45 protein-coding genes (1 of these 45 running past the window's edge) are annotated in these 57,671 nt (G+C 45.3%); 19 read left to right on the top strand and 26 right to left on the bottom strand.

Annotated features, from left to right (window positions below; all coding sequences use genetic code 11):
* Positions 1–221: 221 nt before the first annotated feature.
* On the bottom strand, positions 222–1,703 hold the full coding sequence (gene amyA, locus IEY13_RS28765; protein WP_188959087.1) for an alpha-amylase: 1,482 nt from the start codon (positions 1,701–1,703) through the stop codon (positions 222–224).
* A 268-nt stretch (positions 1,704–1,971) separates the two neighbouring features.
* Here amyA and rpoB point away from each other — a divergent pair, with 268 nt between their 5' ends.
* The 9 genes from rpoB to IEY13_RS28810 all read left to right on the top strand — a co-directional run bounded on the left by rpoB (position 1,972) and on the right by IEY13_RS28810 (position 16,841).
* Positions 1,972–5,775, top strand: a complete 3,804-nt coding sequence (gene rpoB, locus IEY13_RS28770; RefSeq protein WP_188959089.1) for a DNA-directed RNA polymerase subunit beta — start codon at positions 1,972–1,974, stop codon at positions 5,773–5,775.
* A 141-nt stretch (positions 5,776–5,916) separates the two neighbouring features.
* Positions 5,917–6,765 carry a helix-turn-helix domain-containing protein gene (locus IEY13_RS28775; RefSeq protein WP_188959090.1) on the top strand — a complete coding sequence of 283 codons (849 nt, stop codon included), beginning with the start codon at positions 5,917–5,919 and terminating at the stop codon, positions 6,763–6,765.
* A gap of 86 nt (positions 6,766–6,851) precedes the next feature.
* Positions 6,852–8,297 (top strand): TlpA family protein disulfide reductase, encoded by a 1,446-nt coding sequence (locus tag IEY13_RS28780; RefSeq protein WP_188959091.1) that lies wholly within the window; start codon positions 6,852–6,854, stop codon positions 8,295–8,297.
* Positions 8,298–8,378: 81 nt separating this feature from the next.
* The gene (locus IEY13_RS28785) at positions 8,379–9,500 is read left to right on the top strand and encodes a lactonase family protein (RefSeq protein WP_188959093.1); all 1,122 of its coding nucleotides are present in this window, start codon (positions 8,379–8,381) and stop codon (positions 9,498–9,500) included.
* A 321-nt stretch (positions 9,501–9,821) separates the two neighbouring features.
* Complete coding sequence (locus tag IEY13_RS28790; protein ID WP_188959095.1) at positions 9,822–11,171, top strand: hypothetical protein; 1,350 nt, start codon at positions 9,822–9,824, stop codon at positions 11,169–11,171.
* A gap of 17 nt (positions 11,172–11,188) precedes the next feature.
* Positions 11,189–11,620: a hypothetical protein gene (locus tag IEY13_RS28795; protein WP_188959097.1), complete on the top strand. Its 432-nt coding sequence runs from the start codon at positions 11,189–11,191 to the stop codon at positions 11,618–11,620.
* A gap of 84 nt (positions 11,621–11,704) precedes the next feature.
* Positions 11,705–12,073, top strand: coding sequence for a VOC family protein (locus IEY13_RS28800; RefSeq protein ID WP_188959099.1), 369 nt, complete (start codon positions 11,705–11,707; stop codon positions 12,071–12,073).
* 69 nt (positions 12,074–12,142) lie between these two features.
* Entirely contained in the window at positions 12,143–16,447 is a 4,305-nt protein-coding gene (locus tag IEY13_RS28805; RefSeq protein ID WP_188959101.1) for a DUF6531 domain-containing protein, read from the top strand.
* A gap of 7 nt (positions 16,448–16,454) precedes the next feature.
* Positions 16,455–16,841, top strand: a complete 387-nt coding sequence (locus IEY13_RS28810) for a hypothetical protein (protein ID WP_188959103.1) — start codon at positions 16,455–16,457, stop codon at positions 16,839–16,841.
* Positions 16,842–16,921: 80 nt separating this feature from the next.
* Here IEY13_RS28810 and IEY13_RS28815 read toward each other — a convergent pair whose 3' ends face one another.
* The 15 genes from IEY13_RS28815 to IEY13_RS28885 all read right to left on the bottom strand — a co-directional run bounded on the left by IEY13_RS28815 (position 16,922) and on the right by IEY13_RS28885 (position 38,573).
* Positions 16,922–19,507, bottom strand: a complete 2,586-nt coding sequence (locus tag IEY13_RS28815) for a TonB-dependent receptor (RefSeq protein WP_188959105.1) — start codon at positions 19,505–19,507, stop codon at positions 16,922–16,924.
* Between the two features lie 274 nt (positions 19,508–19,781).
* The gene (thrC, locus tag IEY13_RS28820) at positions 19,782–21,110 is read right to left on the bottom strand and encodes a threonine synthase (RefSeq protein WP_188959107.1); all 1,329 of its coding nucleotides are present in this window, start codon (positions 21,108–21,110) and stop codon (positions 19,782–19,784) included.
* A gap of 194 nt (positions 21,111–21,304) precedes the next feature.
* The gene (locus tag IEY13_RS28825; protein WP_188959109.1) at positions 21,305–22,240 is read right to left on the bottom strand and encodes a homoserine kinase; all 936 of its coding nucleotides are present in this window, start codon (positions 22,238–22,240) and stop codon (positions 21,305–21,307) included.
* A gap of 18 nt (positions 22,241–22,258) precedes the next feature.
* The gene (thrA, locus tag IEY13_RS28830; RefSeq protein ID WP_262892000.1) at positions 22,259–24,721 is read right to left on the bottom strand and encodes a bifunctional aspartate kinase/homoserine dehydrogenase I; all 2,463 of its coding nucleotides are present in this window, start codon (positions 24,719–24,721) and stop codon (positions 22,259–22,261) included.
* 277 nt (positions 24,722–24,998) lie between these two features.
* Entirely contained in the window at positions 24,999–26,255 is a 1,257-nt protein-coding gene (gene ilvA / locus IEY13_RS28835; RefSeq protein WP_188959113.1) for a threonine ammonia-lyase IlvA, read from the bottom strand.
* Positions 26,256–26,327: 72 nt separating this feature from the next.
* Positions 26,328–27,380, bottom strand: a complete 1,053-nt coding sequence (gene ilvC / locus IEY13_RS28840) for a ketol-acid reductoisomerase (RefSeq protein ID WP_188959115.1) — start codon at positions 27,378–27,380, stop codon at positions 26,328–26,330.
* Between the two features lie 89 nt (positions 27,381–27,469).
* On the bottom strand, positions 27,470–28,060 hold the full coding sequence (gene ilvN, locus IEY13_RS28845) for an acetolactate synthase small subunit (protein ID WP_188959117.1): 591 nt from the start codon (positions 28,058–28,060) through the stop codon (positions 27,470–27,472).
* 17 nt (positions 28,061–28,077) lie between these two features.
* Positions 28,078–29,835 carry a biosynthetic-type acetolactate synthase large subunit gene (gene ilvB / locus IEY13_RS28850; RefSeq protein WP_188959119.1) on the bottom strand — a complete coding sequence of 586 codons (1,758 nt, stop codon included), beginning with the start codon at positions 29,833–29,835 and terminating at the stop codon, positions 28,078–28,080.
* A gap of 44 nt (positions 29,836–29,879) precedes the next feature.
* On the bottom strand, positions 29,880–31,583 hold the full coding sequence (ilvD, locus tag IEY13_RS28855) for a dihydroxy-acid dehydratase (RefSeq protein WP_188959121.1): 1,704 nt from the start codon (positions 31,581–31,583) through the stop codon (positions 29,880–29,882).
* Between the two features lie 383 nt (positions 31,584–31,966).
* A complete protein-coding gene (gene leuB, locus IEY13_RS28860; RefSeq protein ID WP_188959123.1) occupies positions 31,967–33,079 on the bottom strand; it encodes a 3-isopropylmalate dehydrogenase in 1,113 nt (370 codons plus the stop codon).
* Between the two features lie 12 nt (positions 33,080–33,091).
* The gene (locus IEY13_RS28865) at positions 33,092–34,582 is read right to left on the bottom strand and encodes an ATP-binding cassette domain-containing protein (RefSeq protein WP_188959124.1); all 1,491 of its coding nucleotides are present in this window, start codon (positions 34,580–34,582) and stop codon (positions 33,092–33,094) included.
* Positions 34,582–35,175 (bottom strand): 3-isopropylmalate dehydratase small subunit, encoded by a 594-nt coding sequence (gene leuD / locus IEY13_RS28870; RefSeq protein ID WP_188959126.1) that lies wholly within the window; start codon positions 35,173–35,175, stop codon positions 34,582–34,584. The genes IEY13_RS28865 and leuD overlap by 1 nt, the downstream gene beginning before the upstream one ends.
* Before the next feature lie 20 nt (positions 35,176–35,195).
* Complete coding sequence (locus IEY13_RS28875; RefSeq protein ID WP_188959128.1) at positions 35,196–35,954, bottom strand: class I SAM-dependent methyltransferase; 759 nt, start codon at positions 35,952–35,954, stop codon at positions 35,196–35,198.
* Positions 35,955–35,967: 13 nt separating this feature from the next.
* Positions 35,968–37,365, bottom strand: coding sequence for a 3-isopropylmalate dehydratase large subunit (gene leuC / locus IEY13_RS28880; RefSeq protein WP_188959130.1), 1,398 nt, complete (start codon positions 37,363–37,365; stop codon positions 35,968–35,970).
* A 38-nt stretch (positions 37,366–37,403) separates the two neighbouring features.
* Positions 37,404–38,573, bottom strand: coding sequence for a 2-isopropylmalate synthase (locus IEY13_RS28885; protein WP_188959132.1), 1,170 nt, complete (start codon positions 38,571–38,573; stop codon positions 37,404–37,406).
* A 199-nt stretch (positions 38,574–38,772) separates the two neighbouring features.
* Between IEY13_RS28885 and IEY13_RS28890 the strand changes: the two genes are divergently transcribed.
* From IEY13_RS28890 to IEY13_RS30255, 3 genes are all read left to right on the top strand, one after another.
* A complete protein-coding gene (locus IEY13_RS28890; protein ID WP_188959134.1) occupies positions 38,773–40,323 on the top strand; it encodes a hypothetical protein in 1,551 nt (516 codons plus the stop codon).
* Between the two features lie 113 nt (positions 40,324–40,436).
* On the top strand, positions 40,437–40,658 hold the full coding sequence (locus IEY13_RS28895; RefSeq protein ID WP_188959136.1) for a hypothetical protein: 222 nt from the start codon (positions 40,437–40,439) through the stop codon (positions 40,656–40,658).
* 75 nt (positions 40,659–40,733) lie between these two features.
* On the top strand, positions 40,734–41,171 hold the full coding sequence (locus IEY13_RS30255; protein WP_229688062.1) for a hypothetical protein: 438 nt from the start codon (positions 40,734–40,736) through the stop codon (positions 41,169–41,171).
* A gap of 507 nt (positions 41,172–41,678) precedes the next feature.
* Here IEY13_RS30255 and IEY13_RS28905 read toward each other — a convergent pair.
* The 4 genes from IEY13_RS28905 to IEY13_RS28920 form a co-directional block, all read right to left on the bottom strand.
* Positions 41,679–42,086, bottom strand: coding sequence for a hypothetical protein (locus IEY13_RS28905; RefSeq protein WP_188959138.1), 408 nt, complete (start codon positions 42,084–42,086; stop codon positions 41,679–41,681).
* 119 nt (positions 42,087–42,205) lie between these two features.
* Positions 42,206–42,457, bottom strand: coding sequence for a nucleotidyl transferase AbiEii/AbiGii toxin family protein (locus tag IEY13_RS28910; protein ID WP_188959141.1), 252 nt, complete (start codon positions 42,455–42,457; stop codon positions 42,206–42,208).
* Positions 42,458–42,470: 13 nt separating this feature from the next.
* Positions 42,471–42,797 (bottom strand): DUF6922 domain-containing protein, encoded by a 327-nt coding sequence (locus IEY13_RS28915; protein WP_188959143.1) that lies wholly within the window; start codon positions 42,795–42,797, stop codon positions 42,471–42,473.
* A gap of 330 nt (positions 42,798–43,127) precedes the next feature.
* Positions 43,128–44,171, bottom strand: coding sequence for an HNH endonuclease (locus IEY13_RS28920; RefSeq protein WP_188959145.1), 1,044 nt, complete (start codon positions 44,169–44,171; stop codon positions 43,128–43,130).
* 702 nt (positions 44,172–44,873) lie between these two features.
* On the opposite strand from IEY13_RS28920, the gene IEY13_RS28925 reads away from it, so the two are divergent.
* Together IEY13_RS28925 and IEY13_RS28930 are read left to right on the top strand one after the other, a co-directional pair.
* Positions 44,874–45,518, top strand: a complete 645-nt coding sequence (locus IEY13_RS28925) for a hypothetical protein (protein WP_188959147.1) — start codon at positions 44,874–44,876, stop codon at positions 45,516–45,518.
* Between the two features lie 252 nt (positions 45,519–45,770).
* Positions 45,771–46,139, top strand: a complete 369-nt coding sequence (locus IEY13_RS28930; RefSeq protein WP_188959149.1) for a hypothetical protein — start codon at positions 45,771–45,773, stop codon at positions 46,137–46,139.
* A 344-nt stretch (positions 46,140–46,483) separates the two neighbouring features.
* Here IEY13_RS28930 and IEY13_RS28935 read toward each other — a convergent pair whose 3' ends face one another.
* From IEY13_RS28935 to IEY13_RS28960, 6 genes are all read right to left on the bottom strand, one after another.
* A complete protein-coding gene (locus IEY13_RS28935; protein ID WP_188959151.1) occupies positions 46,484–47,638 on the bottom strand; it encodes a PepSY-associated TM helix domain-containing protein in 1,155 nt (384 codons plus the stop codon).
* A 56-nt stretch (positions 47,639–47,694) separates the two neighbouring features.
* Positions 47,695–48,897, bottom strand: coding sequence for a DUF4374 domain-containing protein (locus IEY13_RS28940; RefSeq protein ID WP_188959153.1), 1,203 nt, complete (start codon positions 48,895–48,897; stop codon positions 47,695–47,697).
* Between the two features lie 12 nt (positions 48,898–48,909).
* Positions 48,910–51,291, bottom strand: coding sequence for a TonB-dependent receptor (locus tag IEY13_RS28945; protein ID WP_229688063.1), 2,382 nt, complete (start codon positions 51,289–51,291; stop codon positions 48,910–48,912).
* 48 nt (positions 51,292–51,339) lie between these two features.
* Positions 51,340–52,443 carry a DUF4374 domain-containing protein gene (locus IEY13_RS28950; protein ID WP_188959155.1) on the bottom strand — a complete coding sequence of 368 codons (1,104 nt, stop codon included), beginning with the start codon at positions 52,441–52,443 and terminating at the stop codon, positions 51,340–51,342.
* A gap of 125 nt (positions 52,444–52,568) precedes the next feature.
* Positions 52,569–53,171 carry a hypothetical protein gene (locus IEY13_RS28955; protein ID WP_188959157.1) on the bottom strand — a complete coding sequence of 201 codons (603 nt, stop codon included), beginning with the start codon at positions 53,169–53,171 and terminating at the stop codon, positions 52,569–52,571.
* Between the two features lie 10 nt (positions 53,172–53,181).
* On the bottom strand, positions 53,182–53,724 hold the full coding sequence (locus IEY13_RS28960) for an RNA polymerase sigma-70 factor (protein WP_188959158.1): 543 nt from the start codon (positions 53,722–53,724) through the stop codon (positions 53,182–53,184).
* Positions 53,725–53,974: 250 nt separating this feature from the next.
* Here IEY13_RS28960 and IEY13_RS28965 point away from each other — a divergent pair, with 250 nt between their 5' ends.
* From IEY13_RS28965 to rpoC, 5 genes are all read left to right on the top strand, one after another.
* The gene (locus IEY13_RS28965; protein ID WP_188959160.1) at positions 53,975–54,811 is read left to right on the top strand and encodes a polysaccharide deacetylase family protein; all 837 of its coding nucleotides are present in this window, start codon (positions 53,975–53,977) and stop codon (positions 54,809–54,811) included.
* Between the two features lie 8 nt (positions 54,812–54,819).
* Positions 54,820–56,085: a cation:proton antiporter gene (locus tag IEY13_RS28970; protein WP_188959161.1), complete on the top strand. Its 1,266-nt coding sequence runs from the start codon at positions 54,820–54,822 to the stop codon at positions 56,083–56,085.
* 109 nt (positions 56,086–56,194) lie between these two features.
* Entirely contained in the window at positions 56,195–56,365 is a 171-nt protein-coding gene (locus IEY13_RS28975) for a hypothetical protein (protein ID WP_188959163.1), read from the top strand.
* A gap of 3 nt (positions 56,366–56,368) precedes the next feature.
* Positions 56,369–56,752: a hypothetical protein gene (locus IEY13_RS28980; protein WP_188959165.1), complete on the top strand. Its 384-nt coding sequence runs from the start codon at positions 56,369–56,371 to the stop codon at positions 56,750–56,752.
* Between the two features lie 271 nt (positions 56,753–57,023).
* Positions 57,024–57,671, top strand: partial view of a DNA-directed RNA polymerase subunit beta' gene (rpoC, locus tag IEY13_RS28985; RefSeq protein ID WP_188959167.1) — the 5' portion only. The gene runs 3,642 nt beyond the window's last position; only the first 648 of its 4,290 coding nucleotides appear in the window; the start codon lies at positions 57,024–57,026; the stop codon falls past the right edge of the window.

Here is a 57,671-nt window from a genome sequence, read left to right on the forward strand (position 1 = left end):
ATGCGGGAGAGTAGGTAGTTGCCATATTTATTTAAACCGCCTTACTGCAAACAGTGAGGCGGTTTTGTTTTGTATATACCTCAACTCGTATATTGTATCTGATAGGAGTTACTGCTTATTGCCATTGGGATCAAAAACGTGTAAGCTTTCCATAGAAAAGGCCGCAGCTGTTGTTAACTCATTAACAATAGCTGCGGCCTTTATAATTTATCGTGCAATAGTTATACTTTCGGAACCCATACACTTACACTGCCTCCCTTTGTTAAAAACTTGCCATTGCCATGATCATCTAATGTAATCTCTGCTTCATGGTTGCCTAAAAAATCTACATATACCCAACCCTTTTTATCTTCTCCCAGGTTAATGTCTTTATGTCCTTCTTCACTGTTACTCATCAGTACAATGCAGCCAGCATGTTCTTCATCACCATTACGTACCCAGCCGATGCAGTTGGGATGATCCAGAAAGTCCTGCTGATCGCCGTAAGCAAACTGCTGACGGGCTTTCAGCATCTGTTCTATCTTATTCACCACAGGCATGAATATCTCGTAGTCATTGCCATCATTACCTTTATCCCAGTAATGAGCACCAAACGCGTCTGGATAAAATAAGCAGGGATAGCCGTCTTTCCGAAGCAGTATTAACGCGTAGGCAAGTGGCTTAAACCAAGGCTCTACCGGTGCCTCCAGTGATTGCAGAGGCTGGGTATCGTGGTTGGCTACAATGGTTACAGCATTTTCCGGTTTGGTAGCTACCAGTGTGTCATTAAAAATGGTACTCATATCAAACTCTTTTCCGCATTTAGAGGCGATATGGAAGCGGTTCTGCAATATTGCATCAAATAGCTGCATACGGCCACCAGTAGCCTCAATATACCTGTGCAGAATGCCTACATCTGTGGTCTCCCAATACTCACCCACTACAAATAAATCCCGCTGAACATGGGTGCGTACATAATCCAACCATTCATTAAAGAAGTAAACAGGAATATGTTTTACAGCATCCAGGCGCAGACCATTAAAGTGGGCAGTTTTATGGTACCAGCTGATCCAGTGTTTCAGTTCTTCTTTTACGGCTGGATTACGAAACTCAATATCGGCATGCATCAGGTAATCGTAATTGCCAAATTCTTCGGAAACTTCATCTTCCCACGACTGGCCATATTCATTATTAATCTTGAAAATGCCACACTCATCAATATCCGCTGCATAATCTACACCGGTAAAACTGTGGAAGTCCCAGATATACTTTGAATACTTTCCGTCCCGGCCCGGGAAAGTAAACTTAGTGAATGCCTCAATTTCAAATTCGTCTCCCTGTATTTCGTTCCGGTTTTCGGGGTTTACACGCCACACTTTTACGCGTTCTTTCTCGTCCGCGCCGCCTTTATGGTTAACTACTATGTCTACGTACACCATCAGTCCTGCCTTTTGTACCGCTGTAATGGCAGACAGATAATCGCGCCGCGAACCGTATTTGGTATGTACAGATCCCTTCTGGTCAAACTCGCCCAGATCGAACAGATCGTAAGTGTCATAACCGATTGATTGATTGCCATGAATGCCTTTGTAGGCAGGCGGCAGCCACACTGCGGAGATGCCGTTAGACGTAAGCCAGGGAATATCTTTCCTGAGTTTTTTCCAGAGAGATTCGTCAGCAGGGTAATACCAGTGAAAATACTGGAGAAGGGTACCGTTTTTCATAAAATTGTTATATATTGTTGCAAGTGGAACGCATACAATCCGTTAGAAAAACATGCCAAAAAAAATGTTAACTACAGGTGGACAAAACGGTATAAAATTTGATTTTAAAATTTCCCGCATATTCCTTAATTTTGCCATCCTTTATTTTGGGCTTATTGTTAGTTATGGTTACAGGCATGGCCATTTAGCGTGTAACAGGTTAACTCTCAGTTATTAAGAGGTGTTTCCTCCCTGAAATTAATTTTGCAAAAACCGGTTAATTACAGATATGTCATCAACTACAGTTCAAAACAGGGTCAGCTTCGGTAAATCTAAACACCTTGCTGAACAGCCTGACCTGCTCGACATTCAGTTAGAATCTTTCCGTGAATTTTTCCAATTAGAAACCACACCTGACAAACGTAACGTTGAAGGGCTGTTCCGTGTGTTTAAGGAAAACTTTCCTATCACAGACACGCGTAACATTTTCGTATTGGAGTTTCTGGATTATTTCATTGACCCGCCGCGTTATACTATCGAGGAGTGTATGGAGCGTGGTTTGACTTACGCTGTGCCTCTGAAAGCTAAATTACGGTTAAGCTGTAATGATGAGGAGCACGTAGATTTCCAAACCATTGTGCAGGATGTGTTTTTAGGTAATATTCCTTACATGACCCCCCGTGGTACGTTTGTGATCAACGGCGCCGAGCGCGTGGTTGTATCTCAGCTGCACCGTTCACCTGGTGTATTCTTCGGTCAGTCAGTTCACCCCAACGGAACCAAGATTTACTCTGCAAGGGTAATTCCGTTCAAAGGTGCGTGGATGGAATTCGCTACCGACATTAACAATGTAATGTACGCGTACATTGACCGTAAGAAGAAGTTCCCTGTAACTACCCTGTTACGTTCAATCGGTTTTGAAACTGATAAAGACATTCTGGAATTATTCGGAATGGCAACAGAAGTGCCTGCCGACAAAAAATCTTTACAAAAACATCTCGGTAAAAAATTAGCTGCCCGTGTACTGCGTACCTGGGTAGAAGATTTCGTGGATGAGGATACCGGTGAAGTGGTATCTATCGAGCGTAACGAGATTGTTATGGAGCGTGATACCATCCTGGACGAAGAAGCAGCGGATACCATTGCTGATCTGGATGTGAAGAGTGTTTTCATTCAGCGTGAAGATGTTGGTGGCGACTATGCTATCATCTACAACACATTAAACAAAGATACCTCTAACAGTGAACTGGAAGCCGTTCAGCACATTTACCGCCAGCTGCGTGGTGCTGATGCTCCGGATAACGAAACTGCACGTGGTATTATTGATAAATTATTCTTCAGCGATAAGCGTTACGATCTGGGCGAAGTTGGTCGTTATAAAATCAACCGCAAACTGAGCGTAAACCAGAAGCTGGAAAATAAAGTATTAACGAAAGAGGATATTATCGAGATCATCAAATACCTGGTTCGCCTTACCAACGGTAAAGCGGAGATTGATGATATCGATCACCTGAGCAACCGTCGTGTACGTACCGTAGGTGAGCAGTTATATGCTCAGTTTGGTGTTGGTCTGGCCCGTATGGCCCGTACTATCCGCGAGCGTATGAACGTTCGTGACAATGAGGTGTTTACTCCGGTGGATCTGATTAACGCGAGAACTCTTTCTTCCGTAATCAACTCTTTCTTCGGTACTTCCCAGTTATCACAGTTCCTTGACCAGACCAACCCGCTGAGTGAAATCACGCACAAGCGTCGTATTTCCGCGTTAGGCCCCGGGGGCTTAAGCCGTGAAAGGGCAGGTTTCGAGGTGCGTGACGTACACTATAGCCACTACGGCCGTCTGTGTACTATTGAAACTCCGGAAGGACCAAACATCGGTCTGATTTCCACCCTTTGCGTACACGCGAAGATTAACGATATGGGCTTTATCGAAACTCCGTACCACCGCGTGGATAACGGTAACGTAAACCTCAGTAAAGTTAAATTCCTGAGTGCAGAGGAAGAAGATACTGCTAAAATTGCCCAGTCAAGTGCTGAGCTGGATGCCAACGGTGATTTCGTGCAGGACAGAATTCTGTGTCACGAAACCGGTGACTTCCCGCTGTTAACAAAAACAGAAGTGGAATACATGGACGTTGCGCCTAACCAGATTGTTGGTTTGAGTGCCTCTCTGATTCCGTTCCTGGAGCATGATGATGCCAACCGTGCGTTGATGGGATCAAACATGCAACGTCAGGCTGTACCATTAATTCTGCCGCAGTCACCTATCGTAGGTACCGGTCTGGAAGGTAAAGCTGCGCGCGATGCACGTATTCAGATTCACGCGGAAGGTGATGGTGTGGTTGAATTTGTAGATGCGAAAGAAATTCACGTTCGTTATAACAGAAACGATGCTGACCGTCTGGTGAGTTTCGAAGACGATCTGATCGTTTATCGCTTAACCAAGTTTATCAAAACCAACCAATCTACCAACATTAACCTGCGTCCGGCCGTAAGGAAGAACCAGCAGGTGAAAAAGGGCGACTTCTTAACAGAAGGTTACGCTACTAAAGATGGTGAACTGGCGCTGGGTCGTAACCTGCAGGTGGCGTTCATGCCATGGAAAGGTTACAACTTCGAGGATGCGATTGTAATTAACGAGAAAGTAGTTCGTGAAGACCTGTTTACTTCTATACATATTGAAGAGTATGAGCTGGAAGTACGCGATACCAAACTGGGTGAAGAAGAACTGACTCCGGATATTCCAAACGTTTCTGAAGAAGCTACCAAAGATCTGGACGAGAACGGTATTATCCGTATCGGCGCCCATATCCGTGAAGGTGATATCCTGATTGGTAAAATCACTCCTAAAGGTGAAAGCGATCCTACTCCGGAAGAAAAACTGTTACGTGCTATCTTCGGTGATAAAGCCGGTGATGCCAAAGACGCTTCTCTGAAAGCGCCAAACGGTACAGAAGGTGTAGTTATTGATAAGAAGCTGTTCCAGCGTGCGAAGAAAGACAAGAACGCTAAAGTTCGTGAGAAAGCGCAACTGGAGAAAGTAGAGAAGCAGCACGAGCAAAATGCAGAAGCCCTGAAAGAGCTGTTGCTGAGCAAGCTGCAGACTTTACTGAAAGACAAAGCTTCTACCGGTGTTGCCAACAACTTTGGTGAAATGCTGATTGGTAAAGGTGCTAAGTTCAACGTGAAAAACCTGAGCAGCATCGACTATCAGAACGTTAATCCGCTGGGTTGGACCGGTGATGATGTAATTGACAACCAGATTAACATTCTGTTGCACAACTACAACATCAAATACAACGAAGAACTGGGTCGCTATAAGCGCGAGAAATTCAATATCTCTATCGGTGATGAATTGCCGGCTGGTGTATTAAAACTGGCTAAAGTTTACCTGGCTGTTAAGCGTAAGCTGAAAGTAGGTGATAAAATGGCGGGCCGTCACGGTAACAAAGGTATCGTTGCCAAGATTGTGCGTGCAGAAGACATGCCGTTCCTGGAAGATGGTACCCCTGTAGATATCGTTCTGAACCCACTGGGTGTACCTTCAAGGATGAACCTGGGTCAGATTTACGAAACCATCCTGGGATGGTGCGGTAAGCGCTTGGGTGTTAAATTTGCTACTCCGATTTTTGACGGTGCTACACCTGATGAAATTGCAGCACATTGCCAGGAAGCCGGCATACCAATGATGGGTCACACCCACCTGTATGATGGCGAAACCGGTGATCGTTTCCACCAGAAAGCTACCGTTGGTGTAATCTACATGATTAAACTGCACCACATGGTTGATGATAAGATGCACGCCCGTTCTATCGGACCCTACAGTCTTATCACACAACAGCCGCTGGGTGGTAAAGCACAGTTCGGTGGTCAGCGTTTTGGTGAGATGGAGGTGTGGGCACTGGAAGCATACGGTGCAGCCAACATTCTGCAGGAACTGTTAACCATTAAGTCGGATGATATCATTGGCCGTGCGAAGACTTACGAGTCTATCGTTAAAGGTGATAACATTCCAAGAGCTGGTATTCCTGAATCCTTCAACGTGTTAGTACACGAACTGAGAGGTTTAGGTCTGGATCTGAAATTCGAGTAATCATCTCTGCGATCGCTTCTATGATTGCACAGATTACGATACAGGAGGTCATTCCCAAAAGGAATGGCCTCTTTTTTTGAGTATACGCGATCCATGTTTTATAAACAGCAACAGACGGTATAAATAAACCAATAATACCCGATGGAAGGCATAAACGTTATCGATGAAAAGTTGATAAAAGCACCAGGCATACTGCATAACCCCTTCCGCGCTGAAGCAGGTGGCTTTTTTGTGGTGCAGCAGGGCTGGTTTCGCTTTTTGTGCAATCAGGAAACGGTTACCTGCCATGCGGGAAGCCTGTATTTTATTGCCAGAGATAAGGTATATACCATTGAAGAGGTGTCCGACGATTGTATCTATACATGTATCACCATTGATGCTGCTTTTTTGCAGGAAAATGGTATACATATAGCGGGTAGCGATCTGTTTCAGGTTACTATTGCTGCAAACACACGCCAGTATGCAATTAGCGAGGCAGAAACGGCCGCATTTGGCCAATTACTGGCCATGATAGGGCACCGGCTGGAGAAAGGTTATAGTGACGTTTTTCAGCACGAAACGGTGCAGCACCTGGTAATTGCCGCCATTTACGAAGCAGGGGCTTTATTCCGGCTGCACTCTTCCGGTATTCATTCACCTGTCAGCCGCAAAGAGGAACTGACCACCCGCTTTCTGGATTTGCTGCATGAACATTTCCGGCAACAGCGGGGCATTGGTTTTTATGCGGATGCGTTGGCAGTTACACCTGGCTACCTTACCAAAGCACTGAAAGAGGTAACGGGCAAGGCGGCGAGTGCTCTTATAAGTGCAGCGGTTATTGCAGAGGCTAAAATGATGCTGGGCAATCCTGCTATCTCAGTATCTGAGGTTACACAGGTTTTACAGTTTAGCGACCAGTCTTTTTTTGGCAAGTATTTTAGAAAATATACAGGATTTTCTCCCACCGATTACAAACGAAAATCCCGCGGCTTTGCTGCGCGCGCATTTTAACATATATCTTATTGAATAAATACTTAATTTGGAATAACTGTTCAACCAGAACAGTGGCCTGATTTTTCACCCTGAATCTATCAGATATGCAGCTATTTAAATACACCGTTACAATATGCCTGCCAGTTATCTCCTGTATATGTGCGGCTCAACCTGCGCGGAATGCTAAAATAACTGTTACCTGGAAAGGTCTTGCCAAACCCGTTTACCTCTCTTACTCAGATAAATATTCTTTAGGACAGCCTCCCAAAGAACTCGCCGCTAACAGTGCTTTATTTGAATATATAGGAACAGAGCCATTGACGTTAATTTGCCAATATGATACTCTTTTTTTTCCGGTGATAGCCAGGCCGGGAGATGCTATTGTGTTGCAACCGGACAGCAGCGGAGTTATAGACGTATGGAGTGAGCAGAAGGATAGGTTAGATGAATTGCGCTTTTTCCGGATGGCTACGTTGGATATTGGGGCCATAATAGGGGAGGAATCGAAAGACAAAATTCCCCCTCCGCTTCTTCACTTTAAAGAAAAAGATGCGGCTTTTTTTGCAAAATATAAAGGGCATTTAAAACAACCGGCACACTCGTTATCTGAATTGAGAGAAAGATTATTGGATAACTATAAAGCAAGAGTGGCCTATCTGGAGCTGTATAGTAAACAGCATTCATTATCTGATGACTTTGCGCATACGGGAAAAGCTTATTTTCTCTATCTGTTTCTGTATCATCAGTATAATGCGCTTAATCATTGGGGTAGGGATACAAGTGTTATTACGCTGGCTGAACAGGAGTTGTTTAACGGGGAAGGTAAATATTTTAACTGTGATAGCTGTATCTCCGTTAGTTCATACCGTTCTGCCGCACGCAGTTTCATTACTTATCAGGCGGGACTGAGAAACAAAAAGTCGCTCCGCGATCAATATTTATTGGCGACTGATATACTGAAGGGGATAACCAGGGAGTATGTATTATATGCGCTCTTAAAGCAGGGGATAAATGAAGGTAAAGCTGGTTTGGAATCAGCTGCCCTTGCATTTCAGCAGGTATGTAGAGATGATTCCTTGAGGAAAAATATAGCGTTGAATTATGACGCCAGAGGCCGGGATATACCTGATGGTACGTTGTTGCTGGATGATGCAGGAAAAAGGGTATTATGGGATTCTGTTCTAAAGCAACACAAGGGAAAGTTGATATATATTGATTTCTGGGCAAGCTGGTGTATGCCATGTATGAAAGAAATGCCTGCTTCGCAAAGGCTACAGCAAACTGTTACACCGGAAAAGGTTTCCTTTATATACATATCTATGGATAAAGATAAAGCGGCATGGTTGCAGGCTCAGAAGGCACATGCGCAAATGTTCAGGGGTAAGTCTTATTTGCTGCTGAACAATTTTAATGCGCCTATTGTGAAAACATATCACATAAAAACCATTCCCCGTTACATGCTATTTGATAAGCGTGGAAGAATACTGGCCGCGGATGCCTTTAGGCCCGGTGAAACAGCACTGTGGAAAATGCTGGAAGACAACTGGTGATGCCATCCCACATTTTTTAACGTTTCCACTAACCTTTCGCCTTCTTTGTTTGTTAAATTGCAGATACTTAATCTTCTAACTATGCGCAAACTGATTGTTGCAATGGCTGTGTTATGTTCAGGAACGGTTGCTATGGCCCAGAATCCTTTTCAATACCTGCTGATAGGTACCAACGCTGACGGAAAAGACGGCGGCATTCATGTATATCGCTTCAATCCCAATAAAGGGGAAGCCACTTTTGTAAGCAAGGTGGAAACCGGATATCCCACGTATCTGGCTGTTTCTAAAGACCAGAAGTTTGTATACGCCGTAAATGAGTATCCCGGTAAAGACGATGGGGATGCAAGTGCTTTTGCACTGGACAAAACCAAAGGGCAGCTTACTTTTTTAAACAAACAAACCACCGGAGGCACTTCACCCTGTTATATTGCTGTGGATTCAACCGGTAAAAATGTAGCGGTAGCCAATTATGCCGGCGGTAACCTGGCCATATTTAAAACCGGTTCAGATGGTACCTTACAGCCTGCGGCGCAAAATTTGGCGCACGAAGGTTATGGTGTAAACGTAACCCGCCAGGAAATGCCCCACCCGCATTGCGCGGTATTCAGCCCGGATGAAAAATATATGTACTCCTGTGATTTGGGTAACGACCGTGTATACCAGTATAAATTCGATGCCGGCAGCGCTACTCCGGTAACAGACGCTGAGCCTGCCTATATTACGCTGGAAGATGGTTTTGGTCCACGCCATATTACTTTCTCTAACGACGGCAAATTTGCCTATGTAATGACTGAACTGGCAGGCAAGCTGCTGGTGTATGAGGTAAAAGATGGTAACCTTACCGAGATACAATCTTTACCTACAGCAAAAACAGGCGATAAAAGTGATATGGGTGGTGCTGATATTCATATTACGCCTAATGGTAAGTTCCTATATGTATCTACCCGTGGCAAAGCCAACGAAATCACTATTTTCAAGGTGAATACAGATGGAAGATTGCTGGAAGTTGGGCGTCAACCCGTGGGCATGCATCCCCGTAATTTCATGATTGATCCCACAGGTCGTTTTCTGCTGGTAGCCAACCGCGACAGCAATAATATCCAGATATTCGTTATCAATAAAAACTACGGTTTACTGGAGGATACACAAACCACTATTCAGATAAACAAGCCGGTTTGCCTGAAAATGGTACCGGTGCGATAACAAAATATTCCAATTGATTTTTTGCCGGATAGTAGAAAAATCTGGCTTTCAAAGGCTTTCTTCATTGTTGTACAGTTGATGCGCAATGAAGAAAGCCTTTCTTTTTCCGGCAGTTTATGGCCGGATTTTTGCTCTTTAGAGCCTGACCAGATACTGGTTTGTTCTGTTTCCTGCCTGTAATAACTGAACAATTAGATTAGACTACAGCGCCTGTAATATAAACAGGTAGCGCCTATGAATGGACTTAAACGAGAGTTATAGCAAGGGTATATGACTACAAGAAGTTGTTACAGAAATAACTGTAGATAATATTTTGTATTTATGACAGCATCAATAGCGCAGGAGTTTTATAAGCTGCGGGACGAATGGCAGACTATTGACTCCTTACAAACCTGGAAACTCGCCGTTTGGGTAGCAGAGTATCCGGACGTGGATATCATTGACAAATTTCTGGAAATTGAGCGTTCCCCTGTGGGAACGTTTAACGACTTGTTCTTCCGTTTCGACAGCGAGTATAAAGGCAATGCAGCAGACTTTGAAGTATTACTCTGGGAAGAATTTCTATCATGGTTTAACGATTGCCCGCATCCTGAACTGGATATGTATACCGCTCTGGTGAACAGTGGACTACTTACCCAGCCTTTTCAACCAGACAGAACATTGCAGCCGGGGTTGACAAGTCTTTGGCAGGAGCTGCTGCGTTTCAGAGCCTGTATCAAAGATATTGACAAGCACACACATTTTTGTTTATACTTTCCCGTGGTATTATATCATACGCACAATATAGCCGTTTGGCTGAAGAAAGTATTGAACGGGGTTCCGAAGGAGATAAGACTGGTTACTATAGACTTTGCACAGGATAGACGCGTAAAGCTGAAGCCATCTGCCCCCTGTGTGTACCTGTATCCTAAGCTGAACATGCTGGATGCCGTAAAGAATGAAATGAAGAAGGACTGCGGCAACTATAACACCGTAGATGCAGAAGCCCGCTTTACCCGGCAGATAATAGAAGTGATGGAGTCTACCACTAAAGACAAAGGAAAAACCACTCCTAAAGAAATTCATAAACTATTTTCTATTGTACGGGAGATGCATTCACCTGCCGCACAAACAGGCAGCTGGATGGTGGCAGCGCAGGCATATTATGCTATCCGCGATGTTGCCAACAGCCATGTATACACCGATAAAGCCATAGCTGCTTCGGCAGAAGCCATGCAACAGCAGGATACGGCTGGCTATCCGGTTTGGAAATCGTGTATGATGCTAAAGGCAGCGCTGCTATATGGAGAAAAGAAACGAAAAGCAGCATTGGAAGTGTATGAACAACTGGCAGATACTGCGGCTGCATATGGTGATGCTTATACGGTAATGGAAGGCCGGAGGCTGGCCGGGCATTTACACTATGAACTGAAAGAAGCTAATACTGCTTTTGAATACATGCTGCTGGCTTTAAGTGCAGGTGCTTATCTGGAGCCGCCAGTAAGGCGGCAGTCTACCTTTTTACATGCAGCCTATATGGCTGTGTTTCTGGCAAAACGGGTACGTAATGCAGAACAGGAAGAGGAGCTACAGGCACAGTTGGCTGAATGGCTGGGCGAAGACTGGGAAGCATTGCTGCAACAGGAAGGCGTAGGGCATGCGAAGATTAAACGGAAAACCAGTATTATTTAATTGAAGCAGAAAATAATATGTATTTAGGCACATTGCAATTAGTGGATAATGATTTAGAAGGATACACAACCCTGGCCTTTTTACAACAGCAGGCAGAGGTAATATTGTCACTTGAAAAAGAGATAGAGACGGTAGATGAATATGCAGGGCTTATTGAAGATGCCAATGCATTTCTGGAACGGTTGGGTAATGGCGCGTATGAAACTATCCGCCATGAGATGGCTGTTGAATTAACAGAAAGTGCCTATGGTCAGGGAGATTATACTCCTTCAGAAGCAGATGTGTCTGATCTGGAAAAAGAGTTAATACTTGATGCTGTTCATTTTTATCAGGGTAGTACGGTACTGATCTTTCATGCTCCGGAAAACTATCCTGATATGCAGATATGTTGTCAGGTTGATGATGAAGGGAATATAGAGGATGTAAGTGTTTACCAGCATAATAGCTAAAGAGGAAAAGTAGCGTTATAGTACTATAGCAGCTGCTGACTTACAGAAGTGTTGCTTGATTTAAAAGCGAAACTGCCGAGTGATATGAAAAATGTAATGATTGTTTTAAAGGTTAACTCTATGAGTAAAGCCACCACGTTTTATTGTGATGAATTAGGATTGTTTGAATTGGGACAGGATTTTGGAATGGGACAGATTTCTCTGGAAGGTAAGGAGAATAAAAACATCAGGCTTTTACTTCAGGAGGGGATGCCACAGGCAATGGGTCTTTTGTTTAATTTAGCAGTAAATGACTGCGATGCGGTTTTTGAACGTTTGAAAAGTGTGCCTTTTAAAACAGGAGCGCTGTTACTGAATGAGGAAATATTTGAATACCCTTTGGGAAAGAATGTAACGCTGAAAGATCCTGCAGGCAATATGTTCCTTTTATATGAAGATTATAGTCAGCGTTAGAGATATCACCTGAATAGAGTATGAGTTTAATGGGTAATAATTTATAGCAGAAATTATAAACATACACCTATGTCGATAGCCGCACAAGCATTGGGAAATGCTGTTACAACGCCTGCTCCCCGTAAAGGTTTTGGGGAGCTGTTTGCGGAGAAGAAAGACAAGCTGGATCGCTTTCAGAAGCAGATGGCAGGTGTGTTACCTGCTATGCCGGGGCAGTCGGTAGCTAAATTTTATGACCTTGCCATGGGCATAGACTTTCACTCCAGTGTATTCCCACCGTCTCCGTTATTACCTGTACCTCATATAGGGATGATATTTGATATTATGGGGGCGGTAATGAGTGCTATTGCATCCGTACTTCCGGAGCCCCCACCACCTCCGCCCGTAAAAGAAGGGGAGGAGCCGCCGGAACAACCGGTAACACTGGCCAGCGTTTGTACAGCTATTGTGAATGCCATGAAGCCATCTGTGCAGGTACATGGCCGTTGGGTTGCCAATGCGGGTACCGGCATTCAGCACCTGCCGGGTATTGTTGCGCATATCCCTTTTCCTGTTATCACGCCCATGGCCAGTTCTGAAATGTTTATGGGCAGTAGTACCGTGCTGGCAGATGGCGGGCCTTGCAGCACTCGTTTTCATCCGGCACTTTCCTGTAATCTGGTGGGTTTTCCTGCAATGCCACGGATGAACAAGCCAAAGACGCGTATGGCTTTAATGGCACCTACCTCCATGCTGCTGATTGAAACGTCAGGCGGTAAACCCGTGCTGGTGGGTGGACCTCCTACGATAGATCTGTTTCAGCTGGGCTTTCAACTGGCTTTGAAAGGTATGGGTAAACTATGGAAGAGAACGGGTAAGGGCCTGCAGAAAGTAGCTGACCGTGTGAAGCCTAAGAACCCTCGTTTGGGTAATGTTCTACAGTTTATCAAATGCCGGCTTTTTGGTGAGCCGGTAGATGCTGCTACAGGACGGGTATATGCCAATCATACCGATTTTTCCTTACCAGGGCCTATTCCTTTTATCTGGAAGCGTACTTATTACAGTGATGCGGAAGTAAATGGCCCGCTGGGGTATAACTGGCATCATAGTTATAATATGGGAATTTACAACATGGGCAATGGGGGTGTTACCCTTCGCCTGCAGGATGGGCGTGAAATAGCAATGCCTGCTGTTGCTTATGGAGAAGTTGGCTACGACCGCAGTGAGCAGCTATTTTTAACTTGTGATGCGATGGGGTGGCTGGTAACAGATGCAGATAAACTACAGTATCGTTTTCAGGCACCAACTAATCAGGAAGGTTTTCATATGCTTTCTTCTATCGCTACCACTGATGGTGTTGCTATTCATTTTGACTATGATGCACGGGGCTGTTTACGTGAAATAACCGACAGCCGCGGACAGGTAATAGCAGTAGACACAGATACGGAAGGTCGTATACTGCGTTTGTATACGTTTGCCAATGGAACAACGGTTGTTTTTATTGAATACCGCTATGATGAACAGGGTAACATGATGTATACCGGTGATGCCTCAGGTGGCCATAGATATTTCACTTACAACGGTCATTTGCTTGTGGAATACAGGAATGCTATGGAGCAGCGTTTTTACTGGGAGTATGAAGGTAACGGAGAGAGTGCACGGTGTATACATACCTGGGGAGACGGAGGCATATTAGAATACTGGGCTTCTTATACAGAGGGGCTTACTGTTGTACGAAACAGCCTGGGATTTACCACGCATTATTACTATGATGAAAGGAAGCTTATTTATAAAATAGAAGATGGTGCCGGCGGCATTACAAGACAGGTTTATAATGAACATGGAGAGCCTGAGGTACTTATTAATCCCGGAGGGCTCAGTCAGCGCTTTGAGTACAATGTTTACGGTAGATTAATAAAAGCTGTAAATGAAAATGAGCTGGCAACTTCTTTCTCGTACGATGAGCGGCTGAATCTGATTTCTATACAACAACCGTCGGGAGCTACCATCAGTTGGGAATATGATAATTTAGACAGGATAAGAACTAAGCAGTTTCCTGATGGGCGCAGATTGCAGTTTACTTACGAAGGTGTATATATGAATGCTATTACCGATGGATCAGGCAGAAGTGTTCATTTTTATTTTAATAACCGGCATGATCTGGTAAAGCAGACGTATCCTAACGGAAGTTTTCAACAGTGGAAGTATGATGATCTTGGAAATACCGTCCAGATAACAGATGCAGGAGGAAATATTACCACCTGCAGTTATGACAATGCCGGCAATATTGTTGCTATGGAAGAGCCGGATGGTAACAGACAATTTTTTACCTATGATGCAAACGCTAATCTTATTCATGCCAGAGATGATTTGAGAGAGGTGCGGTTTAGTTACGGTAGCCTGGGCGTTTTACTAAGCAGAACGCAAAACGGTCGAAAAATAAAGTATGTATATGATACGGAACTTCAACTAAAAAGTATCGCTAATGAAAGCGGGGAGGTATATCGGTTTTCGCTGGATGGAATTGGGAACGTAGTAAGCGAATGGGGATTTGATGGACTCAATCGCAGGTACGAAAGAGATGCTGCCGGAAGGGTTAAACGAATTTTACGCCCCAATAACCAGTGGGTTGCTTATGAATATGATGGTACCGGAAATGTGGTGAGTGAGCAGTATGATGATGACAGTGGTACTGCTTTTAAATACAATAAAGATGGATTGCTGATTGCTGCGCAAAACGCTGATACAGGAATAAGGTTGATAAGAAATAAGGCAGGAAAAGTAATACAGGAAATACAAGGCGGGTATACAGTAGAACGTACTTATGATAGTGAGGGTAATGCTGTGCTATTAAAGAGTAATCTGGGGGCGTCTGTATTGTTTGAACATGACCGGATGGGGAGTGTTACCCGCATGCAAAGTGGCGACTGGCAGGCGGAATGGTTGTATGATATGCAGGGATTAGAGCTGCAACGAAAAATGAGCGGAGGGGTAAGTGTGGTTACTGAGCGCGATAAGCTTGGCAGAGTAATAGGGCGTACCATAGAAACTGCTTATCCTGAAATTAACAGAACCCGGTATAAATGGGGAAGAGGAAATCGCTTACTTCAGATTTCCAGTGGCATAGGAAAGTCTGTAACGGATTTTGACTATGATGAGTGGGATAATTTAACCTGTGCTACTTATTCCGTAGCACAGGATGTTGAAAAAGTATACCGCCTTCCTGACAAAATTGGCAATCTCTTTCACAGTACTGATCAAAAAGAAAGTGCATACGGAAAAGGTGGGCAATTAGTACAAAACGAAAAATACAATTACTATTATGACAGGGAAGGTAACCGGATATTTAAGGAGTTTAGAAAAAACAATGGGATAGTTGTAAAGGACAAACAGCTGCTGGAAAAAGAACTGGGAATTGTATTTACAGGAAGTGCATCTGGCTGGAGGTATCATTGGCATAGCAACGGGTTGTTACATAAAGTAATACTGCCACATGGTGGTGAGGTGGTGTATTATTATGATGCCCTGGCGCGGCGCATAGCCAGAGAATACAAGGGAAGCGTTACCCGATGGGTATGGGATGGAAATGTTGTATTGCATGAATGGAGCTACGAAGGCAGCTTTCCGCCAGGCAGATTGATTGAAGAAAGCGGTGCTTTAACGGAAGTGAAGGAGCCTGTTACGAATGTGACTACCTGGTTATATGAGGATGGCAGTCTGGTACCTTGTGCAAGGCAGGAGGGGGCGGAGCACTACAGTGTTGTAGCCGATTATATGGGAACGCCTACCCATGCCTTTGATAAAGCAGGTAATAAAGTATGGGAGCGCGATCTGGATTGCTATGGTAAAGTAAGAAATGAAACAGGGCGCACCGGCATGGTGCTACACACCTGGCAGGGGCAATGGCTGGATGCTGAAACAGGATTGAGTTATAACAGGTTCAGGTATTATGACCCTGAAACCGGCCATTATCTTTCTCAGGACCCAATCAGACTTGAAGGGGGATACCATCTTTATGCTTATGTTCATGATCCCAATACCTGGTTAGATCCCTTTGGATTAAATCTGGTAAATGGTGTTCCGCAAAATCCGGGAGTAGTAAGAAGGTTTATGTCCAAAGCGGAGTTCAAAGAATTTAAAAAGAACGGATTTAAGTTTGATCCTAATGATTCCCGTGGGGGAATCAGCGTTACGTCTGTAAAGGTAGACCCTAAAAACCCCGATGCTATTAAGAGAAGTACAGGGGCCTTAGGTGCAGACTATTATGCAGATATTAACACGGTAGGAAAGAACGTAGAGTTGAAAGGCAAAACGAAAGGCGGGGTAATGGACTGGAAGATAAAGGATAACGTTTCGCCTGATGATATTATAAATACTGGAAAAGTTTGTAAATAACAACAGCATGAATACAGCAGAAAGAATAAAAAAATACCTGAATCTCCGGGAATCTCTCAGGCATGAACTTTCGTTGATTGACATTAACAAACCTGACGATGGACTTGAAGGTGCGTTACGTGAATTGTTGAAAGATGTAGCTTTTGAAGGTAAGGTGTTTGAACTGATGCTGCAGCTAAACCCTGAGGTGGCAGCAGATCATTTGAGAATGTATTATTTAGACGACGACCCCTATACTAAGGCCCGGTTTAAAGGAAATCTGGATATAATGCTGGATGATTATAAAGTGATTTTAGGAGAAGATGCATTTGCGAAGTTGGTTAGTAGTCTGCCGGAGGAAACAGTAAATCATCCTGTGGTTAAAGAGGCTATAGAATTTGCCAATGATGATTAAATTACTGACTATTCAATTGTGAGTGCTTCTGTATTTGAAGCATTCACAATTGAATAGTCAGTATAAAGTATGCTGCTGGTTTAAAACTTAAACGCCACACTCGCCACAAACTGCCTCAGCATTTGCGGGTCCATAGTAGAGTAACCAATCCAGTATTGTTTGTTGCCAATGTTGTTGAGTTTGGCTGATAACCGGAAACGTGGCTGATCGTAAAACGCAGTTCCGTTGAACACTGTGTAAGCCGGTAAAATAAATTCTCCGTTGGCGCGGGAGTTTACCGCATAACAATCACCTACATAGTTACCGCCAAAACCAAAGCCCAGACCCTGTGCCTTGCCGGTGGTAAATTGATACCCTGCCCAGAAGTTTACAGCGTTTCTGGCGCCTGAAGTAATGGGGCGCAGGCCATCCAGATCAGCAGAGGTGTTGATGTATTTGCTGTCGTTATAAGCATAGCCGGCAGTGATGTTTAAGCCTGCTACGGGTAACAGGGTAATATCTGCTTCAAAGCCCTTGCTTTTCTGGCTTCCATCCTGTATGCTAAAGCCTATGTGGTCTGGGTTGGGGTCAACACGTACCATGTCTTTTACTTTGATATCGTAATAGCTTATGGTTCCGGATACTTTGCCATCCCACATATTTAATTTCACACCACCTTCCCACTGGTTGGCCTGCTCGGGGCGGAAGGGCTTTCGGTTAAAGTCCTGACCGTTCACATTGGTAAAACCGTTCTGATAGTTACCGAAAACGGATACCTGATTTTTAATTACCTGATAAACGATGCCGAATTTGGGAGATAGTGCGGTTTGCTTATAACCGTTGTAATATTTACCATTATCGGGGTTCAGGGAGCCTTTGTTATTGAAGTGATCTATACGTAATCCCACATTCACCAGCAGGTTTTCGGTAATATTCAGTACATCGTTAAAGTAGGCGCTGTAGGTAGAAGAAACGAGGTTGTTGGTATAATGATAAGGTCTGCCTGCGGCAAAGGCAGAATCTACCTTGGCTTTATTGAAATCGGTATAGCGTGGAAAACTGTCGTTAACAGGAGCCACATCAAATGCATACTGATAGGGCAATCCATACAAAGAGCCTACAAAGCCGTTGTAGGTGATGTTGTAGTTGTAATTGTAATAATTCAACCCACCGGTAAAGCGGTTGCGCATATTGCCCACAGAAAAATCGCCCAGAAAGTTTTGCTGCATTTCTATTGCATTCTGATTACCTACGGGTTTCCATACCATACGGGCCAGATTGTCTGCACCGGGCGTACCGAATGTTACAGCGCCTGTAGATATACCTCTTACAAAAGCCGGTACAAAGTTGGGCATCAGGTAAAAGAAGGGCATATAGCCTTCTGAACTGTTGTTATTGCGGGAGATATTGGTTTGGCTGCTCCACTGACCGGACAGCTTATAGTTCATCTGCCCGTATATGTTCGCCACTCTGGTTTCATTCACAAGATCGTTGCTGTAAAAAGAGCGTTGGTAGTTCAGCTTCAGCTGATCGGCGCGGTTAACGCCGTAGGCTTCCTGTACGGTTTTAGGATAGGCCTGCATGGCTACTGCAATTTGTGCTGGTGTTAAAACGCGCGACAGTAAACCTACTACTGTGTTCTGGTACTGGCTGGGTGGAACAAAGTAAATAACCTGCGCACCACCTGCTGCCTGGCCTGATTGAAACTCTGCATCCAGGTTAAAAGATAATTTATCGTTTACCTGATAAGAGAGGCTGGGAGATACGTTGAATATTTTTCTGAAACCATAGTCCTGAAAGGTATTCTGGGTAACAAAGGCGGTGTTGAGGCGGAAGAGCAGTTTGCCCTCTGCATCTACCGGAGTATTAATATCTGCCGACAGTCTGTGTAAACCATAACCGCCACCGGAATATTGAATTTCACCACCCAGGTGATTGTAAGGGCTTTTGGTTACCATATTAATAAGGCCGCCGTAAGAGGTGATGTTGTTTCCGAAAAGGGTGCCCGATGGGCCTTTAATCACTTCTACTCTTTCAATGTTTGCCACATCCACATCGGTAATGGTATTGCCCGCAAGGCCGTTTCTGGCTTTGGGCTGTGTGGCAAAGCCTCTTTGCGCATAGTAGGCGCCACCGGTTCCGGCGCGGCCTACCGATTCCCACAGCGGCATTACACCGGGAACGTTCTTCACGGCATCTGATACACTAAATACCGACTGCTGATTCATCAGTTCTTTAGATACCGTTGAGTAAGACTGGGCATTCTCCAGGTTCTTCAGGTTCATTTTGCCTACATAATCGCTGGCGGCAGTGTTGTATTTGTTGCGGGCTGTTTTTACGATAATTTCCTGTAACTGCAGATCGGACAAGGCCAGCTGAATAGCCACCTCGCTGGTTTGGCCAGATTGTACGGTTACCTTTTGTGTAATATCTGCATAGCCTAACAGGGAGGCTGCCAGATCATACGTACCGGGTTTTACATTTTTGATGGTAAAATGTCCGGTGGCATCTGTTACAGCGGCCCTTCCGGTTTTTTGCAGCAGCAGAGAAACGGCGTAGGCTCCTTTGCCATCGCTGGTGGTAACGGCCCCTTTGATAGTGCCGTTTTGCTGTGCGGTAAGCAGCATTGGGAATAGGGCAATAAAAAATAATCCCAACAGTTGTGGGATGCAAGTAGTCTTTGTCATGAATAAAAGCTTAGTCAGTAATCAGTTTTGTAATCGGGGCTGCAAGCTAGAGGGTTTTAGCGGGAAAAAGTCAAAAGGTAAAAGGGAAAAGTAAAAAAGGTCTGCGTCGGGAAGGAAGGTGATGAAGAAATGGGAAATATAGAACAAAGGAAGGGTAAAGAAAAGGCCCACATCTTAACGATGCAGGCCTATGGCAAAAAAACGAAGCACTTTTATGACTTAATTTGCCAGCCGCTTTATCAGGCCATCTGGCTTGTGATAACCCGGCATGGAACTAGTGCGATAACAACCAGTTCTTCAGTTCGTTGAAGCTGGCTTTTATAACCGTACTTTCCTTTTGTTTACCCAATAAATGTTGCACACTTTCGGGCATGGATATTTTCTGGCCGGTTACTTTTTCTATCGCTTCCGGAAATTTAACCGGGTGGGCGGTTTCCAGGAAAAAGCCTTTCTGAGCGGGGGCTTTCTTACCAGCGCCCGGCGTTTCATTTCTTTTCTCCAGAAAATCGTTCAGCGCATAATAGCCTACGGCACCATGTGGGTCCAGCAGGTATTTGTGTTTGCTGAATACTTCTTTTACAGTTTCTACGGTAGTATCGTCGTTAATGCTGTAGCTGCTGATGGCATCTTTTACTTTCGGAAACTCGTTGCCAAACAGCTCCAGTATACGTACAAAGTTGCTGGGGTTACCAACGTCCATGGCATTGCTAAGGGTGGCTACGGCTGGTTTTGGCTCGTAGCTGCCACCGCTGGCAAAGTATACAGGTACTACATCGTTATCGTTACAGGCGGCTACAAAATGCTGTACAGGCAGGCCGGAAATATGGGCCAGTATACCGGCACAGATATTACCAAAGTTGCCGCTGGGTACCGATATAACAGGGGCCTTTGCCTCTTTCCATTGCTGGTAAGCAAAGAAATAATACAGCTGCTGCGGCAGCCAGCGTGCTACGTTAATAGAATTGGCGGAGGTAAGGCTGATGATTTTGTTCAGCTCTGCATCGGCAAAAGCCTGCTTTACCATGGCCTGGCAATCGTCAAAACTGCCTTGTACTTCCAGTGCGGTAATGTTCTGGCCGCAGGTGGTTAACTGTAGTTCCTGTACGGGGCTTACTTTGCCGGAAGGGTACAGGATAACCACCTTTACACCTTCCACACCCAGGAAGCCGTTGGCAACAGCGCCACCGGTATCACCGGAAGTGGCTACCAGTACGGTAACTTCTCTTTTGTTATTGCGGTTAAAGTAACCCAGGCAGCGGCTCATAAAGCGCGCGCCTACATCTTTAAACGCCAGCGTAGGGCCGTGGAATAACTCCAGCGAAAAAATGTTATCGGTTACCTGCACCAGCGGAAAAGGAAAGTCTACCGTTTCCTTTACAATCTGCTGCAGCACGGCATCGGGCATACTGCCTGCTACATAAGGCTGCATTACGGTAAAGCCCAGTTCTTCTTTGCTGTAGCTATGAATGTTTTTGATAAAATCGGCAGGCAATGAAGGAACATGCTCCGGAAAATACAAGCCCTTGTCGGGCGCCTGTCCCTGTACAGTCGCTTCTGCAAAGCTTACTTTGGGCGACCGGCGGTTAAGACTATAGTATTGCATGTGAATGATTAATTATGTTGAATGTTTGGCTTTGAATCAGCTGAAATATCCTGGCGCCATTTGACACTGAATATTTTTTTTGCTTTTTGGGGCTTTTATCGTTTGATATAACCCGCGTGTTTTTAGCTTCCGCTCTCCATCAGACTTCTTGCGTTTGATTTTGACTTCTAACTTTTGACTTTTTCCTTTTGACTTTACCCTTCCAGTATCTTAACCCCTTCTGTATTAATGGTAGTTACATAAGTATGAAAGTCCACACCCAGTTGAGTATAACAGTCTTTCATCACTTGTTCCACTTCCAGCGCTGTCTGCTGTTCTTTACTCAGCATAAAAATAGAAGGGCCGGAGCCGGATATACCGCCACCCAGCGCACCCGCAGCTTTACAGGCTTTCTTTAAATCATCAAAGCCGGGTATGAGAATACTGCGCACGGGCTCTACCAGATAATCTTCCAGCGAACGGCCGATAAGGTCGTAATCGTTTTTCAGAAAACCGGCTACCAGGCCTGCGATATTGCCCCATTGCTTAATAGCATCTTTCAGCAATACCTGTTGTTTTAAAATAGCTCTGGCATCGGCGGTGCGTACTTCAATCTGCGGATGTACTACGGTTACATATAACGGCGGAGATGACAACGGTACAATATCCAGCGGAAAGATAGACCGGATAAGGGTTACGCCGCCGAAGATACAGGGAGTAACGTTATCGGCGTGTTTAACACCGCTGGCTACTTTTTCGCCAAACATGGCAAACTGTACCAGTTGGTGTTTGGTAAAGCGGTTGCCCAGCAGGTGGTTGGCAGCTACTACCGCGCCTGCGGCGCTGGCAGCACTGGAGCCTACGCCACTACCGGGTTTAATGCGTTTATGAATTAATACAGAAAAACCGATGTTGTCTTCTACTTCTTTCAGCATCTCCAGCAGCGGAGCGCCTGCGGTATTCAGTGCAGGATCTTCGGGCAGGGGATATCCATCCGCGCTTTTAACAATCACCTTTTTCTCGTTCAGCAACTCCACTTCCATGATATCGTAGGGATCGTGCAAACACAAGCCCAGTATATCAAAGCCACATACCAGGTTGGCAACGGTGGCAGGAGCGGCTACTTTTACTTTCTTATTATCAGAAGACATTTTGTTCGGTTTTGAAAATTACACTCTCGCGGTTCTTATAATATCGGCAAATACACCTGATGCAGTTACATCTGCACCGGCACCAGCACCTTTTACCACCAATGGTTGCTCAGGGTAACGCTGGGTATAAAATAACACGATATTGTCTTTACCATACAGGTGATAGAAGTCTGAAGCAGGTGGTATATGCTGCAGGCCAACAGAAGCCTTACCGTTTTCGAAAGTGGCTACGAATTTCAGCTTACAGCCTTTGTCAGCGGCTTCTTTATACAGCTTTTGAAAGTGTGCTTCCTGCTTACCCATTTCCTGATAAAAGTCTTCTACAGAGCCATCAAAGCAGGAGGCGGGCAGGAATTGGGTGTTGGATATATCATCCATTTCCAGCTGCTCACCGGCTTCCCGCGCCAGTATCATAATCTTACGCATAACATCAGTACCACCCAGGTCTAAACGTGGATCGGGTTCTGTATACCCTTCTGCCTGTGCCTGACGTACCACTTCTGCAAACGGGCGGGTACCATCGTAATTGTTGAAAACGAAGTTGAGGGTGCCAGACAGTACTGCCTGCATTCTGTTAATGCGGTCACCGCTGCGTAACAGGTCGTTTAAGGTGCCTATTACCGGCAGGCCTGCACCTACATTGGTTTCGAACAGGAACAGGGCGTTATAAGCCGCTGCAAGCGATTTTAACTGCTGGTAGTAGTTGTAGGGCGATGAACAGGCTATTTTGTTACAGGCTACTACAGAAATGCTCTTCGATAACAGCTTGCCGTATATCTGTGCTACGTCTGCATTGGCAGTAACATCTACAAATACGGTGTTGGGCAGGTTTCTGGCTACTACGCCGGCAACAAACTCATCCAGCTGCATATCGGCGCTGTTGTCCAGTTCCTGCTTCCAGTTGTCCAGTGCTATGCCTTCTTCCTTCAGCAGCATTTTGCGGCTGTTGGCAAGGGCTACTACTTTTACTTTCAGTTTCAGGTGCTGTTGCAGGTAGGCTTGCTGTTGCGCCAGCTGGTCTAACAGTTTACCACCTACATTACCTACGCCGGTAATGGCTACGTTCAGGTTTTTGTATTCAAATTCAAAAAAGGCTTCGTGTAATACCGTGACTGCCTTTTTAGCATCGTTGAAAGAGATAACGGCACTGATGTTTCTTTCAGAAGAACCCTGTGCAATGGCGCGTACGTTAATACCGTTGCGGCCCAGTACACCAAACATTTTACCGCTGATGCCGGGGTGGCTCTTCATCTGATCGCCCACCAGTGCTATAATGCTCAGGTTGCGCTCTACTTTCAGGGCGTCTACCTTACCGGCTTTTATTTCGGGCTCAAACGCCAGGTCTACTGCTTTTACTGCCTTTTCTACATCGGCAAGGTTAATGGCCACGCAAATGGCATGTTCAGAAGAACTCTGGGTAATGAGGATAACATTGATTTCTTCTTTGGCCAATGCCTCAAACAGGCGCTTGGAAAAACCGGGTATGCCTATCATGCCACTGCCTTCCAGGCTCAGCAGGGCAATGTTGTTCATGCTGCTGATACCACGTATAAACTCTCCCTCTACACTGGGGGTATTGCGTATTAAAGTTCCATATTCCTGCGGGGCAAATGTGTTTTTAACCCATACCGGTATCTGCCGGGCCATTACCGGCTGAATGGTAGGAGGGTAGATGACCTTGGCGCCAAAATGCGAAAGCTCCATGGCTTCCTGGTAAGATATTTCGGCAATGTTTTTTGCGTTGGGTACCCAGCGCGGATCAGCCGTCATCATACCATTTACATCCGTCCATATTTCCAGCGCTTCTGCCTGTAAGGCGCCGGCGAAAATAGCAGCGGTATAATCAGAACCACCACGGCCCAGGGTAGTGGTATGCCCATCTGCATTGGCGGCTACAAAGCCGGGCGCTGCAAACAGTTTGGTGGTGGAGGCATTTACCTTATCGGCAATCAGCTGATTGGTTACGTCAAAGTCTACTGCTGCAAAGCCGAAATTGTTATTGGTGCGTATCAGTTTACGCACATCCAGCCATTCGCAGGGCTGGTTGGTGGCTGCATAGTAATCTGCTACTATCTGCGAACTCAGTAACTCCCCAAAGCTGATGATGCGGTCTCTGGTACGGGGCGATAATTCGTTGAGGCGGTATACGCCTTCGCAAATTTCATCCAGCTCGTTAAACTGCTGTTTTACTTTGCTGAGGCAGCTGCTTTGCTGTGTAACGGGTAATAAAGCTTTCACCGTATCCAGATGTCTTTTTTCCAGTTCAGATAAAACCTCTTTATAGGCTTCATCTTTGTTGGCTGCCAGGGTACCTGTTTTAATTAAAAGATCGGTAACACCGCCCAGCGCGGAAATAACTACTACTGTTTTATCCTGGCTATACTGCTCCAGTATGTTTATTACTTTTTTTATGTTATCAGCATTGGCAACCGAAGTTCCACCGAATTTGAGGACTCGCATATTGTTTTGAGTTGTGGTAATGGCTTTAGATTAGGTCATGTATAAAAACGTTCCCTTTTTTAAGAGAAGCAGCGCCTGAGCGCCCCGGAGGTGATATGGAAATGTACAACCCTTAACGGGTTGTAATAATAATAGTAATGATGGTGGAAATAATGATAGCAGCAGCTGTTATAGTGTTAGCTATAACAGTGGTAGAAGAGGTAATATTTGAATTATTTGCTATCATTCAGATAAGTAGCAGCAATTTAAGCAGGTAGTTTCATATAACAATCGTTAGTCTTATAAATTAATGGAGTATTTACACCAGGTAACCAAACAGGTTGTCGTTCTTGTTCAGCTCGGTATAATCAATACGGTACTCCTGCATTTTCAGTAACAGGCGCTGGTAATCATTTCTTTGCTGCAATTCCACACCTACCAGTGCAGGCCCTGTTTCTTTATTGGTTTTTTGCATGTATTCAAAGCGGGTAATATCATCATTAGGCCCTAATACATTGTTTACAAACTCTTTTAAAGCGCCGGGGCGTTGTGCAAAGCGTACCAGAAAATAATGCTTTAAGCCTTCGTATTGCAGTGATCGTTCTTTAATCTCCGGCATACGGTCAATATCGTTGTTGCTTCCGCTAACAACACATACTACAGTTTTGCCTTTTATGTTATCTGCATACTGGTCCAGTACGGCTATAGATAAAGCGCCGGCCGGTTCTACTACTATCGCGTTTTCGTTGTACAGTTTTAATATGGTTGAACATACTTTGCCTTCGGCTACCGTTTGCATATCGGCCAGTACTTCTTTGCAGATGGCAAAAGTGGTATCGCCAATACGTTTAACAGCAGCGCCATCTACAAAACGGTCAATGCTACCAAGCGTAATGGGACTACCTTCTTTCAGCGCTGCTGTCATAGACGGAGCACCTTCGGGTTCCACACCAACGGTTTTAGTAGCGGGAGAAAATTCTTTAAAATAACTGCCTACGCCGGAAGCCAGTCCACCACCACCAATAGGAACAAATATGTAATCAACAGGAGTAGTTAGTTCTTCCAGTATTTCTACTGCCACCGTAGCCTGCCCTTCAATAATACGGATATCATCAAACGGAGGTATAAACGTCATGTTGTTCTGCTCGGTGTATTGCTTGGCAGCAATAGCACAGTCATCAAACGTGTCACCTACCAGTTTTATCTCAATCATATCCTCACCAAACATGCGGGTTTGATTCACCTTTTGTTTGGGGGTGATGATGGGCATAAACACCACGCCTTTTACATTCAGTTGTTTGCAGGAATAAGCAAAGCCCTGCGCATGGTTACCCGCGCTGGCGCATACTACACCATGCTGTAATTTTTCAGCGGGCAGTGTACTCATCATATTATACGCGCCACGCAGTTTGTACGAGCGTACCACCTGCAGGTCTTCCCTTTTCAGGTATACATGACACTGGTATTGCCGTGAAAGAGAATGGCTGTACGTAAGCGGCGTTCTTATCACCACTTTTTTCAGCCGTTCGGCTGCTGCCTTATAGTTCAATGTGTCTTGTGTTGTGCTGGTACTCATATAAACGGGTCTGTTCGTCTTAAAAAAAGAAACGTGAGGCAACCGATAGCCTCACGTTTGCTTTATACTGTATTATCCTTTTTGATTCTCTGGTCTCAGGCTTCTTACAGTTTTACCAGCCTGCCACATTTCGCTGTCGCGCAGTTCAGCCAGTTCTGCTTCCAGCTTCACGCGGTAGTCAGCTTTACTGTTAGAGTCGATAGAACGCTGAGATTCTTTACCGGTAGCAACGCTATCGTACAGCTCTGCAAATACAGGCTGTGTAGCATCTTTAAACTTCTTCCACCAATCCAGCGCACCACGCTGAGCGGTAGTTGAACAGTTGGCGTACATCCAATCCATACCGTTTTCAGCCACCAGTGGCATTAACGATTGGGTCAGTTCTTCTACTGTTTCGTTGAAAGCTTCAGAAGGTGAGTGGCCTTTGCTGCGCAGTACTTCGTACTGAGCGGCGAAGATGCCCTGGATAGCACCCATCAGGGTACCTCTTTCACCAGTTAAGTCGCTGAATACTTCTTTTTTGAAGTCAGTTTCAAACAGGTAACCGCTACCTACCGCAATACCTAATGCAACTACTCTTTCTTTTGCTTTACCGGTAGCATCCTGGAATATAGCGTAGCTTGAGTTTAAGCCACGGCCCTGCAGGAACATTCTTCTTAAAGAAGTACCGGAACCTTTAGGCGCTACCAGGAACACGTCCACATCTTTAGGAGGAACGATGCCTGTTTGCTCGTTAAAGGTGATACCAAAGCCATGAGAGAAATACAGGGCTTTACCAGGAGTCAGATGTTTCTGAACGGTAGGCCATAATTCTATTTGTGCAGCATCGCTCAGCAGGTAGCAAATGATGGTACCGCGCTGTAATGCCTCTTCAATTTCAAATAAGGTTTCACCAGGTACAAAACCATCTGCAACGGCTTTATCCCAGGTTTTGGAATTCTTTCTCTGGCCAACAATCACTTTAATACCATTGTCGCGCTGGTTTAAAGCCTGGCCGGGGCCTTGTACTCCGTAACCGATCACGGCTACGGTTTCGTTCTTCAGTACTTCCTGCGCCTTGGAAAGTGGGAACTCTTCACGAGTCACAACATTTTCTTCCACTCCCCCAAAGTTTAATTTTGCCATGGTTTTGTTTGTTTATTTTGAATTGTGAATTTCGACTTACCAGTCTATTCTTTTTTTTGAATTTCTACTTTTGCCTTTTGACTTAAAATCTACATCGTAAACACTTTCTCCTGCTGACCCAGATACTCGTTCTCAGCAACCTCTTCACTGCGTTCTCTTTGTTCAAACTCTTTCAGTTTGTCGTGGAAACCGGTGCTGGCTTTAATAATCGCTACACGGCCACTTCTTACAAACTCCATCAGGCCGTATGGTTCCAACGCTGCCAGCAGTTTATTGATCTCTTCGCGGTGGCCGGAGGTTTCAAATACGGTATAGTCCATACGTATTACTACCGCACGCGCACCGTATTCTCTCAGCAGCCTTTCTACCTTGGCTTTTTCAGCAATTACCGGGGTGGGCACTTTGTACAGCGCCAGCTCCTGATAAATCACTTCTTCGTTGGTAGAAAACTCTGCTTTTAAAATGTCCACCTGCTTTTCAATCTGGCGAACCAGTTTACGCAGCACGTCTTCTGTTTCGTTTACCACAATGGTAAAACGGTGAATGCCGTCTATTTCAGAGGGAGAGGTGTTTAAGCTCTCGATGTTGATTTTACGGCGGGAAAACATGATGGCGATGCGGTTAAGCAAACCCACCTGGTTTTCGGTATAAACGGTAATGGTATATTCTTGTTTCTGCATGACGATGTTGTTGTTGGTTATTTAAGCCTGATTTCACTTACACCACAACCCTGTGGTACCATGGGGAATACGTTGTTTTCTTTGCCTACCATAATTTCCAGTACATACGCACCATCATGGTCCAGCATTGTTTTCAGGGCAGTGCGCAGGTTTTCTCTGGCATCAACACGCTGTCCTTCTATATGGTAACCTTTGGCCACTGCAATAAAATCGGGGCTGGTAATATCTACAAAAGAATAACGTTTGTCGTTGAACAGCTGCTGCCACTGGCGTACCATGCCCAGGAACTGGTTGTTGAGTATAATCAGTTTAACACCTACATTAAACTGCATGATGGTTCCTAATTCCTGTATAGTCATTTGTATACCACCATCGCCGGCAATAGCTACTACTGTTCTTTCCGGGGCGCCGAATTTAGCACCTACGGCTGCCGGTAAGGCAAAGCCCATAGTACCTAAGCCGCCGGAAGTAACATTGCTTTTGCTCTGGTTAAATTTGGCATAACGGCAGGCTATCATCTGGTGCTGGCCTACGTCTGTTACAATTACTGCATCGCCGCCGGTAAGTTCGTTTAACACTTTCAATACCTCACCCATGGTCAGTACTTCCGAAGTAGGGTTTAACTCGTCGTGTATAACGGCTTCCACTTCCTGCTGTTGCATATCGCGGAAACGCTGTAACCACTCTTTGTGGTTGCCTTTGTTTACCAGCTGGGTTAACAGGGGCAGGGTTTCTTTACAGTCGCCCCACACCGGTACATCGGCTTTAATGTTTTTGTCTATCTCAGCCGGGTCTATGTCCAGGTGAATAATTTTACACTGCTTGGCATATTTATCTAAACGGCCGGTTACGCGGTCATCAAAACGCATACCTATGGCAATTAACACATCACACTCGTTGGTGAGTACGTTAGGGCCATAGTTGCCGTGCATACCCAGCATACCTACGTTCAGCGGATGGTCGGTAGGCAGTGCGCTCAGGCCCATGATAGTCCAGGCAGAAGGAATACCTGCTTTTTCTATAAAGGCTTTAAATTCTGCTTCGGCCTTACCCAATATAACACCCTGACCAAACAGTACAAACGGGCGTTTGGCTTCGTTGATTAAAGCCGCTGCCTGCTCTACATACTCCTTACGAACTTTGGGGTAAGGGCGATAGCTGCGGATATGGTTGCAAGGGGTATACCCTTCGTAATCGAATTTCTGTATCTGTGCGTTTTTGGTAATATCAATCAGTACAGGACCAGGGCGGCCGGTACGGGCAATATAGAATGCTTTGGCCAGTACTGCCGGTATTTCTGTAGCGTCTGTTACCTGGTAGTTCCATTTGGTAACAGGCGTGGTAATGTTAATTACATCTGTTTCCTGGAAGGCATCGGTGCCTAACAGGTGAGCAAACACCTGACCGGTTATACATACGAGCGGATTACTGTCTATCATAGCATCGGCCAGGCCGGTAACCAGGTTGGTAGCACCCGGGCCGCTGGTAGCGAATACCACACCCACCTCACCGGAAGTACGGGCAAAGCCCTGTGCGGCGTGAATGCCACCCTGTTCGTGACGAACCAGGATGTGATTGAGTTTATCGCGGTAATCGTACAGCGCATCATAAATAGGCATGATAGCGCCACCGGGATAACCGAAGAAAGTGTGTACGCCTTCTGCAATAAAGGCTTCCAGTACCGCCTCAGAACCACTGAGTACCGTGTTGTTGGTGGTAGCTGGTATGGCGGCGGCCACGGCTTCTTTGGGGTTTACTATATCAAGAGTGCTCATAACTCGGAATTTGTGGTTTTATCAGGTATATGTGTAGGTTATGGTTATTGTTCGTCGGTAACGCAACCTTCGTTGGCGGGGCGTACACTTTTAATGTATTTGTACAACACGCCTTTGGTGGCTTTTAACGCAGGCTGCTGCCATGCGGCTTTACGTTGTGCCAGCACTTCGTCACTTACCTGTACGTTAATGGTATTGTTTACAGCATCTATCACTATTACATCATCATCATGTACCAGTGCTATGTTACCGCCATCATGCGCTTCAGGGGTAATGTGGCCTACCACAAAACCGTGGGTACCACCGCTGAAACGTCCGTCGGTAATCAGCGCTACTGATTTGCCTAAGCCTGCACCAATAATAGCAGAAGTAGGTTTCAGCATTTCCGGCATACCGGGGCCACCTTTAGGGCCTACGTAACGGATAACCACTACGTCACCAGCTTTTACGCGGCCGCTGGAAATACCGGCAATCAGTTCTTTTTCGCCATCAAACACCCGTGCAGGGCCTTCAAAGCGTTCGCCTTCTTTACCGCTAATTTTTGCTACGCTGCCATCCAGGGCCAGGTTGCCGTACAGTATCTGCAGGTGACCGCTGGCTTTTAATGGCTGCTCTAACGGCGCTATAATTTTTTGTTCTTCTATAATCAGGTCTGGTACTGCCGCCAGGTTTTCTGCCAGTGTTTTACCGGTAACGGTTAAACAATCGCCATGTAACAGGCCTTTGCTTAACAGGTACTTCATAACAGGCGGTAGGCCACCCTGGTTGTGCAGGTCTTCCATCAGGTATTTACCGCTGGGTTTAAAGTCTGCCAGTACAGGTATTCTATCGCTGATGGTTTGAATATCGTCTTGCGTAAACTCCACGTCTACTGCTCTTGCCATAGCAATCATGTGCAGTACGGCGTTGGTGCTGCCACCCAGTACTATAATGGTTACTACTGCATTTTCAAATGCCTTGCGTGTCATGATATCTTTGGGTTTGATATCTTTTTCCAGCAGTAAGCGAATGGCTTTACCGGCAGAAAGACACTCCTGTTTTTTCTCTTCGCTCAGTGCGGGGTTGCTGGAGCTGTAAGGCAGGCTCATGCCCAGTGCTTCAATAGCTACGGACATGGTGTTGGCTGTATACATACCGCCACAGGCACCGGCGCCAGGGCAGCTATGTTTAATAATACCTTTAAAGTCGGCTTCATCTAACTGGCCAGCCAGTTTTTTACCCAGTGCTTCAAAGGCCGATACAATGTTCAGGTCTTCTCCTTTGTAATGGCCGGGGGCAATGCTACCACCGTATACCATTAACGCCGGGCGGTTTAAACGGCCCATGGCAATCAGGCTGCCGGGCATGTTTTTATCACAACCGGGTACGGCAATCAGGCCATCATAATATTGTCCGCCACAAACGGCTTCAATAGAGTCTGCAATAATATCGCGGCTAACGAGGCTGTAACGCATACCATCGGTACCGTTGCTCATACCGTCACTCACACCAATGGTGTTAAATACCAAACCTACCAGGTCATCTGTAGCGTTCACGCCTTTTTTTACCAGCGCAGCCAGATCGTTCAGGTGCATGTTACAACCGTTGCCATCGTAGCCCATGCTGGCAATGCCCACCTGCGCTTTATTAAAATCCTCATCTTTAAAACCAATGCCATAATACATGGCCTGTGCAGCAGGCTGTGTAGGGTCCTGCGTAAGCGTACGTGAGTATTTGTTAAGTGCCTGGTCGTTTGTTTGAGTGCTCATTGTATACTATAATCTATCGTTAGTGGAAATAAAAAAAGCCCGCCTCTTTTGGAGGCGGGCTTCGTATTTTCAGTTTCTTTTTTATACGTGAATTCCACCTCCATGCAGCGCAGGAATAATAATAATGACTACCACCACAATAATGATTGCGACGCTGGTAATGACATTATGAATTTTTCCTGAGAACATTAAGGCGTTTGTAATTTGAATCAAATGTACAAACTGCCTTTTTAAAAACAAAGAACTTTTTTCGATAATCGGCAATCATGTGCCGTTAATAAAAGAGCGGGAGAGGAATGCCGACAATCGAAGTGAAATATGAACTACTGTTAGTGTTGGTTGCAATGGTTGGCTGCGGTTAGCAGCCAACCATTAATAATTATTTATATAATTGTAGACTTGCTTAATGCAATGTTGCTGTTGATATCTGGTGGCAGTTTGTTTTCAACAAAATCCCTGATCAGATCACCAATTACAGAAGTGGAATAACAATTAATAGCATCAATGTCTTTAGATACAAAGCCATGTTGTAAAGTCCACTCCACACCACTGCGTACCAGGTCGGCTTCTACTTTCATTCCAAAATGATCCAGCAGCATAGCGGCAGACAGGATAGAGCCAATAGGGTTGGCAATATCTTTACCGGCAGCCTGCGGGTAAGAACCGTGAATAGGCTCAAACAACGCCACATCGCTACCCACAGAAGCAGAAGGCAGTAAACCTAAGGAACCGCTGATTACGCTGGCCTCATCGCTGATGATATCGCCAAACATATTTTCAGTAAGTACTACATCAAACTGTTTAGGGTTTACAATAATCTGCATAGCAGCATTGTCCACAAACATATAATCTACGGTTACATCCGCATAGTCACCTGCAATGCTCTGTACCACTTTGCGCCACAGGCGTGAGGTTTCCAGTACGTTGGCTTTATCAACCAGCGTTAATTTTTTACGACGCTTTTGTGCGTGCTGAAAAGCCAGGTGGGCAATACGCTCAATTTCAAACGTGCTGTAGGTACAGTCGTCTGTAGCAGAACGGCCGTCGGGGCTGGTTTCTTTTTTACCAAAGTAGATACCACCGGTTAATTCGCGGTAGATGATAAAGTCTACACCTTCCAGGTTTTTAGCCTTCAGGGGCGATAAGTGTTGTAAAGAAGAATAGGTATTAACAGGTCTGATATTAGCAAACAGCTGTAACGATTTGCGCAGCTTCAGCAAACCCTGCTCAGGGCGTACTTTGGCGGTAGGGTCGTTATCGTATTTGGGGTGGCCTATGGCGCCGAATAAAATAGCATCGCTGGTAAGGCAGGTGTTTAAGGTTTCATCGGGCAGCGGGTTGCCGGTTTTGTCAATAGCATCCGCACCCATAAGGCCGTAAACGTAAGTGAACTCATGGTTATATTGTTTGGCTACCGCATCTAATACTTTAATAGATTGCTGGGTTACTTCGGGGCCAATTCCATCGCCTAAAATGACTGCGATTTGTTTTTTCATATCTGCTGCTATTTATGCTGTTGTTTTGTGTAAATGTGTTACGGGCAATACCTGGTGTTTGCCCTGTTCCAGTTTAAATACGTGCTCAATACATGCCGGCATCTGATCGTTACGGTGGGTAACATATACCAGTGTTCTTTCCGGGTGCTGCATCCATTTATCAATGAGTGCAATAAAGGCCTGTGCGTGCTGCTCGTCCACACCCTGAAAGGGCTCGTCCAGTACCAGCAGCGGCGGGTTTTTAATAAATGCTCTTGCCAGTAACAGCAGGCGTTGCTGGCCTACGGATACATGGCTGAGTAGTTTGCCGGCTATCGGCTGCAGCTGCAGGTATTGCAGCCAGGCATTGGCCTGTTGCTTCTGCTCCTCAGTAGCGGCGCGGTATAAGCCGGTGGTATCGTAAAAGCCGGAGAGCAATACATCCATACAGGAGGTAGTGGCATCAAAGTACCAATGCAACTCGGGCGATACAAAGCCTATTTTCTTTTTAATATCCCAGATGCTTTCGCCGGTACCTCTGCGCTTATCAAACAGCGAAAGGGGATTGGCGTAAGCCTGTGGATGATCGCCGGTAACCAGACTTAACAACGTGGTTTTACCGGCGCCGTTATGGCCCTGTAATAACCAGCGTTCCCCTTTACGGATGGTCCAGTTAACCTGATCTAATATTTTTTTATCGCCATAGCTGATGTTGATGTTTTCCATGTGTACCGCCTGGCTGAAGTGGGTATTGGCAGGGGCGGCATACAGGGCATCACCCAACAGGGCTTCGTCAAAAACAAAAGTGTTTTTGCTAAAGCTTACGGGCGTAAACTGTGCTTTGGGCGTAACGGTAAGTTGCTGTTGGGCCAGTACGGCTACATGCGTAACACAGGAAGGTATTTCTACCGCATCGCTGATAATAACCAGCTGCGTACCTTTTTCCTGCGCCAGTGTAGCCAGTATATCATTCAGCCTGCGGCGCGAAGCCACATCCAGGCCTATATAAGGATTATCCAGAATCAACAGCTGCGGAGCGGTTAATATAGCTTTTGCCAGCTGTAATTTCTTTTGCTCACCACTGCTTAATAGCAGCAATACGCTGTGTATGCGGTGGCCAATGCCAAACTGCTCCAGCAGTATGTGAATAGCTGCTTCGCTGGCGGTGGGGAAGCTCTTTTGAATATCTTCCAGCACGGTGTAAGCATCTTCTGCATCACAGCTGTTGTAGCGCTGCTGGTAGTAGAAATCTTTAATACCTGCGTGGTTGGTAAAATGGTGCCATTGCGGCACATACAGGGCGTGGGTGCTGCCGGTAGTGTTATCAAAAGCAATGGTAAGCGCGCCGGTATAAAAACATTGCCCGGCAAATACTTTTGCCAGGGTGGTTTTGCCGCTGCCAGCTTCGCCGGTTAACAGCCAATGCTCACCCCGGTGCATGGTAAAACCAAGCGCGTTAAGCACCAGCTGTTGCTGGTGCTTAACGCTAACCTGTTTTGCTATTATAAAAGCTTCCTGCATCATTAACGGGCTGCCTCGTACGCTTCAATTTCTGCTTTCATATTGATTAAGTAATCAATATCATCAAAGCCATTGATTAAGCATGTTTTTTTATAACTGTTAATATCAAAGCTTTCCTGCTCACCGGTGGTGCTGATTTTTACAAACTGCTCCGGAAGGTTTACTTCCAAAGTGGTTTTGGCATCGGCCTCAATGGCTTTGAATATCTGGGCCAGAAACGCATCACTTACCGTTACGGGTAAAATGAAGTTGTTAAGGGCATTGTTTTTAAAAATGTCGGCAAAAAAGCTGCTGATCACCACATCAAAACCCGCGTCTTTAATTGACCAGGCAGCATGCTCGCGGCTGCTACCGCAACCGAAGTTTTTAGCGGCTACCAGTATCTGACCGGAGTAGGTGGGATTATTTAAAACGAAATCTGCTTTTGGTTGTGCTTCATCGTCATTCTCATAGCGCCAGTCGCGGAACAGGTTTTTACCAAAACCATCTCTGCTGGTAGCTTTTAAAAAGCGGGCAGGTATAATCTGGTCGGTATCTATATTTTCAATGTTCAGCGGTACTGCTGTAGAAGTTACTATGTTTATGCTTTTGCTCATAATTCCTTGTTCTTTCAATGTTATTTAACGGCTTTAATGCGAAGGCGTACATAGTCGGCCTCCCAGTTGCCGTTGCGGTAGTAATTGCTGCGTAACAGTTCCACTGCTTTAGCGGTAACGGTGGCTGCCTGCTCAGCAGTAATATGGGTAAAGAAAAAGCTGCCAAACATATTAATCCAGTTAAGCATGCCGTCTTCCCCCGCCAGTTCCGTAGGCCGGTCAAAATGAATAGCGGCCGTTACACGAAAGCCTTGCTTTTCCAGCAGGGTAGTGTACTCGCTCAGCGAAGGAAAGTACCAGAAGGCAGCGGCTTTTTTATCGCCCAAACCTTCCGCATCCATGGCGGCGCTAACCGCGTTGGCTATGCTTTGCACATTGCCTTTACCACCCATTTCCAGTACCAGCCTGCCACCGGTTGCGAGGTTGTTGTACATACAGGCAACGGCTTTTTCTTTTTCGTTTACCCAATGCAGGGTAGCGTTAGAGAAAATAGCATCAAAAGGCTGGTTAAACTGAAAGTGTGCCGCGTCTTTTACAGCAAACTCCAGTTCGGGGTAAGCGGCCTGTGCTTTGGCGATCATATCGGGCGATTTATCAATGCCCACTACCTCAGCGCCGTTTAATGAAATAGTGTGCGCCAGCTGGCCCGTACCGCATCCCAGGTCTAATATTCTTTCGCCCTGTTTGGGTTGCAGCCAGCCCACCACATCTTCTCCGTAAGCACTTACAAAGCTGTGGCTGTTATCGTACAATTCGCTATTCCATTTAATATCCGGCATATTGCTGTTGCTTTTAAATCAGTTCTCTAACGTCGGTTACTACTCCGGTTACTGCTGCGGCTGCGGCGGTTAACGGGCTGGCCAGTAAGGTTCTGGCACCTGCACCCTGGCGGCCTTCGAAGTTTCTGTTACTGGTAGAGATACAATATTTACCTGCCGGTATTTTGTCTTCGTTCATACCCAAACAGGCACTGCAACCGGGCTGTCTTAACTGAAAGCCGGCTTCTTCAAATATTTTATCAATACCTTCTTCAATAGCCTGCTTTTCTACCTGCTTGCTGCCGGGTACAATCCATACCTCCACATCATCGGCTTTCTTCTTGCCTTTAACAAAAGAGGCTACCATACGTAAATCTTCAATACGGCTGTTGGTACAGCTGCCAATGAATACGTAGTCTACCTTTTTGCCTTTAATTTCCGCACCTGGTTCAAAGCCCATGTAGTGCAGCGATTTTTCGAAAGAAGGTTTTTCCTGCTCGTCAATCTCATTCAGCGCCGGTACATGCCCTGTAACACCAATGCCCATACCCGGGTTAGTGCCATAGGTAATCATCGGCTCAATATCTTCCGCTTTAATATCAATTTCTTTATCAAAGCTGGCACCTGCATCGGTAGGCAGTGTACGCCAGTAGGCTACTGCTTTTTCCCACTCTTCGCCTTTAGGGGCAAACAGGCGGCCTTTCATATATTCAAACGTTACTTCGTCGGGAGCAATCATACCACCACGCGCACCCATTTCAATGCTCATGTTACAAATGGTCATACGTGCCTCCATGCTCAGGCTGCGTATAGCAGACCCGGCAAACTCTACAAAGTAACCGGTAGCACCACTGGCCGATATCAGCGCAATAATGTACAGGATAATATCTTTCGATACCACGCCCGCGTTCAGCGTACCTTCTACGTTAATACGCATCAGCTTAGGCTTGCTTTGCATCAGGCACTGGGTAGCCATTACCATTTCCACCTCGCTGGTACCAATACCAAAGGCAATGGAACCGAAAGCGCCGTGGGTAGAGGTGTGGCTATCGCCACATACCATGGTCATACCCGGCTGGGTAACGCCCAGTTCGGGCCCTATTACGTGTACAATGCCCTGGAAAGGATGGCCCAGCCCATACATTTCAATACCAAACTTTTCGCAGTTTTCTTTCAGGGTTTGTACCTGAATACGGCTCAGTTCTTCTTTAATAGGCAGGTGCTGGTTCAATGTAGGCACGTTATGGTCGGGCGTAGCAACAATCTGCTTAGGCCTGAACACCTGCATGCCTCTTTTCTCCAGTCCTTTAAAAGCCTGCGGACTGGTTACTTCGTGAATAAAATGTTTATCTATATAAAACACAGAAGGGCCACCTTCTATGTTTTTAACTACGTGCTTTTCCCAAATCTTATCAAATAATGTCTTAGCCATAACTATCTTAAAAAAGTAATATTTATCATCAATACCGCTTACGCGTTTACTTCTGCAGGGGTATAGGCATTTGCCAGTTGCTGCAGATCGGCGTCTTCCACTTCTTTTTTGGTATCCGCTACCTGTAAAAACTGCTGATACAGTACATCAATATCATTGCGGTTGAAGTCGAAGCCAATCTTCTGAAAGCGGTGTGCCAGTGCGCTACGGCCGCTGCGGGCAGTGAGTACAATTTTAGAACCGCTGGCGCCTACTTCTTCCGGCGTGATAATCTCGTAAGTTAACGACTCTTTCAGAAAACCATCCTGGTGAATACCGGAGGAGTGTGCAAACGCGTTGCTGCCCACAATGGCTTTGTTAGGCTGCACAGGCACGCGCATGGTATCGGATACCAGCTGGCTGATGGGGTTCAGCAACTCAGTACGGATATCGGTATGTAAACCCAGAGAGGCGTGTTGTTTGATAATCATTACCACTTCTTCCAACGAGGTGTTACCCGCTCTTTCGCCAATACCGTTAATGGTACACTCAATCTGGCGGGCGCCTGCAATAGCACCGGCGATGGAGTTGGCGGTAGCCAGGCCTAAATCGTTATGACAATGGCAGGAAATGATAGCCTTGTCAATATTGGGAACATTATTATATAAGAACGCAATTTTTTCGCCGTACTGATGTGGCAGGCAGTAACCGGTGGTATCAGGAATGTTTACTACTGTAGCACCCGCTGCAATAACGGTTTCTACCAGGCGGGCCAGAAACTCAATATCGGCACGGCCGGCGTCTTCTGCAAAAAACTCTACGTCATCTACAAAGTTCTTAGCCAGTTTGGTGGCTTTGGCCGCACGCTCCAGAATGTCTTCGCGGGTAGTATTGAACTTATGTTGAATATGTATATCGGAAGCGCCAATGCCGGTATGTATACGTGGACGAACGGCAGGCTTCAACGCCTCCGCTGCTACTTCAATATCTTTCTGCACCGCGCGGGTTAAACCACAAACGGTTGCGTTTTTCACTATTTTGGCAATCTCCTGTACAGAAGCAAAATCGCCGGGGCTGGAAATGGGGAAGCCCGCTTCTATAACGTCAACGCCCAGCAGCTCCAGTTGTAAGGCCAGTTCTATCTTCTCTTTGGTGTTCAGTTTACAACCCGGAACCTGTTCGCCGTCGCGCAACGTAGTGTCGAAAATGTGAATTTTGTTATTTGTCATAGCAAATTGTTATAAAAAGAATACAGACTGCTTACTTTTAGGCTGCCTGCCGAATTTTGCTGCAAACAGTCTGTTCTGTGAAAGTAGAATGGGAAATTTGCCCTTTTTAGTCAAAATAGTACCGTTTCTACGAAGGATAAGCGGGGCATAAACCGCTGAAACGCAAGCTGGCAAAGGATTTTTAAAAATAGTTATTACGATGTCTAACCGGTCAACCGACGAGTTATTTCAACTGATAAAATCGCTGGAAAAGGCTGAAAAGAGGAATTTTAAGGTATTTGTGAAGCGAAATGCGGGAAGTGACGACCTGAAAATGGTGACTTTGTTTGATGCGCTGGACGGTATGCAAACCTACGATGAGCCGCTTTTGCTACAGAAATACCCGGATATTAAAAAACAACAGCTGAGTAACCTGAAGGCTCATTTATACAAACAAATACTAACAAGCCTTCGCTTTACCAAAGATGATAATATAGAAATGCAGCTGAACGAGCAGATCAGCTATGCACGTATACTCTATAATAAAGGACTGTACCACCAGAGCCTGAAACTGCTGGACCGTATTAAACTGCTGGCCAAGCAACACAACCAGGTTACGTTTCTGATGCAGGTGCTGATTTTTGAAAAGAAAATTGAAAGTCTGCATATTACCCGCAGTATTGAAAACCGGGCAGAGCAGCTATCGCACGAGGTGGCGGAGGTAAACGCCCGCCTGAGCCTGCAGAACAAACTCTCTAACCTGAGCCTGCAGTTATACAGCTGGTATATTAAAATGGGCCATGCGCGTGATGAAAAAGACGTGAGCATGGTACACCTGTTTTTTGAAGCCAACCTGCCCGTACACCAACTGGGCGATCTGCGTTTTTACAGCAAAATGTACCTGTACCAGAGCTACTGCTGGTATGGCTTTATATTGCAGGATTTGCTGATGTATTACCGCTACACCCAAAAATGGGTAAACCTGTTTGATACCGAGCCGGAAATGAAGGCCATTGAAACGGTACAATATATTAAAGGTATGCACAACCTGTTGAGCGCCCATTTTTCGCTGGAGAACTATGAGGGCTTTAACAAGGCGCTGAAAGATTTTGAAGCATTTGGCAACAGCGAAATAGCGGATATTAATACCAACGTACGCATTCAAACCTTTGTATACCTGAACCTGGCGCGTATTAACAAACACTTTCTGGAAGGCACTTTTAGCGAGGGGCTGGAGCTGGTGGAAGGGCTGGTTGATATGCTGGAGGAATACCGCATACAGCTGGACAGGCACCGTATTCTGGTATTTTATTATAAAATAGCCTGTTTGTACTTCGGCAGTGGCGATAACGAAAAAGCCATCGACTTCCTCAACCGTATTATAAATTTAAAGGTAGACCTGCGAACCGATCTGCAGTGTTACGCCCGCCTGTTACACCTGATTGCCCATTACGAACTGGGTAACTGGGATTTGCTGGAGTACCTGATTAAATCGGTATACCGCTTTATGGCCCAGATGAAAAACCTGAGCGTGGTGGAAGAGGAAATTTTCCGCTTCCTGCGCAAATCGTTCTCCCTGGCGCCCGATAAGGTAATCCCCGCCTTTAAAGTATTGAAAGAGAAGCTGGAAAAACGCAAAGGCAGCCCGCTGGAAGCGCGTTCATATATGTACCTCGATATTATCTCCTGGCTGGAAAGCAAGATTCAGAAGGTGCCCGTACAGCAGGTACGCCGCAATCTGTTTCTCCAGGGCCGCAAAGGAAAAGGGTAGTACCCCTTACCGTACATATTCTTCCCCAATTACCTGTTTGTGTATGCCACCCTCCGCGGTGGCATAATACTTTTATCCCATTAGGTATTAGCGAACCTGAAAAACTTACAACTATGCCTAACACTAAGACCGATAACAACGGATTTGCTACAGAGAATGCAGATCAGCTAAGAGATGACGCCGCTAAAGGCGGACCTATGACCGGCGGTGGCAACCCCACCAGCAAACATGGTATTGTATCGCCTTATAACGCCGATACCCAAACACAGTTAGCTGCCAAAGCAGCCCAGAAAAAGAAAGAAAAAGACGATAATAAAGATTGTGATTGTGAGTAGTAGTTGTTGGTCCCTTCCCGCCCAGTAGTGTGGGAGGGGACATTTTTTTACCTTATCACCAAAAACAGTAACACTATGGCAAGGCAGGATTTGACAGATTCCCCACGCGATCAGAAAGCAATGGAACAGGAAGAGACCACTATTGAATTACCAGACGTGGAAGATATACCCGGTCAGGAGCATGTACGCCCCGCGCCACTAAATGGCCTGGGCGATGTTACCGCTGCCTCCGGCGACGAGGAGGGCAGAAGAATACTGGACGCGGACGAAGAGCCCAACGATGCGGACGTAACACCCATTGAGCGGGAATTATTGCAGCAGACCTCCGAAAGCACCGGCAGCGATGATGACCAGGACGTGCGCAATGCCAAAGTAGACGCCGTTGATGATGACGGCGACCCTCTAAATGAGGACGAACTGGACGTACCCGGCGCCGAAGACGACGACGATAACGAAGAAATAGGCGAGGAGGACGAGGAAAATAATGAATACAGCCTGGGAGATAATCAATAGCTGAGCGGAAATGCCAACGTGCTTGTGGAATTGGAGCGATGGCTCCTTTATATAATGGAAAGCCCTTCGGGGCTTTTTTTGTGTGCTTATGGATTCTTCGTAGTACTTCCTGACTGAGCTGCGAAACTTCCTGATTGCGTCAGGAACCTTCCTGACTGAGCCGCGAAGCTTCCTGATTGAGTCAGGAACCTTCCTGACTGAGCCGCGAAACTTCCTGATTGAGCCGCGAAACTTCCTGATTGGGTCGGGAAGCTTCCTGATTGAACCGCGAAGGTTCCTGATCGAGTCAGGAAGCTTCCTGAATGAGCCGCGAAACTTCGTGATTGAGTCGGGAAGTTTCCTGATTGCGTCGGGAAGTTTCCTGATTGGGTCAGGAAGGCTGGCGGATTTTCCGGAAGTGCGGGTGAAAGGCTGCTAAGGGATAGCGGAGAAACGGCTATAGCTTAGCAGGTTATTGGAAATGAACGGCTTGTAACAGGACAGCAGGTTTACTTTTCCCTAGAGTTCTTAATTAACCGGAGTTAAAGATGGCGGTTCAATGCCATTGTCCCTCATCAGTTTAAATACTTTACGCCTCCAGCTACGACGGGCGGCACCGAGACTTTTATATGGCTCCATGATAAGCAGCAGATCGTCTGAGCGATTTAACCTCCCATGAGCGGGTTCATAGTTGATAGGTTCCGCGGCAAGTAGCAAATGAAAATCTTCGGAAGGGCTCTGTGGCGCATCCAAATCAAAGAGCCACCAAGCCTCATCACTATCAAATCGCTTCTCCCTTTCAGATAGGAAAGTCATCAACGTTCCCAAATCATGAAAATTGTCTGTAATAATATCCAGGTCGTATAAATCTTTTTTTGCTTTCCGGGCACAAATGCTCATTAGCTTGAGATGTCCTATATCTTTTACCGTTATCAACCTGAGATTATTTATCATCTCAAATTATCCAGTAATGGAACATTTTGAATAATATCAACTTTGATAGTTTTTTCCCGGACTGCTACGAGTACTTTTAAGAAGCAAAACTGCCCACCATTTTATAAATTCTCAATCCTCGCTAGCCTTATATGATCTCCGAATGCACTTGCGATTTCTGTCTTTATAGCTTCCATTCCTTCTAAGCCTACTGTCGCTCCTGAGAAAAGATCCAGATCAACAGATTCGCGATGATTGCAACGCAAGGCAAGATTGGTTCCACCAGCTAAAGCAAAGGTTGATAGAGATGGCAACGCCTGTAAAATTTCCAAAGTGTCCAGAAGTTCTTTTGAGACAGCTTGTATATTAGACATAATAGTTGACTAGCTACTTTTTAAGACGGGCAGCAAGCTTTCGTTCCCTATTGTCGTGAGAAAAACGTTGAAAAAGTTCAATGTGGTAGCGTTCTGCAACTAATCTGCATACTTCATTGCTGATTAATTCTGTGGTATTTTTTAGCGCATCAGTAATCTCGCTGTGTGTATAAATGTTCTCTAGTTTCTGAATATCAACTTTAAAAGTTAAACTATCAGAAGCATACAAAGCCCTTGGTATAATAAAGTTCTTATCCCTCTGTGCATCCAATTTATCCATTCTCACATCCCAAAAAAGGTGCGCTGGAAAAATGGATGATATATTTAGGCTCTGCTTCACTATACGAATTTAATTAAACTCTGTATAAGATGTTGTAAGCATCCAAAATAGAGGTAAATGTGCTGGTTTTGGCTGCAAATAAAAGCAATGATTTGAACTAGGGAAATTTCTTAACAAAAGACTGATAGCAACGTCTACTTTATAGTGAGACTGAGTTTGTATTGCGTTGATACTGATTAAGTATCTATCGAAAGATCTCCCCATCTGACAGTGCGGGCAGCGTTGAGTCACGGGTTGAGTACCGAGGGCAGAACAGGAGAAGAGGGAGTTCTGACTTGGGCTGACGGGTGGGATTCTCGTATGGGCGAGATGCAAGGATACCAGGTGCCATCAGGACGGATCCGGAGTTTCCCCGTCACCATAAAACCGGATATCGTCGTATCTGAGCGTAATCATTTCGTTTTCCCCCGATATCTTCTGGTGGACGGACTGATCCCATCTTCTTCGTCTCGGTACGCCATATAAATCAGATTTTCCCTTACTCAGAAAAGGAGGGCAAAAACTCAGATGTACGTTCCCAACGCTGGAGAAAGTAGCATGGTCTGCTAGGTGGAAAGGCATATAAAACTGGAAGACTTTACTGCCACTGTATATCACAAAGGAGTACTTCGGACAATGCGCTATGGCTGCGTCTAACTTCCTTTTGAAACGTAATACAAGGCAGTGGGAGAGCTTGCCCGGTAATGTGTGCGTATACAGGTTGAATAAAGGATTTCCCACCAGCTGCGCATCCTTACTGTTATCTCTGAGAAACCCGAAAATGTTCCCTAATTCAGCCAGAGCACCCGCATCCATATAACATAACCCCATTTTCAGGAATATCCGGAAGACGTTGATAGGAACGTACGGGCGTTTTACCGTATGTACCGTGAGCGTCTTTTGCTGCTCATCAATCTGGTAGTGTTCATTATCCAACCCATCGAATATAATGTTGATTTTATGAACCTCTTTATCGTAGGCTACCTGGAGCTTATCTTCCTTTTTTCCGTAACCGGGGACGCCCCGCTTGCCTTTTGTAAGCGAAAGCGTTCTCGATAGTCCCATAAAGGCAGTCAGGTCACCCTCATATCTGTTGAATAACTCATTGCAGGCATCGCACTCAAAATCGGATATCAAAAACTGGTTGCCCATCAGCTGGGGTATGGTATGCGCCACCTTTCTGAAAGTTACTTCCGGTTTCTTCTTGCCACAAAAACGGCAGGTGCGCAAAGCCTGGATCTTTAAACCGGGTTTTCCATCTGGTTCCGTCACCAGGGAATCTAGGTCGTAGTTTTGGAGAAATTCGTCCAGCTCTTCCTCCATGCTATCGGCCATATCCGGCACTTGTATGATCTGGTTGTCATCGGGGGTATTGGCTATAGATAGGATTTTCATGAGCGCAAATTTACTCCTTTGTTACCATCGTCTGATATTCGTCCCGCGCTTCGATTCACCATCTGCAAGGGAGTACAGGCAACATGTAAGCATTAAAGTAAGAAAATAACTATTAAGGTATTTGATGTGAAGGAGGAAAAATTGAAAGCTGGATTATTTGACGAGACCAGTGAGAGTATTAATCTGAAAGGTATCAATCCAAAATAATAATTTCAAATGAACTGACTGAATTTTAAGTGATCGGATTAAAAATATCAATAATTGGGCGATCAATGAAAAGCGGATGATGATAGACTGGATGAGCAATTGCACTTAAGTACAATTGCTCTCCATTTTTATGCAGCCGCCGTTCGATAAACTCTTGTTTTATAAGAGGCGATGATTTACTCATTAACGAGGGCTCTTTGCTTTCCGTCAGACACCGCTTTTCCTTCGGAGTGTATGCTTTCTTACTGAAAATATCCTTTTCGCATAAGGAATGCTTTTTCACATCTATATGTCACTTTATTGCCACCTGCTAATGCAGGATAGATTATACATCATTTACTAATCGTTAAGCACCCATTTATTTACGCTTTGCTTCACTATACGAATCTAACCAAACTCTTGCATGATTTCCTTACTTTTATCTGCATCGGAACTGGCAAAGCTGAACAAATAATTACGACAGAATACCAGTGCTTTAACCCTAAACACAATAACATGGAGACAATAGAAATATTCAAAGGAATTACAGTTATAGACAAAATATTAGAATTTGTGGCTTTGACACCAGATGAAAAGCACTGGAATTATAAAGCGCTTGGCGACAATATGCCCAGACTCATCAGACTAAAGCAAATAAATTCTTTATTGCATGCATTCTCATTAACCGCGAATAGAAATATTTTGGGGAAAGCCACTAACTATCTCAATCCTGACTTGCGGGCAGACATAAATCCTATTCTTGGTGGTGACTTCATTACTAACAGAAGCCTGGATACATATCATGAACTGGCTGATTTTGTAAAATGCTTTCTTCAGGAAAGGAATAGTGGAATGGACAGGGATATCAGAGTTATGGAGTTGAGGTTTATTTATCCCAAAATGATTAATTATAAAATCAAATTGCGTGAAATTATAGGATTCAACTCTGGCTGGATGGAGGCAAGTATGCCATTCGCCTTGTTTCACATACTCCTTACAGATTCGATTAGTGCTAATTTAAAGGATAAGTATGGCGACTTAGACCATGTATTGGAATTGATTATTAATCCGGCAGGGTTGGCTTTTACGGAAAAGGAGTTGATTGAGAAGTTTAACTATCCGAAAGATGATTTGCATCAGTTAGATTTGGAGAATTATTAAAAAATATCGCATTGGCAGTGAGATTTGGAAACTAAGATTTTTTATTGTTTGCTCGGCAAGCGACTACATTTATACAATAATGAAAGGGATAATGCAAAAACTTCAGGAAAGCTGATTTATTTATAGAGCTATATCCACATTGCATTTCAAATAATAGATACCTCGTAAGCTATCTTCGCTAATTAAGCGTTTCTGCCTATTGCACAACAATAAAACATGCGCTAGCAATCAATCTTTTCATAAAAAAATAGAATGTCATACAAAGAACAACTCGAAGCCACAAAAGATTACTACCCATTCGAAAACTGGAAGGAAAGCTACGAAAATGGGATGGAGCAGTATACTACAGAAAACTGCGATAAGACGAAGGCTGTGTTTGATTCATTAATTGAGCACTTAATAGCTTTGGGAGAAAAGGGCCAGGAAAAAGAAAAAATTGCCTTGTTTAAACAAGCGGTTTTATCCTTGAACGATTTAAATGAAGAAATAAGCGGCTTAATTGAAACCGGAGAACGTGAAAGTTTATGCGAACTAATAGACCAGATAACTGTAGCTGCTGGCTTAAATCCGGAAGATTATGCTGATGGAGGTGGTATTGCTGACGAGTGGCGGGAATGGTAAAAGATGTATAGCTTTTCCTTTAGTACTGTGAAAAATAAAAAACGCGCTGAAAAATCAGCGCGCTATTCATTTAAACACAATCAAAATATCCTCTTTTCATATGGCGTGGTACGAGACCGGCAATCGTTATTGGCAAGTAATCTTAGCAAGAATCTGTTAGAGAGCTCATGCGTTATTTGCATTTGCTGAATCAAAGTAACGCCATCATTTTCGTACTAACAAATATTAGTGAAACTTTTTTTAGAAATTTTTGAAAGTTCAGTAATTACGGCGGCGGGGAAAAGTAGAGGTGTATTTACTACACTTTTTATCACCGCCGTAACGGATTTTCAACCCAATTGTAATCAGTTAGTTACGGCAGCCAAAGGCACCTTTTTCTTCTTCTTTTTCTTTTTACCCCACCATATGTAAAAACCGGTAATGGGCAGGCTGGTGCAAATAATACAGGCTATAAAGTACAGTATTTTGGTGGTGCTGCCACCTATAGCGCCTATATGCAGGGCGTAGTTACTACGTCTTATCCAGCTGCTGGCCGGCGCTTCGTCAATATCAGGTTCTGAGCTGGATAATATGCTCAGCGTTTGCTGGTCAAAATACGCCACGCGCCATCTGCCGTGGTGCATATCGGTACAGGTGTATATGGGGGCGTCTGGCTTTTCGGGTATGTTTATTATTACCGAGCTGGTGTTGTGCCGGGCATACTGCGTTCTTACTTTTTCCCATACCAGGTCTACCTTTTTGTGTACCGCGTTGGTATCGGCAGGCAGCTTATCCAGCGGGTAGGGTTTTGCTTTCTTTTCTGTTTTTACGCCGCCTGCCAGGTATAATACGCCATCTCTTATCCAGGGAAAGGACATGATTAAGCCGGTAAACGCTATCAGCACGGCCAGCAGCAGGCTGTAAAAGCCCAGTACATTATGCAGGTCGTAATTAATGCGTTTGCGTTTGGCGCTCCACATTATAGTAAAGCTGTCTTTAATGGTTTTCCGGTTCCATTTTTTAGGTATCCATAATACCAGGCCGGTAATAAGTAAAAAGAAAAACACGGCCGTACTCCAGCGCACTACCTGTATACCTGCTTTACGGCCCAGCCATAATTCAGTATGCCCATCCTGTATAAAATGAAAAATATCCTCATGGTCTACCTCGGCCAGTACCTTGCCGGTATAGGGGTGTACGTAAATGAGGGAGTCTGAATTGCTGGGTGTTATTTTAACCGGTGCATCATCACCATAATACCAGAACCGGTGAAACTTATAGGTAGGCACCTGTGCTTTTACCCTTGTATAAATTTCAGAAGGGGGCAGCGGGGCGGTATGGGCAGGTGGGGTAATATGCCACCATTTGCCGTATATAATGTTCTGTTTAATCTCCTGCTCAAACACCAGCAGGCAACCGGTAAGGCTTATGATGATAACGGGTATGCCAGAGGCAATACCTATCCACAAATGAAACCAGTCGTTAATTTTTCTAAACGTACTCTTTTTATTTCCTGCCATGGTATTAAAATAAGAAGGGGCCCGGAAGCCCCTTTACTTACTGCTTTGAAAAACGATTAATTCATTTTGTCCAGTCGTGAGAAGGAGTTGTAGCCCCCTTGTATCTGCGTACCGCGGGTTACCTTATCGGTAGCGGCATCGTAAACCCATATGTAATCTTTAGCAGTGCCGGAAAGTACGGCAATGTATGCCTTGCCATCTTCTACCAGTACGTTTCTTTCGCCTGAGCCACCAAACGGCACCTCAGTAAGTTTTCTTACCTGCGTACCATTGGCCAGGTTAATAATGGCGTAGCCGTAAGTGCTTTCGTTGTTTACAGTGGTTTCAATGTATTTAAGAATAGCGTTGCCATTACCCAAATCCATAAACAAACCAGAAGCTGCTTCGCGGCTAAGTATGTCAGTTACCTTAACGTGGTAAGCATCATCAGGCTTTGTTTGGCCGTTCTTTATTCTGTATATATAAATAGGCGCGTTGGCGGTACCATCTGCCCATTTGCTAACCCAGCTGGTTAAGTAATACATATCCTTGTTTTTATCAACAAACGAAGTGGCAAAGTAGCCGGAGGTGTTGCCTAAGCCAGAGGTGCGGCTTTCGGCAGTAGTGGTGCCAACAGTAAAGCCGGGGTAGCTGGCCTGTACCATTACGTGGCCGGGGTAGGCTACAAAGCTGCCGTTAATATAGGTAATACCAAAAAACAGGTTACCGTTTACATACTGTATATCGCCACCTACGCGGTACGTAGTATAGCCGGTGGGTATAGCAGGTAAGCCGGTAAAGGTACCGTTGGTAATAGTCATGCTGTTTACATTAACGGTACTGTAGTTAACGTTTTTGCCACCGTTAAAAGCGCCTACCATTACCAGGGTGCTATCGTTTATCCAGGTATGGCCTGCCAGGCTGGTAAGGTTGGTAAAGGGTACCTGCTTAACGCTGCTTACAGCGCCGTTTACCAGCTGGTATTTACCAAAGCGGCCTTCGGTGGTGTTGTAATAGTAGTAGTAACCGCCACGGCTTATAACGCTGTTGTTAAGTATAGAAGTAACATCTACTCCATTGCCGGAGAGGGTTACGGTATCGGTAGTAAGATTGTTTAAACCCAGTACGTAGTAGTTGGCATTGGGCCAGCTGCCTACCTGCACCCACAGGTTAAAAGAACCTTTGTTGGTGGTGGGGGTAGTGCCTCCATCATTTTTGCTACACGCGTTTAGTAACAGCAGACATGCTAACCCACTGATGGTTTTGAAAAGCCTTTTCATGGAAATATGTGTTTATTTTAAGAAGTAACGGAATTTGATATACAAAGCCCTGCCGGGTTTTTGCAAACGAAAGTTGTCGAATGCCAGCACGTTGGTAATGTTTTTACACTCGGCAGATATGTTGTACCGGCTCTGGTGCAGCGACCATGTTACCATGGCGTTGTGTACAAACTGGGTGGGTATAACTACCAGACTGTTCTGGGTAGCAAACCCTTCCCAGGAGCGGTAGTACCAATGGGTGTATTGCGAGCTCCAGTTAAACTGCAAACGGGAATCTTTACCCAGCAGGTTGTTTTTGCCAATACCTACTTCTGCATTACCATACATCCACGGCTGGTTGGGTATTTTGTTTTTGTAGGTGGCAGATATAGTGCCGCTGCTGCCGCCGTTGGCAAATTTGGTATTGTCGGTAGCGTTTTGATAGGTAAAGTTTACAGAGGCGTTGATAAGCCTGTTCCAGGTATATCTTATTTCTGCTTCCAGCCCTTTAATAAGTACATCGGACAGGTTTTTATATTGCAGCTGATTGTTGTCTGATTGAGAGGCGTATATAAAACCTTTGGCGCTGCGGTAAAAGCCTGCTGCTTCTGCATACAACTCGTGCGCAGCTATTTTTTTGCTGTAGAAGCCACCGGCGTTAAAGTTATCGCTCTGTTCGGGCTTAAGGCTCAGGTTATTGGTTACCTGGTAACTGTCGCCAAAAACTTCGCTTATCATTTGCAGGCGGTAAGTATGTTCAAAAGAAGCTTTAATGCCGGCATTATCAGTAAGCTTAAATACAGAAGCCACGCCATACCCGTAATAGCTTTGATAGGTGCTTTGCAGTATATTTTTTAACAGCGTATAATCGTATTGCAGGCGGCTTAGCTGCAGGCCGTAGTACTTACCTATAAAAGTGTTAGTCCACCGTTTGTTCAGCAGTTCCATCTGGTAAGAGAGGCCGCCCAGGTGTTTGCCTATTTTGCCCGGCGAATCGTCATGATCGGTATCCAGCGAGTTATAGGTTTCGTTTTTGGTTTGGTCGAAGTTGTAGTTGAGGTTAACCGTATGGTTTTCTGCAATTTTATAGTTGGCATTAAACCGGCCAAAAACGCGGGGGCGTATTACATACGTTACCCGGTACGATCCTGTTTCGGGGTTACCCGTAATGTACGATCCATCCCAGTAATACTTACGGCGGGTGGTATCGGTAAGTATATATTCATCCCGGGCTGTGGCAGCATATACATTCAGGCCCAGGCGGCCATGCAGCAGCCCGTCTTTTTTATAACGCACATTAAAGTTGGTGCCGTGGCCGTTTTTGGTAACCGCGCCGTATACTACTGTTTGTACTATGCCGGTTTGTACATCTTTATTAAAGTGGGTGTAAGAGCCGCCTACAAACAACAGATCGGCCCATTTTTTATTTACAATACCAATTTCGGCCTGGCCCATTACAGAGCGGTACTGATCGTGAAAGCGGCGGAAATCTTTTTCTACATACTCGTTGGCATTGGCATCCCACACCTCTACGCCGCGCATAAGGTAGTTGTTGTCGGAATAGTTGTAAAAGCCGCTAAGCTTGGCCACAATGCCGGTGGGCTTGTGTATATACTGGCCGGTAAGGGCCGATTGGTGGGTGTTGAATGATCCGTAGCTGTAACTGGCATCCAGATAATTGTACAGGTGCTGGTTGGTAACAATGTTTACAGAGCCACCCAGCGCATCGGAACCCAGCGATACGGGCGATACGCCTTTATATACTTCTACCCGGTCTGCTATGTTTACGGGAATGTTATTCAGCTTCATGGTGCTGCCCATCATATCCAGCGGTACGCCATCTATAAAAAACTTTACGGCATTGCCGGAGAGGCCGTTTATGGAGAAGTTAAAGTCAGACCCTACGCCGCCCTGCTCGCGCATTTTAATACCGGTGGTGCGGTTAAGTACCTGCCCCAGATCGGCCGTGGCGTTGGCAAACTGTTTGGCATCTATAGCGTTTACGGCAAAACCCGTTTCTTTCAGCTTACGGGTTTCTGATTTGCCGTTTACCTGCACCCCGTCTATCTGGTGGGCATCGGCCTGTAAAACAATGGTAATGGCTTTGCCGCTGCGGGTATCTACCTCTTTAGTGTAGGGTAAAAAGCCAACGGAGGTAACGGTAATCTGCACTTTACCGGCATTGGGTACCTTAATGGTAAAGCGGCCATTGGTATCGGAAATGCTTCCGGTGCTGGTATTAGCTACCTGTATAGCAGCGCCTGGTATAGGTTGCGATTGCTCATTTTTAATGGTACCCGTAATGGTTTGAGCGGTAGAAAACAATGTAAATAGTAGTAAGGGAAGCAGCTGTAAAACCCTGAAATAGTACATATGTGCTTTAATGATTGATGAACATTCAATCAGTAGTAGCACAACCACGCATTTTCCCCGAAAAAAAAGAAAGTTTTTTTTCGGGTAGGGTTAGTTCAGCTTTTCCAGCCGCACAATATAATCTACCGGGCCGGCCAGGTGCAGGCCTTTGGTAACCGCTTTGGTATGCGTGTTATATATCCATATATCGTTGCCGCCTTTGCCGTCGTTAACGGATATGTACACCTTTTCGCCTTCTGCCAGTACACAGGTGCGGGAGCTGCCTCTGTCTAAAGGCAGATTTAGCTTTTGTACCGCCTGTGTTTGCAGGTTAATTACATAATACTCTATATGGGGCACTTTGTAATGCTCTTCAAACGTGGCAAACAAATCTTTACGCTCGCTGCGCAAAATGGCTTCGTTGTTACCAATATACCAGAGCCCGTAGGCGTGGTTATGAACAGCGGAGGCGGATATGTTAAAGAAGTAACTGCTGTCTGGTGTTTGTTCGCCAGCCTTTATGCGGTATATGGCGGTAGGCTGGGTGGGGTTGGCGCCGCGTACTATGCCGGGGCAACTGAGGAAGTAAAAATTGCCCTTTTCATCGTCAAACGTATTCTGCTGGGCAGTGTTTACGTTACCGGGGTAGGTGGAGCGTGCGTCTTTGGTAATCTGCTGCAGCTGCATACCGGGATAGCTGGTTTGCGCCAGATACACCGTATCGCTGGAGCCGTAGCCGTTTACCTCGTTCTGGTAATGGTACGTGTAACCAAACCAGCAATAAGGCGGGCGTATTTTTACAAGACCTACCGACAGGTAGTTGAACGGTGGCTGAGGGCCGGGTATGGGCACATCATCTACCACCGCCTTCATGGTATGTACATTAATGCGGGCGTACTTTTTAATACCCGGCGGAATATTGCTGTTTACAATAAGTATAGAATCGGGGGTATAAAACACGCAGTTATCGGGGTATTTAAAGCCGGGCAGCAGCACAGAATCTACCGCTGTAAACTGGTTGTTGATAATAGTGTTTTTTACAAAGTAGTGGCTGAGGCTGTTTACAAAATAGTAATAACCTTCTTTTACGGTAAGATAGTACCAGATACGTGGGGGAGAAACCACAGGTACGCCATCCTGCACGGGGTAGGCTGTGCCGCCGTCTAAACTATCGGTTTGAATAATGTATTGTTTGTTGTCGTTACACATAACCATGATGCTGTATTTTTTAGCAGATGGCCGGGCAGGGCGGGTGCAGCTACTGATGCTGACAACAAATGCGGGATAGAATACTAACAGGAATAGAAATCGGCTAAAGGCTCCCATTCAATAAAAGTAGGCTAAATTTTGAACTGCTCGCTCAGTTGGTTTTTGATAACGGGAGGCAATTCAAATAACATGTTTTCATTAATCACCAGCATTTCAGAAGACTCTTTGTCTTTATAATGCAGCGCTATGTACGATTCGCCTTCGCTGATATGAATGGCTTTGGTGCGGGTGGTACCATCTTTACAGGTGGTATGAAATAACAGATCCTGATTTTTGGTGGAAACAATTTTAATGGTGCCGTGGAAGTTAAGCGTATCCTGCTGAAAGCTGGCTTTGCTTTCTTTACCCAGCTGAATAGTAAAGCCCGGATTACTGCTGTTGCTAGCAGTGGTAGCTGGTGTATCAGAAGCAGCTACCAGAAAACGGAATACTACAAACAGCAGTACGGCGGCAGCGGCGGCAATATGCGGCAGGTATCTTTTATAAAAAGGAGCCACGGGGCGTACCTGTTGCCATATCTGTTGTTTCATGGCATCTCTGGCGGTGGCATTGGTAAAAGCACCTGCGGGCGCATCGGCTATATCGTTATCCAGCCAGCTTTCTACAGCGGCTGCTTCTTCCGGTGTGCAATGCCCATCGTGATACTTTTCTATCAGTGCTTTAGTTACCTGCATAAACGCTTTCTCAGTGCACCAAATATAATAAAAACGGGCAGATGGAGTAAAGGGCATACTCCTGCAGATTAGATTTTAAAAAGCTGAGGGCTTTGGTAAGCTGGTATTCTACCTTGCGTTCAGATACGCTGAGGCTGGCGGCTATTTCTTTATTGCTAAGGCCCATTTCGCGGCTCATGGCAAAAATTCTGCGCCCTTCGGTAGGCAGGGTATCTACCAGTACATTCAGTTTTTGAGAGAGGCAGCTGTGTAACACATCGTTTTCGGTAGTGTTGCTTTGCGCATGCTGGCGGTTGGCAATGGTGGCCATATGAGCAGAACGAATGCGGGTGTTGCGGATGTATTCAAATACTTTTAGTTTGGCTGCGCGAAGCAGATACCGCTCGGCCGACTGGGTAATTTCCAGGCTGCTGCGGCGCTCCCATAACGATTTAAAAATATCCTGCACCATCTCCCGGGCCAGTTCACTATCCTCCAGATTTGAATAACATACTGTATATACTTTTTCCCAGTATAGTTCATATATGTGGGTGAATGTAGCTTCGTTCATCATCGGGCGTAAAATTCCGTAAAAAAAATGGCCGGTTTTTGAGCGGAACAAAGGATTTCCCGATTTCGGAAACAGAATTTCCGGTTGTAATAAGGAGTAGCCTGGCGGTGCAGAGGCGCTATTGGGTTGTTATCCTGTACTTTCTGTTGTATCTGCCATTGTTTTAGTGGTAACGGTGGGCGTTTGCTCCGTGCAGTCGGCACGGTTTTCGGGTAAATAGCTTAAATTCATTAGATTAAACTGTAATCCTTGTATGAAGACACGATCATCTGCTATGCCCGTATTGCTATCTGCTGCCGTTATGGGAATGTTTGCTGCCTGTGGGGGCAAAGACAACAAAGACAATAAAGCCGACACCACAAAAGTGGTGGTAGCGCCGCCCTCAGGCCCCGGAACGCCCATTAAAATTGACAGTTCCAAACGATACATATATCTTACCTGGGACGATGCGCCGCAGCCACCAGGTACCAATATAAGCAAAGCTATATTTCATGAGCAGGGCGTAAAAGCTACCTTTTTTATGGTAGGTATGCACCAGTTTGACCACCGCCGTAAAATGATTGTGGACAGCGTGCGTAATGCTTACCCCGAATTTTTACTGGCCAACCACAGCTATACCCATGGTTTCCGCAACAACTACCGTCAGTTTTATTCGCACGCCGATAGCGCCGTAGCGGATTTTCAGAAAGCGCAGGACGAGCTGAAAGTGCCGGTAAAAATTATACGCCTGCCCGGTAACAACAACTGGGTGTTTAAAGGCGAGATAAACGGGCCTAAAATACCCCGCGAAGTATGTAAACGTTTAGATTCACTCGGCTATAGCGTAGTAGGCTGGGATGTGGAATGGCGCTTTAAAGGCAATTCTACTCCTATACAAAGTGCTACCCAGCTGGCGCAGGAAGTGAATGATAAACTGGACAACTTTACCAGCTTTACACCTAACACGGTAGTAATTCTGGCGCACGACCGCATGTTTGCCCCGGCACAGTATGCCGATTCGCTGCGTCGCTTTATCACTATTCTGAAGCAGGACCCACGTAATGTGTTTGAAACCATCGACCACTATCCGCTGATTCAGCAGCAGAAGTAGCCTTTGTCATGAACCTATATAACACCTTCTCCATCGTTATCGTACTGGCAGCCGTAATTGCCTATCTCAATCAACGGTTTTTACGGCTGCCCAATACGATAGGCGTAATGATTATAGCCATCTTCATCTCCGTGCTGCTGATGCTCGGCAGCAGTTTTGTTCCCGCCTTTTTTCAGGATACTATTACCCTGATTGATTCCGTTGATTTTGGTAAAATGCTTACCGGTGCCGTACTGGGCTTTCTGCTGTTTGCAGGCACCATACAAATACGTATTGACGATTTAAAAAACCAGAAGCTGGCCGTGTTTCTGTTTTCTACCGTTAGCGTGGTATTGTCTACAGTAATAGTGGGTGTGCTATTATACGGACTGCTGCAGTTGCTGGATATACGCGTGCCATTGCTGCAGTGTTTTCTGTTTGGTGCGCTGATATCACCCACCGATCCTGTTTCGGTGCTGGCTATTTTAAAGGGCGCCAATATTTCCAAAGCGCTGGAAACGAAAATAGCCGGCGAATCTATTTTTAACGATGGGGTAGCCCTGGTTATCTTCTTCAGTATTCTGCATGCCATTCGTAATCCTGATGAAGCGGTTACTGTTTCTCAGGTAGCTAAAGTGTTTGCCGTAGAGGCGCTGGGTGGTTTGGCGCTGGGGGCTGCTATTGGCTTTGTGGCTGTAAAAGCATTAAAAAGTATTGACCATTATAAAGTGGAAGTGATGATAACCCTGGCGGTGGTAATGGGCGGCTATTACCTGGCCGGTAGCCTGGGCGTATCTGGCCCGTTAACCATGGTGGCGGCAGGCATTATTATAGGCAACTATGGAAAAACCTTTGCCATGAGTGACCTTACCCGCGATTACCTGGAGAAATTCTGGGAGCTGGTGGAGGAGATACTGAACATTATGCTGTTTGTGCTGATAGGCTTTGAGCTGTTACTGATTAAGCATTTTAAATACTACTGGACTATTGGGTTGAGTACTATTGTAATAGTGCTGATAGCCCGTTTTATTTCTATTGCCATTCCTTCCATCTTTATCCGTTTTCAGGAAAAGCTGCGCCTGCGTACCATATTATTCCTTACCTGGGGGGGGCTTAGGGGAGGAGTATCTATTGCGTTGGCCCTAAGTTTAACGCGGGGGCTGCATAAAGACCTGTTTTTGTTTATAACCTATTGCACCGTAGTATTTTCGGTAATTGTACAGGGGCTGAGTATTGAGCGACTAACCAGCCGGCAGAAGAGGGCACTAATTGAATCTCGCGAGGTTATTAAATAGAAAGCTTTACTTCCGCATATTGTAAAGAGCTGCATTTTTCACGTCTGCTTTCTTATATAATATAAGAATTGCATTATGAACATGGAGTATGTAGGTAAAGTTTACCGGGATGACAACCCGTGGATTATGGGTGAATCCTATTGGAGGAATGTTGTATTTTGGGATTGATGCTTATTATCCCAATGGATGGGATGGCGCAACTCAGATGATGTCTTTGATAGAGGCTAATGAACGTGCGATGGTAGGGCATAATATGTTAAATGGTGTTCCTAAAGAATAGTGTATGAGTTTTAAAAGAATGTGCTATTATCTTTTTTATAAGTTCTATAGTTTATCAGAAGCTGCTCCCTCGCGATGGTGGAGTGATATAAAAGCGCTTTTAGCGATAACTATACTTCAGATTTTGCTTTTACTTTCTTTTATAGCTTATTATAATGCGTTTACGAAACAAAATTTATTCGCCGGGCCTACGCACCCGGTCGAGATTGCAAGCATTGTTTGCCTGGCAGCGGTTAATTATCTGTTTTTCTTAAGCAATGATAAATGGAAACCCTATGCCGCTGAATTTGACCAATGGCCAAAAGGCAAGAACAGGATAGGTTCTGTTGTTGTGCTACTTTTAACCGTATTGGTTTTTGTAAACCTCCTTTTTTCTTTTACTTTATAAATTTGGCATTGCCGGATTTACAAAAGAGATAGCCATTTTGTTGTTTTCTGCTAAATTATTACCTTTGCCCTCTTATGGAGTTTGGAAAGTTGTATCCCAATCACTCAACAACATACTTGCAACCCCGGGCACACAGAAGCTTATTCTGCCTTAACAATCTGGATAACAGGGCGTTAGGGTATTCTTGTGTACAGGAGTTTGTAAGTGTTTTTGCGTGGAAATAGGAGCTTTTCAAGAAACCCTCCGTTTAAACAATAAGTAATTTTTACGTATGGCTATTAAAAAAGAGAATCGTCCTAAAGCCACCTTCTCCAAAATTACCATTGGTCTGGCATCGCCCGACAGTATTCTGGAGCGCAGCTTTGGTGAAGTATTGAAGCCTGAAACCATTAACTACCGTACCTACAAGCCGGAGCGTGATGGTCTGTTTTGTGAAAGAATTTTCGGTCCGGTAAAAGATTATGAGTGCGCCTGTGGTAAATACAAGCGTATTCGTTATAAGGGTATTGTGTGTGACCGTTGTGGTGTAGAGGTTACTGAAAAGAAAGTACGTCGTGAGCGTATGGGCCACATTAAACTGGTGGTGCCTGTAGTACACATCTGGTACTTTAAAAGCTTACCTAACAAAATTGGTTACCTGTTAGGTATGAGCTCTAAAAAATTAGAGACCATTGTTTATTATGAAAGATATGCGGTAATACAACCGGGTATCCGTGAAGATAAAAACCTGCAGTCCGGCGATCTGCTGACTGAAGAAGAGTATCTGGAAATTATTGATAACCTGCCCAAAGACAACCAGTACCTGCCTGATGATGATCCGCAAAAGTTCATCGCTAAAATGGGTGCTGAAGCAGTACATGATCTGCTGGCGCGTATTGATCTGGATTCTCTGAGCTTTACCCTGCGTAACGCAGCGGCC

Origin of the sequence: Filimonas zeae, assembly GCF_014641615.1 — a bacterium.
Lineage (GTDB): Bacteria > Bacteroidota > Bacteroidia > Chitinophagales > Chitinophagaceae > Filimonas > Filimonas zeae.

What these genes read in the sequence shown, in the direction of transcription:
- IEY13_RS28775 (WP_188959090.1), top strand. Translation starts at nt 5,917, where the DNA reads ATGGAAGGCATAAACGTTATCGATGAAAAGTTGATAAAAGCACCAGGC.
- IEY13_RS28940 (WP_188959153.1), bottom strand. Translation starts at nt 48,897, where the DNA reads ATGAAAAGGCTTTTCAAAACCATCAGTGGGTTAGCATGTCTGCTGTTA.
- IEY13_RS28825 (WP_188959109.1), bottom strand. Translation starts at nt 22,240, where the DNA reads ATGTCTTCTGATAATAAGAAAGTAAAAGTAGCCGCTCCTGCCACCGTT.
- IEY13_RS28920 (WP_188959145.1), bottom strand. Translation starts at nt 44,171, where the DNA reads ATGAAAATCCTATCTATAGCCAATACCCCCGATGACAACCAGATCATA.
- IEY13_RS28895 (WP_188959136.1), top strand. Translation starts at nt 40,437, where the DNA reads ATGCCTAACACTAAGACCGATAACAACGGATTTGCTACAGAGAATGCA.
- IEY13_RS28970 (WP_188959161.1), top strand. Translation starts at nt 54,820, where the DNA reads ATGAACCTATATAACACCTTCTCCATCGTTATCGTACTGGCAGCCGTA.
- ilvD (WP_188959121.1), bottom strand. Translation starts at nt 31,583, where the DNA reads ATGAGCACTCAAACAAACGACCAGGCACTTAACAAATACTCACGTACG.
- IEY13_RS28800 (WP_188959099.1), top strand. Translation starts at nt 11,705, where the DNA reads ATGAAAAATGTAATGATTGTTTTAAAGGTTAACTCTATGAGTAAAGCC.
- IEY13_RS28960 (WP_188959158.1), bottom strand. Translation starts at nt 53,724, where the DNA reads ATGATGAACGAAGCTACATTCACCCACATATATGAACTATACTGGGAA.
- IEY13_RS28810 (WP_188959103.1), top strand. Translation starts at nt 16,455, where the DNA reads ATGAATACAGCAGAAAGAATAAAAAAATACCTGAATCTCCGGGAATCT.
- leuD (WP_188959126.1), bottom strand. Translation starts at nt 35,175, where the DNA reads ATGAGCAAAAGCATAAACATAGTAACTTCTACAGCAGTACCGCTGAAC.
- IEY13_RS28785 (WP_188959093.1), top strand. Translation starts at nt 8,379, where the DNA reads ATGCGCAAACTGATTGTTGCAATGGCTGTGTTATGTTCAGGAACGGTT.
- ilvN (WP_188959117.1), bottom strand. Translation starts at nt 28,060, where the DNA reads ATGCAGAAACAAGAATATACCATTACCGTTTATACCGAAAACCAGGTG.
- amyA (WP_188959087.1), bottom strand. Translation starts at nt 1,703, where the DNA reads ATGAAAAACGGTACCCTTCTCCAGTATTTTCACTGGTATTACCCTGCT.
- IEY13_RS28875 (WP_188959128.1), bottom strand. Translation starts at nt 35,954, where the DNA reads ATGCCGGATATTAAATGGAATAGCGAATTGTACGATAACAGCCACAGC.
- IEY13_RS28950 (WP_188959155.1), bottom strand. Translation starts at nt 52,443, where the DNA reads ATGGTTATGTGTAACGACAACAAACAATACATTATTCAAACCGATAGT.
- IEY13_RS28885 (WP_188959132.1), bottom strand. Translation starts at nt 38,573, where the DNA reads ATGACAAATAACAAAATTCACATTTTCGACACTACGTTGCGCGACGGC.
- IEY13_RS28805 (WP_188959101.1), top strand. Translation starts at nt 12,143, where the DNA reads ATGTCGATAGCCGCACAAGCATTGGGAAATGCTGTTACAACGCCTGCT.
- leuC (WP_188959130.1), bottom strand. Translation starts at nt 37,365, where the DNA reads ATGGCTAAGACATTATTTGATAAGATTTGGGAAAAGCACGTAGTTAAA.
- leuB (WP_188959123.1), bottom strand. Translation starts at nt 33,079, where the DNA reads ATGAAAAAACAAATCGCAGTCATTTTAGGCGATGGAATTGGCCCCGAA.
- thrC (WP_188959107.1), bottom strand. Translation starts at nt 21,110, where the DNA reads ATGCAATACTATAGTCTTAACCGCCGGTCGCCCAAAGTAAGCTTTGCA.
- IEY13_RS28790 (WP_188959095.1), top strand. Translation starts at nt 9,822, where the DNA reads ATGACAGCATCAATAGCGCAGGAGTTTTATAAGCTGCGGGACGAATGG.
- IEY13_RS28955 (WP_188959157.1), bottom strand. Translation starts at nt 53,171, where the DNA reads ATGCAGGTAACTAAAGCACTGATAGAAAAGTATCACGATGGGCATTGC.
- IEY13_RS28975 (WP_188959163.1), top strand. Translation starts at nt 56,195, where the DNA reads ATGACAACCCGTGGATTATGGGTGAATCCTATTGGAGGAATGTTGTAT.
- IEY13_RS28930 (WP_188959149.1), top strand. Translation starts at nt 45,771, where the DNA reads ATGTCATACAAAGAACAACTCGAAGCCACAAAAGATTACTACCCATTC.
- ilvA (WP_188959113.1), bottom strand. Translation starts at nt 26,255, where the DNA reads ATGAGTACCAGCACAACACAAGACACATTGAACTATAAGGCAGCAGCC.
- ilvB (WP_188959119.1), bottom strand. Translation starts at nt 29,835, where the DNA reads ATGAGCACTCTTGATATAGTAAACCCCAAAGAAGCCGTGGCCGCCGCC.
- IEY13_RS28980 (WP_188959165.1), top strand. Translation starts at nt 56,369, where the DNA reads ATGAGTTTTAAAAGAATGTGCTATTATCTTTTTTATAAGTTCTATAGT.
- IEY13_RS28890 (WP_188959134.1), top strand. Translation starts at nt 38,773, where the DNA reads ATGTCTAACCGGTCAACCGACGAGTTATTTCAACTGATAAAATCGCTG.
- IEY13_RS28925 (WP_188959147.1), top strand. Translation starts at nt 44,874, where the DNA reads ATGGAGACAATAGAAATATTCAAAGGAATTACAGTTATAGACAAAATA.
- IEY13_RS28815 (WP_188959105.1), bottom strand. Translation starts at nt 19,507, where the DNA reads ATGACAAAGACTACTTGCATCCCACAACTGTTGGGATTATTTTTTATT.
- IEY13_RS30255 (WP_229688062.1), top strand. Translation starts at nt 40,734, where the DNA reads ATGGCAAGGCAGGATTTGACAGATTCCCCACGCGATCAGAAAGCAATG.
- IEY13_RS28780 (WP_188959091.1), top strand. Translation starts at nt 6,852, where the DNA reads ATGCAGCTATTTAAATACACCGTTACAATATGCCTGCCAGTTATCTCC.
- ilvC (WP_188959115.1), bottom strand. Translation starts at nt 27,380, where the DNA reads ATGGCAAAATTAAACTTTGGGGGAGTGGAAGAAAATGTTGTGACTCGT.
- rpoB (WP_188959089.1), top strand. Translation starts at nt 1,972, where the DNA reads ATGTCATCAACTACAGTTCAAAACAGGGTCAGCTTCGGTAAATCTAAA.
- IEY13_RS28910 (WP_188959141.1), bottom strand. Translation starts at nt 42,457, where the DNA reads ATGTCTAATATACAAGCTGTCTCAAAAGAACTTCTGGACACTTTGGAA.
- IEY13_RS28935 (WP_188959151.1), bottom strand. Translation starts at nt 47,638, where the DNA reads ATGGCAGGAAATAAAAAGAGTACGTTTAGAAAAATTAACGACTGGTTT.
- IEY13_RS28795 (WP_188959097.1), top strand. Translation starts at nt 11,189, where the DNA reads ATGTATTTAGGCACATTGCAATTAGTGGATAATGATTTAGAAGGATAC.
- IEY13_RS28965 (WP_188959160.1), top strand. Translation starts at nt 53,975, where the DNA reads ATGAAGACACGATCATCTGCTATGCCCGTATTGCTATCTGCTGCCGTT.
- IEY13_RS28865 (WP_188959124.1), bottom strand. Translation starts at nt 34,582, where the DNA reads ATGATGCAGGAAGCTTTTATAATAGCAAAACAGGTTAGCGTTAAGCAC.